Origin of the sequence: Lacrimispora sp. (genome assembly GCF_036758025.1) — a bacterium.
GTDB lineage: Bacteria > Bacillota > Clostridia > Lachnospirales > Lachnospiraceae > Lacrimispora.
The window spans coordinates 1-57,671 of record NZ_DAIOXM010000015.1 but is presented as its reverse complement, the minus strand read 5'-3'; the positions used below and the strand labels follow the sequence as shown (position 1 = coordinate 57,671).

General features: G+C 44.7%; 49 protein-coding genes, 1 tRNA gene and 1 pseudogene. 41 read left to right on the top strand and 10 right to left on the bottom strand.

The window, feature by feature from the left end; genetic code table 11:
- The first annotated feature begins 65 nt into the window (after nucleotides 1-65).
- A complete protein-coding gene (locus V7M78_RS13565; protein ID WP_333650399.1) occupies nucleotides 66-758 on the top strand; it encodes an iron-sulfur cluster assembly scaffold protein in 693 nt (230 codons plus the stop codon).
- A 74-nt stretch (nucleotides 759-832) separates the two neighbouring features.
- Nucleotides 833-1,843 (top strand): GGGtGRT protein, encoded by a 1,011-nt coding sequence (locus V7M78_RS13560; protein ID WP_333650397.1) that lies wholly within the window; start codon nucleotides 833-835, stop codon nucleotides 1,841-1,843.
- A 454-nt stretch (nucleotides 1,844-2,297) separates the two neighbouring features.
- On the opposite strand, the gene V7M78_RS13555 is transcribed toward V7M78_RS13560, so the two are convergent.
- A complete protein-coding gene (locus V7M78_RS13555) occupies nucleotides 2,298-2,588 on the bottom strand; it encodes a hypothetical protein (protein ID WP_333650395.1) in 291 nt (96 codons plus the stop codon).
- A gap of 151 nt (nucleotides 2,589-2,739) precedes the next feature.
- Complete coding sequence (locus V7M78_RS13550) at nucleotides 2,740-3,033, bottom strand: hypothetical protein (RefSeq protein ID WP_333650393.1); 294 nt, start codon at nucleotides 3,031-3,033, stop codon at nucleotides 2,740-2,742.
- Nucleotides 3,034-3,116: 83 nt separating this feature from the next.
- Here V7M78_RS13550 and V7M78_RS13545 point away from each other — a divergent pair, with 83 nt between their 5' ends.
- The gene (locus V7M78_RS13545; RefSeq protein ID WP_333650391.1) at nucleotides 3,117-3,299 is read left to right on the top strand and encodes a hypothetical protein; all 183 of its coding nucleotides are present in this window, start codon (nucleotides 3,117-3,119) and stop codon (nucleotides 3,297-3,299) included.
- Nucleotides 3,300-3,558: 259 nt separating this feature from the next.
- Here V7M78_RS13545 and V7M78_RS13540 read toward each other — a convergent pair whose 3' ends face one another.
- Nucleotides 3,559-4,023, bottom strand: a complete 465-nt coding sequence (locus V7M78_RS13540) for a TspO/MBR family protein (RefSeq protein WP_333650389.1) — start codon at nucleotides 4,021-4,023, stop codon at nucleotides 3,559-3,561.
- Between the two features lie 143 nt (nucleotides 4,024-4,166).
- Here V7M78_RS13540 and V7M78_RS13535 point away from each other — a divergent pair, with 143 nt between their 5' ends.
- The 5 genes from V7M78_RS13535 (at nucleotide 4,167) to V7M78_RS13515 (ending at nucleotide 12,123) form a co-directional block, all read left to right on the top strand.
- Nucleotides 4,167-4,463 (top strand): hypothetical protein, encoded by a 297-nt coding sequence (locus V7M78_RS13535; protein ID WP_333650387.1) that lies wholly within the window; start codon nucleotides 4,167-4,169, stop codon nucleotides 4,461-4,463.
- Nucleotides 4,464-5,218: 755 nt separating this feature from the next.
- Nucleotides 5,219-7,354, top strand: a complete 2,136-nt coding sequence (locus V7M78_RS13530; RefSeq protein WP_333650385.1) for a methyl-accepting chemotaxis protein — start codon at nucleotides 5,219-5,221, stop codon at nucleotides 7,352-7,354.
- 266 nt (nucleotides 7,355-7,620) lie between these two features.
- Nucleotides 7,621-8,892, top strand: a complete 1,272-nt coding sequence (locus V7M78_RS13525) for an O-acetylhomoserine aminocarboxypropyltransferase/cysteine synthase family protein (protein WP_333650383.1) — start codon at nucleotides 7,621-7,623, stop codon at nucleotides 8,890-8,892.
- Between the two features lie 138 nt (nucleotides 8,893-9,030).
- A complete protein-coding gene (locus tag V7M78_RS13520; protein ID WP_333650381.1) occupies nucleotides 9,031-10,842 on the top strand; it encodes a bifunctional homocysteine S-methyltransferase/methylenetetrahydrofolate reductase in 1,812 nt (603 codons plus the stop codon).
- Between the two features lie 246 nt (nucleotides 10,843-11,088).
- Complete coding sequence (locus V7M78_RS13515; protein ID WP_333650379.1) at nucleotides 11,089-12,123, top strand: branched-chain amino acid aminotransferase; 1,035 nt, start codon at nucleotides 11,089-11,091, stop codon at nucleotides 12,121-12,123.
- 150 nt (nucleotides 12,124-12,273) lie between these two features.
- On the opposite strand, the gene V7M78_RS13510 is transcribed toward V7M78_RS13515, so the two are convergent.
- Nucleotides 12,274-12,546, bottom strand: a complete 273-nt coding sequence (locus V7M78_RS13510) for a GNAT family N-acetyltransferase (protein ID WP_333650377.1) — start codon at nucleotides 12,544-12,546, stop codon at nucleotides 12,274-12,276.
- A 107-nt stretch (nucleotides 12,547-12,653) separates the two neighbouring features.
- Between V7M78_RS13510 and allE the strand changes: the two genes are divergently transcribed.
- Entirely contained in the window at nucleotides 12,654-13,445 is a 792-nt protein-coding gene (allE, locus tag V7M78_RS13505) for a (S)-ureidoglycine aminohydrolase (RefSeq protein WP_333650375.1), read from the top strand.
- A gap of 18 nt (nucleotides 13,446-13,463) precedes the next feature.
- Here the strand turns inward: allE and V7M78_RS13500 are convergent, their stop codons facing one another.
- A complete protein-coding gene (locus V7M78_RS13500; RefSeq protein ID WP_333650373.1) occupies nucleotides 13,464-14,096 on the bottom strand; it encodes a superoxide dismutase in 633 nt (210 codons plus the stop codon).
- Nucleotides 14,097-14,311: 215 nt separating this feature from the next.
- Between V7M78_RS13500 and V7M78_RS13495 the strand changes: the two genes are divergently transcribed.
- Entirely contained in the window at nucleotides 14,312-15,619 is a 1,308-nt protein-coding gene (locus V7M78_RS13495; RefSeq protein ID WP_333650371.1) for an O-acetylhomoserine aminocarboxypropyltransferase/cysteine synthase family protein, read from the top strand.
- A gap of 83 nt (nucleotides 15,620-15,702) precedes the next feature.
- Nucleotides 15,703-16,611 carry a LysR family transcriptional regulator gene (locus V7M78_RS13490; RefSeq protein WP_333650369.1) on the top strand — a complete coding sequence of 303 codons (909 nt, stop codon included), beginning with the start codon at nucleotides 15,703-15,705 and terminating at the stop codon, nucleotides 16,609-16,611.
- 3 nt (nucleotides 16,612-16,614) lie between these two features.
- Here V7M78_RS13490 and V7M78_RS13485 read toward each other — a convergent pair whose 3' ends face one another.
- Nucleotides 16,615-17,046, bottom strand: coding sequence for an RrF2 family transcriptional regulator (locus V7M78_RS13485; protein ID WP_333650367.1), 432 nt, complete (start codon nucleotides 17,044-17,046; stop codon nucleotides 16,615-16,617).
- Nucleotides 17,047-17,246: 200 nt separating this feature from the next.
- Here V7M78_RS13485 and V7M78_RS13480 point away from each other — a divergent pair, with 200 nt between their 5' ends.
- The 10 genes from V7M78_RS13480 (at nucleotide 17,247) to V7M78_RS13435 (ending at nucleotide 28,629) form a co-directional block, all read left to right on the top strand.
- The gene (locus V7M78_RS13480) at nucleotides 17,247-18,401 is read left to right on the top strand and encodes a trans-sulfuration enzyme family protein (RefSeq protein ID WP_333650493.1); all 1,155 of its coding nucleotides are present in this window, start codon (nucleotides 17,247-17,249) and stop codon (nucleotides 18,399-18,401) included.
- Nucleotides 18,394-19,578 carry a MalY/PatB family protein gene (locus V7M78_RS13475; protein WP_333650365.1) on the top strand — a complete coding sequence of 395 codons (1,185 nt, stop codon included), beginning with the start codon at nucleotides 18,394-18,396 and terminating at the stop codon, nucleotides 19,576-19,578. Before V7M78_RS13480 ends, V7M78_RS13475 begins: the two co-directional genes overlap by 8 nt.
- Before the next feature lie 190 nt (nucleotides 19,579-19,768).
- Nucleotides 19,769-20,701 carry a cysteine synthase A gene (gene cysK, locus V7M78_RS13470; RefSeq protein WP_333650364.1) on the top strand — a complete coding sequence of 311 codons (933 nt, stop codon included), beginning with the start codon at nucleotides 19,769-19,771 and terminating at the stop codon, nucleotides 20,699-20,701.
- Nucleotides 20,702-20,907: 206 nt separating this feature from the next.
- Nucleotides 20,908-22,089: an amidohydrolase gene (locus tag V7M78_RS13465; RefSeq protein WP_333650363.1), complete on the top strand. Its 1,182-nt coding sequence runs from the start codon at nucleotides 20,908-20,910 to the stop codon at nucleotides 22,087-22,089.
- Nucleotides 22,082-23,131 carry a methionine ABC transporter ATP-binding protein gene (locus V7M78_RS13460; RefSeq protein ID WP_333650362.1) on the top strand — a complete coding sequence of 350 codons (1,050 nt, stop codon included), beginning with the start codon at nucleotides 22,082-22,084 and terminating at the stop codon, nucleotides 23,129-23,131. The genes V7M78_RS13465 and V7M78_RS13460 overlap by 8 nt, the downstream gene beginning before the upstream one ends.
- Nucleotides 23,124-23,792: a methionine ABC transporter permease gene (locus V7M78_RS13455; RefSeq protein WP_333650360.1), complete on the top strand. Its 669-nt coding sequence runs from the start codon at nucleotides 23,124-23,126 to the stop codon at nucleotides 23,790-23,792. Before V7M78_RS13460 ends, V7M78_RS13455 begins: the two co-directional genes overlap by 8 nt.
- Nucleotides 23,793-23,806: 14 nt before the next feature.
- Nucleotides 23,807-24,631 carry a MetQ/NlpA family ABC transporter substrate-binding protein gene (locus tag V7M78_RS13450; protein WP_333650358.1) on the top strand — a complete coding sequence of 275 codons (825 nt, stop codon included), beginning with the start codon at nucleotides 23,807-23,809 and terminating at the stop codon, nucleotides 24,629-24,631.
- Nucleotides 24,632-24,726: 95 nt separating this feature from the next.
- On the top strand, nucleotides 24,727-25,878 hold the full coding sequence (locus tag V7M78_RS13445) for a M20/M25/M40 family metallo-hydrolase (protein WP_333650356.1): 1,152 nt from the start codon (nucleotides 24,727-24,729) through the stop codon (nucleotides 25,876-25,878).
- 217 nt (nucleotides 25,879-26,095) lie between these two features.
- The gene (gene uxuA, locus V7M78_RS13440; RefSeq protein WP_333650354.1) at nucleotides 26,096-27,169 is read left to right on the top strand and encodes a mannonate dehydratase; all 1,074 of its coding nucleotides are present in this window, start codon (nucleotides 26,096-26,098) and stop codon (nucleotides 27,167-27,169) included.
- Between the two features lie 422 nt (nucleotides 27,170-27,591).
- Complete coding sequence (locus V7M78_RS13435) at nucleotides 27,592-28,629, top strand: hypothetical protein (protein WP_333650352.1); 1,038 nt, start codon at nucleotides 27,592-27,594, stop codon at nucleotides 28,627-28,629.
- Between the two features lie 48 nt (nucleotides 28,630-28,677).
- Here V7M78_RS13435 and V7M78_RS13430 read toward each other — a convergent pair whose 3' ends face one another.
- On the bottom strand, nucleotides 28,678-30,984 hold the full coding sequence (locus V7M78_RS13430) for a helix-turn-helix domain-containing protein (protein ID WP_333650350.1): 2,307 nt from the start codon (nucleotides 30,982-30,984) through the stop codon (nucleotides 28,678-28,680).
- Between the two features lie 268 nt (nucleotides 30,985-31,252).
- Here V7M78_RS13430 and V7M78_RS13425 point away from each other — a divergent pair, with 268 nt between their 5' ends.
- The 9 genes from V7M78_RS13425 to V7M78_RS13385 all read left to right on the top strand — a co-directional run bounded on the left by V7M78_RS13425 (nucleotide 31,253) and on the right by V7M78_RS13385 (nucleotide 40,766).
- Nucleotides 31,253-32,818 carry an ABC transporter substrate-binding protein gene (locus tag V7M78_RS13425; protein WP_333650348.1) on the top strand — a complete coding sequence of 522 codons (1,566 nt, stop codon included), beginning with the start codon at nucleotides 31,253-31,255 and terminating at the stop codon, nucleotides 32,816-32,818.
- 19 nt (nucleotides 32,819-32,837) lie between these two features.
- A complete protein-coding gene (locus V7M78_RS13420) occupies nucleotides 32,838-33,767 on the top strand; it encodes an ABC transporter permease (protein WP_333650346.1) in 930 nt (309 codons plus the stop codon).
- Nucleotides 33,768-33,779: 12 nt separating this feature from the next.
- Complete coding sequence (locus V7M78_RS13415) at nucleotides 33,780-34,634, top strand: ABC transporter permease (protein WP_333650344.1); 855 nt, start codon at nucleotides 33,780-33,782, stop codon at nucleotides 34,632-34,634.
- Between the two features lie 16 nt (nucleotides 34,635-34,650).
- Entirely contained in the window at nucleotides 34,651-35,613 is a 963-nt protein-coding gene (locus V7M78_RS13410; RefSeq protein ID WP_333650342.1) for an ABC transporter ATP-binding protein, read from the top strand.
- 2 nt (nucleotides 35,614-35,615) lie between these two features.
- Nucleotides 35,616-36,623 carry an ABC transporter ATP-binding protein gene (locus tag V7M78_RS13405; RefSeq protein ID WP_333650340.1) on the top strand — a complete coding sequence of 336 codons (1,008 nt, stop codon included), beginning with the start codon at nucleotides 35,616-35,618 and terminating at the stop codon, nucleotides 36,621-36,623.
- A 13-nt stretch (nucleotides 36,624-36,636) separates the two neighbouring features.
- Nucleotides 36,637-37,884 carry an enolase C-terminal domain-like protein gene (locus V7M78_RS13400; protein ID WP_333650338.1) on the top strand — a complete coding sequence of 416 codons (1,248 nt, stop codon included), beginning with the start codon at nucleotides 36,637-36,639 and terminating at the stop codon, nucleotides 37,882-37,884.
- Between the two features lie 39 nt (nucleotides 37,885-37,923).
- Entirely contained in the window at nucleotides 37,924-38,946 is a 1,023-nt protein-coding gene (locus V7M78_RS13395; protein WP_333650336.1) for an alcohol dehydrogenase catalytic domain-containing protein, read from the top strand.
- A gap of 13 nt (nucleotides 38,947-38,959) precedes the next feature.
- Nucleotides 38,960-39,724 (top strand): SDR family NAD(P)-dependent oxidoreductase, encoded by a 765-nt coding sequence (locus V7M78_RS13390; RefSeq protein WP_333650334.1) that lies wholly within the window; start codon nucleotides 38,960-38,962, stop codon nucleotides 39,722-39,724.
- Nucleotides 39,725-40,211: 487 nt separating this feature from the next.
- Nucleotides 40,212-40,766: a DUF3793 family protein gene (locus V7M78_RS13385; RefSeq protein ID WP_333650332.1), complete on the top strand. Its 555-nt coding sequence runs from the start codon at nucleotides 40,212-40,214 to the stop codon at nucleotides 40,764-40,766.
- Nucleotides 40,767-40,811: 45 nt separating this feature from the next.
- Here the strand turns inward: V7M78_RS13385 and V7M78_RS13380 are convergent.
- Nucleotides 40,812-40,883 (bottom strand) — tRNA-Glu (locus tag V7M78_RS13380).
- Nucleotides 40,884-41,039: 156 nt separating this feature from the next.
- Between V7M78_RS13380 and V7M78_RS13375 the strand changes: the two genes are divergently transcribed.
- Together V7M78_RS13375 and V7M78_RS13370 are read left to right on the top strand one after the other, a co-directional pair.
- The gene (locus tag V7M78_RS13375; protein WP_333650330.1) at nucleotides 41,040-42,107 is read left to right on the top strand and encodes an acyltransferase; all 1,068 of its coding nucleotides are present in this window, start codon (nucleotides 41,040-41,042) and stop codon (nucleotides 42,105-42,107) included.
- 1 nt (nucleotide 42,108) lies between these two features.
- Nucleotides 42,109-42,291 (top strand): DUF6472 family protein, encoded by a 183-nt coding sequence (locus V7M78_RS13370; RefSeq protein WP_333650328.1) that lies wholly within the window; start codon nucleotides 42,109-42,111, stop codon nucleotides 42,289-42,291.
- Between the two features lie 217 nt (nucleotides 42,292-42,508).
- Here V7M78_RS13370 and V7M78_RS13365 read toward each other — a convergent pair whose 3' ends face one another.
- Complete coding sequence (locus tag V7M78_RS13365; protein ID WP_333650326.1) at nucleotides 42,509-43,969, bottom strand: nicotinate phosphoribosyltransferase; 1,461 nt, start codon at nucleotides 43,967-43,969, stop codon at nucleotides 42,509-42,511.
- Nucleotides 43,970-45,113: 1,144 nt separating this feature from the next.
- On the opposite strand from V7M78_RS13365, the gene ileS reads away from it, so the two are divergent.
- The 9 genes and pseudogenes from ileS to V7M78_RS13320 form a co-directional block, all read left to right on the top strand.
- The gene (ileS, locus tag V7M78_RS13360) at nucleotides 45,114-48,224 is read left to right on the top strand and encodes an isoleucine--tRNA ligase (protein ID WP_333650324.1); all 3,111 of its coding nucleotides are present in this window, start codon (nucleotides 45,114-45,116) and stop codon (nucleotides 48,222-48,224) included.
- Nucleotides 48,225-48,248: 24 nt separating this feature from the next.
- The gene (locus V7M78_RS13355; RefSeq protein ID WP_333650322.1) at nucleotides 48,249-50,705 is read left to right on the top strand and encodes a glycogen/starch/alpha-glucan phosphorylase; all 2,457 of its coding nucleotides are present in this window, start codon (nucleotides 48,249-48,251) and stop codon (nucleotides 50,703-50,705) included.
- A 154-nt stretch (nucleotides 50,706-50,859) separates the two neighbouring features.
- On the top strand, nucleotides 50,860-51,780 hold the full coding sequence (locus tag V7M78_RS13350; RefSeq protein WP_442914657.1) for a SpoIID/LytB domain-containing protein: 921 nt from the start codon (nucleotides 50,860-50,862) through the stop codon (nucleotides 51,778-51,780).
- A gap of 40 nt (nucleotides 51,781-51,820) precedes the next feature.
- Entirely contained in the window at nucleotides 51,821-52,582 is a 762-nt protein-coding gene (locus V7M78_RS13345) for a M23 family metallopeptidase (RefSeq protein WP_333650318.1), read from the top strand.
- Between the two features lie 107 nt (nucleotides 52,583-52,689).
- Nucleotides 52,690-53,103 carry a CBS domain-containing protein gene (locus tag V7M78_RS13340; protein ID WP_333650316.1) on the top strand — a complete coding sequence of 138 codons (414 nt, stop codon included), beginning with the start codon at nucleotides 52,690-52,692 and terminating at the stop codon, nucleotides 53,101-53,103.
- A gap of 190 nt (nucleotides 53,104-53,293) precedes the next feature.
- Complete coding sequence (locus V7M78_RS13335) at nucleotides 53,294-54,628, top strand: FAD-dependent oxidoreductase (RefSeq protein WP_333650314.1); 1,335 nt, start codon at nucleotides 53,294-53,296, stop codon at nucleotides 54,626-54,628.
- Nucleotides 54,629-54,668: 40 nt separating this feature from the next.
- On the top strand, nucleotides 54,669-55,652 hold the full coding sequence (locus V7M78_RS13330; RefSeq protein WP_333650312.1) for a spore coat associated protein CotJA: 984 nt from the start codon (nucleotides 54,669-54,671) through the stop codon (nucleotides 55,650-55,652).
- Nucleotides 55,649-55,915, top strand: coding sequence for a spore coat protein CotJB (locus tag V7M78_RS13325; RefSeq protein WP_333650310.1), 267 nt, complete (start codon nucleotides 55,649-55,651; stop codon nucleotides 55,913-55,915). The genes V7M78_RS13330 and V7M78_RS13325 overlap by 4 nt, the downstream gene beginning before the upstream one ends.
- Nucleotides 55,915-56,013: pseudogene (locus tag V7M78_RS13320) on the top strand (manganese catalase family protein); the annotation flags it as partial. The gene V7M78_RS13325 and the pseudogene V7M78_RS13320, both read left to right, overlap by 1 nt.
- Before the next feature lie 9 nt (nucleotides 56,014-56,022).
- On the opposite strand, the gene V7M78_RS13315 reads toward V7M78_RS13320, so the two are convergent.
- Nucleotides 56,023-57,495 carry a recombinase family protein gene (locus tag V7M78_RS13315; protein WP_333650308.1) on the bottom strand — a complete coding sequence of 491 codons (1,473 nt, stop codon included), beginning with the start codon at nucleotides 57,493-57,495 and terminating at the stop codon, nucleotides 56,023-56,025.
- Nucleotides 57,496-57,671: the final 176 nt, after the last annotated feature.

Sequence of the window (57,671 nt, the reverse complement as noted above, 5' to 3'; positions counted from 1 at the left end):
GTATGATGTGATTTATTTAACAAAATACTTTTCACAATTATTACTTATTTGAAAGGAGTTTTAACATGATTTATTCACAGGAAGTAGAAGAGATGTGCGTAGTGGCACAGGGCGTTCATCACGGCGCGGCTCCAATCCCGGAAGAAGCAAAATGGGTAAAATCAAGAGAAGTTAAAGATATCTCCGGTTTAACACACGGTGTTGGCTGGTGTGCTCCCCAGCAGGGTGCATGTAAGCTGACCCTGAATGTAAAAGAAGGAATTATTCAGGAGGCGCTGGTAGAGACAATCGGATGTTCAGGAATGACTCATTCTGCTGCTATGGCATCAGAGATTCTTCCGGGCCTGACTGTTTTAGAGGCGTTGAATACAGACCTTGTTTGTGATGCCATCAATACAGCTATGAGAGAATTATTCTTACAGATCGCGTATGGCAGAACTCAGAGTGCATTTTCTGAAGACGGACTTCCTGTCGGTGCGGGACTGGAAGACTTGGGAAAAGGACTTCGTTCACAGGTTGGTACCATGTATGGAACTTTAAAGAAAGGTCCTCGTTACTTAGAGATGGCTGAAGGTTATGTAACCGGAATCGCACTGGATGAGGAAGACCAGATCATTGGTTATCAGTTCGTAAGCCTTGGCAAGATGACTGACTTCATTAAGAAGGGCGACGACCCGAATACAGCTTGGGAAAAGGCAAAAGGGCAGTATGGCCGCGTTGCGGAAGCTGCTAAGATCATTGACCCAAGACATGAATAATCGGGTGAGAAACGTTTGTTGGAATCCGGTTCTCACAGTGAAGACATTTGGCCAATAATAAGGAGGACAAGATAATGGCATTATTTGAATCATATGAGAGAAGAATTGACAAAATCAATTCTGTATTAAATAGCTACGGTATTGCTTCTATCGAAGAAGCTGAAAAGATTACAAAGGATGCAGGTCTGGATGTGTACGAGCAGGTTAAGAAGATCCAGCCCATCTGTTTTGAAAATGCTTGCTGGGCTTACATTGCAGGTGCTGCCATTGCGATCAAGAAGGATTGCAGAAAAGCAGCAGATGCAGCAGCAGCCATCGGCGAGGGCCTTCAGGCTTTCTGTATTCCAGGTTCTGTTGCCGACCAGCGTAAGGTAGGTTTGGGACATGGAAACTTAGGAAAGATGCTTCTGGAAGAAGAAACAGAATGTTTCTGTTTCCTGGCAGGACATGAGTCCTTTGCAGCAGCAGAGGGTGCCATCGGTATTGCCGAGAAGGCAAACAAGGTTCGCCAGAATCCTTTAAGAGTTATCTTAAACGGTTTAGGAAAGGATGCAGCTCAGATCATTTCCAGAATCAACGGATTTACATATGTGGAAACAGAGATGGATTATTATACAGGCGAAGTAAAAGAGCTTTGGAGAAAATCCTATTCACAGGGATTGAGAGCAAAGGTTAACTGCTATGGAGCCAATGACGTAACAGAAGGCGTTGCTATTATGGCTAAGGAAGGCGTTGACGTTTCCATCACAGGAAACTCCACCAACCCAACCAGATTCCAGCATCCGGTAGCAGGAACCTATAAGAAGGAATGTATGGAAAACGGAAAGAAGTATTTTTCCGTGGCTTCCGGCGGCGGTACAGGACGTACCCTTCACCCGGATAACATGGCAGCAGGCCCGGCTTCCTACGGTATGACAGATACCATGGGACGTATGCACTCTGATGCTCAGTTTGCAGGTTCTTCTTCTGTTCCGGCTCATGTGGAAATGATGGGTCTGATCGGTATGGGTAACAATCCTATGGTTGGAGCTACTGTTGCTGTTGCGGTAAGCATTGAAGAATGTGCTTCTGCGGGTAAGTTTTAAGGAAAAACCTTGATTTTACAGGGAAAAATGATGTTTTTTGAGGAAGAGGAGTTCGCCTTCGGGCGGCTCCTTTTTCGTGTTCATAAGTACAGAAATTGACACTTGCCTGCCATTTTTTGGGGTATAAAAATAACGCCCCTTGTCAGGACGCCATGGAAATATCAAGGTTGAACGGGCTATAAAGAAAAATGCCCTCAAGATTAGTATGAGGGCATTTTTCTGACCTTGGTTTAAGCAGTCAACAATACTTCATTAACAACCTATTGTTATTTCCGCATTGCTATCCATAGCTTGGCACCTCCGTCTATAATGATGTGTTTTTTGATGAACACAATATTATTATGAGCATAATTGATAAAAATATTATGGTAATAAACAGCAAATAAAAAATGGGGAAGTAAGCTAAAGGAAATTTAAACCAGTAACTCAGAATTGGAATGCAAAATGAGATAAGTCAATGGGTCATAAATTGAACCCTGCCAACATTAAAATGCCAATTAGGTATAACGTCTTTTTTAGCCGGAATCACTTTATAACCTGCTTTGGCCATGGCTTCCATGAAGCATTGTGAAGTGATTTGGTACCCCATATCAACCCCCGTTAAGTGGTTGAAGCGTGCTTTCAGACCATAAGCAGTCTGTTGATAATTAATACTTGGAATCATCTTATAGTTAAAAATAATGTGATCGATCAAAGTATCCTGATCAGGAAGAGATAGGTCAGAAAAATGATTAGCGTTTTTCATGGAACGTCCCCTTTCGTCTATAGTTAGTTCTGGAATGAGCCTTCAAATTAATTATATGAGAAATGTAAAAATATATGTCAAATAAATTAAAAAGAATGCCACGCAGCACCAAAGAAGGAATCCAACCCTGCACCAACCATTAAACTGATATTTAATTAGTTTTAAGCGACCACATCCCGTCATCCCGAAAATGAGTAAGCGTCACCTTTTTGTGCACATCGTTTATTGTAACGTCACAAATATAGGTGGTCTGGCGGAAGCGTTTATCTATATCCGCAATGCGGTCAATAGCAATATCAGTATACGTTCCGTCAGAAAAAATGTATCGAAAATAAAGGGGAACACAATCGCCCCGGATGTTAAAACTGGCGATCACCGGCACTGTACGCATAAAGGATAAATCGATGTATTCGTTTCGGCGGGATTTGGTTAAGTTAGCCGACATTTTCATCACCTCAATACGGATTATAACAAACATATGTTCGAAAAACAATAGGAAGTAAAAGGAAAAAGGAGGGAGGAAGCGATATGAAACTGGAAGATAAAAAGAAAGTCACTGTCCGGATATACCCTGTAAGGCAGTACGGCATTGTGACCGGGAGCCATGAGGGTCTGATGGGGGAGTATACCACCTATCCGATGTCTGTTTTCTTTTACTCAAAACGACACTTATCCACAGTAATGTGGAAACAATTGTGGATTAGGTGTTAATATCTGAAAATACGACACGAAACTGCAAATTGTTACAGCCTAGTTATACACAAACAAGAAAGGAAGTGAGCCTGATGGTGGCTCACAATTCCATTCTGGAAGGTATGGGGCCAAACACAAAGAGAAAACCAAGTAACGGAAAACTCAACGCTGGAAGTTACAACGGGTCTGCATGGAGTCCCTGGAACCAGCAGTAACAATTAGTATTTAGTGAAGAATCGGAGCTGCCCGTGAAACAGCAAAGGAGAGTGATTGATATTTAATTTAACTTATAAATTGTATAATTTAGATATGCAGCTAAAATACACCATAAAAGATATGGAATTTGCAGGTACGCAGCAATGGGACTTATTTTATAAAACTGTTGGATCATTATAATAATTAGAATGATTAACGCTATCAGCCATAAAAAAGCAAGTAAATATTGAGAAAATCCAAAGAAAATAATGCTCCAGCAAAAGTTGAAAAATAATTGTAATCCATAAATTTTCAGAGCTTTAGCTGAATTTGTGTTTCCTGACACAAAAATTATGTATGCCGATATTCCCATCAAAATATAAAGCACTGTCCATATAATGGAAAAAATATAGGAAGGAGGGCTAAAAGATGGCTTGTTTAGTGTAGAATACATTGACATGTTCCCACTAATAAGTGCGGATAGAGAGCCGACAGCCAGTGGAATGAGTATTGAAATTATTAAGGCACTTTTGTTTTGGATTTTCATATAATACGCTCCACGAGTATTTACGATAATATATAGAATTACATTAAAAAATATGATCATTTATGCAAGTATTTGCAACACAACATTTATTTTAGGGTCATATAATGAGATAGAAACTATCTGAAATTTTAGAGGTGCTTATTATGGATTATGATTTAAATGAAATAATTTTATTGGTTGAGAATCTGGTAAATCTTATTAGATACACAAGACCAGCCGGAACAAGACAAGAGCAATATAATCAATATTTAGCACTTCTTAGGGAAATAGATCAATTGGAAGACGTAATCGATTTTTTGGAAAGTCAAGTAAAGTCTGATTATCGTATAGGAAAAATCACACGGGAGGAATACAAAAATATCGACCGCATACTTGATTCTCTTGATGATCGTTTGGATCGTGCAGAAGATCTTTTAGAAAAGATTTTTGGTATGAGTTAACAATTATGGGGCGAAAACATGAAATTTCGCCCCAGGGGTAAACAATACAAGCTGTACATAACCTTCCGGCATTACTGGCAGCGCCGGGGTCGGAGGGGATCATTATTTCTTTAAATATTTGATGCAGCATAAAATTACCAGAATACAGGCAATGAATTTTAAAACTTCAGATATATAAATAAGCGATGGTAAAAATTGTATAAAGTAAATTGGCAGATTTCTTAACATGGAACACCTCACTTTGTTTTTAACTAAATTATATTATAAATGATTTAAAATAATAGTAGGTTAATCATTAAGATTGTTTACAGAATTAGTATTTGTCTGGACAAGGAGAAAAAGATGGCAACATTGGCACCAGATCAGAACAAAGCTTTATAGTATCCGGGGCTATTGGAGTAAAATACGCATCGAATCTCTTCCTTATTACAAGGATGTAATAACTTTCTTGCCTACCCTGCACAAATTTTTAGGCAGGCAAGTCTGTGCAGGCAAGTTTTAAACAAACTTTATAAATTAAGAAATTTTATGCCCGTACCGACTTTTGGCTGGTACGGGTTTTTTATTGAAGTTTCTGTTACAAATTTATTTAAAATTCTTGTTACAATTTCTATTTTATTGACAGTTATTTACAAAAATGGTATTATTAAGGAATTCTGCGTCAAAATGTGACAAAATAATTCTGTTTGTCATCAGGCGGCAGAAAAAACATCTGTGTAACTAAAATTATGTATGCAAAAGTGGAGGAAAAGAGAATGAGCGACGAGAAAAAAACAGTGCCCAAGAAGAAAGGAAGAAGGTTAAAGAAAAAACTTTCCGGTTCACCATCAATTAAGAAAAGGCTTTTAGCCAGTGTGATCGGTTTGTCAGTAGCCATAACCGTTCTTTGCGGAATTGCCAGTGCTGTCATTTCATACCGCGAGGCTTTGAGCAACATGAATACCCGGCTGAATGAGAATGCAGCCGCCTACTGTTCTTCTATTGAAAATGCTCTTGAAATATACAGGAGCCGGATCTATACCATTTCTCAGGATCCAGTAGTAACCAACAGGAATGTTTCCGAAGGGAAGCGCAACGAGGCTTTTGCTGAATATTGCAAAAAGTACGGTTTCATTGAGGTGGATATTGCTGATGCTACAGGACGGTCTTCCGTTGGACAGGATGTGAGTCAGAATGATTTTTTTCAGGAAGCCATGGAAGGAAATACCTACATATCTTCTACAATGATCAGTCCTACCATCGGCAGAGTCGTTTTGATGATTTCTGCGCCTATTACCAGAGGCGGGGAGAGGCAGATCGTTTATGCTGTTTTGGATGCTGAAGTATTTACTAAAATGATTGACACAGTATCAGTTGGAAAATCCGGTTATGGATTTATCACGGATAAGGATGGAAAGATTATTGCCCATGAAAGCCATACCGTTGTAGTGTCTCAGTTAAACTACATTGAAAAGGCCAAGGAGGATTCCTCTTATTCTGAACTGGCTGTTATGGTCCAGAAAATGATATCCGGCAAGACCGGCACAGACAATGTCCCTATCAACGGCGTGAAGCATGTTGTTAGCTATACACCTATTCCCAATACCAATGGCTGGGCTATCGGGGTTACAGCAAGAACGACTGAGATGTTAGGCGGATTTTATATTTCTATTGCCATCACAGCCGTAATGACTCTTTGCTTTATTGTTCTTTCTATTGCTATTTCAGTGAGGATTTCCAAACCTATAGTGGAGCCGATTGTATCTTTGGTGGGCAGAATTGAAGCGCTTGCAGAAGGAGATCTGCATACAGAGGTGCCTCAGGTCAACACTGCTGATGAGATAGGAGTTTTGTCTAAATCCTTTACCACAACAGTGGATTTTTTGAAGACCATAATCGAAGAAATTTCCTATATTCTGTCTAACTTGGAGGAAGGAAATTGTGAAGTAGAAACGAGACAGGAGTATTCCGGCGATTTTATTGCCGTTAAAAATTCATTAAACCAGATTGTGAATAATTTAAACTCTGTATTCGGAGTGATTAAGGATGCTTCCAATCAGGTTGCCTCCGGTTCTGATCAGATTTCCAGTGCTTCCCAGTCCCTTGCTTCCGGTGCGGCAGAGCAGGCCTCCACAGTGGAGCAGCTTAATGCCTCCATCACCGAAGTGGCCCGTCAGGCGGGAGAAAATGCGGACAACGTACGCAAGGCTACGGGCTACGTTTCCCATGTTGACGAAGGAATTGTAAAAAGCAACGAGCGAATGAACGACTTAAATGCAGCCATGGGAGATATAGCCGCAGCTTCTGAGAGAATCACTTCCATTACCAAGGTCATCGAAGACATTGCCTTCCAGACTAATATTCTGGCTTTAAATGCAGCTATTGAAGCGGCCCGGGCCGGAGAGGCGGGAAAAGGCTTTGCTGTTGTTTCTGATGAAGTTCGCAATCTTGCGGCCAAGTCCTCTGAGGCAGCCAAGGAGACGGCTGAGCTGATCCAGCATTCTACCGAGATGGTGTTAAGGGGAGAAAACATTGCCAGGGAAACTACCCAGATACTTGAGAATATAGCGGCAGAGGCCAGATTGGCAGATCAGGCTATCCAAAAGATCGAAGTGGCTTCCACTGATCAGGCTCAGGCCATTGAGCAGATCAATCAGGGACTGTTCCAGGTATCAGCTGTTGTACAGACCAATGCGGCTACTGCCGAGGAAAGCTCTGCTTCCAGCCAAGAGCTGGCTGCACAGGCCCAGGCATTGCAGCAGGAAGTAAATAAGTTTAAGTTGAAGGAAGAGGAAGCATTGCCTGAATGGGAAGAAGATGAGTTTGAACCGGATGTTTCGGATGCTGCTTTTGATTCTTCATTTAATTCTGATGATTCTGAGGCGAGTTCTTGGGATTCAGGGAAGTATTAATTTTTTTGGCAATTACTGATATTTCAGTTGCATATTTTATTGGGAATAGATAAAAAACGTAATTTATAAAATGATTTATCTGGATTTGATATATACAGGTCCAGGAAATGAAAAAACCAGAGATTGATATGGGAGAATTTCTCATTCAATCTCTGGTTTTTTAAATAATTTTGCCGATAAATATTTTAGGTTGAATATTAACCTCTCTTTTAATATAATAAAATAAAGTTTGGTTATAGAATAGTATACATTCATAGGAGGACATTATGAAAGACGAAACAAAGTGCCTGCATGCAGGTTATCATCCTAAAAACTCAGAGCCCCGTGTTGTGCCGATTGTACAGAGCACGACTTATGTTTATGATTCCACAGAAGAAGTTGCAGCAGTATTTGACGATCCTACAAGATCCCTGATCTACTCCCGTTTTGCAAATCCTACAGTAATGGCGGTGGAAGATAAAATCGCCGCACTGGAAGGCGGTGTGGGGGCAATGTGTACGACTTCAGGACAAGCTGCCACAATGCTTGCAATATTGAATATATGCAATGCCGGAGACAGTATCATCAGTACTCCGGAAATCTATGGAGGCACAACGAATTTATTTTCCTCTACCTTGAAGAAACTTGGGATTGAGTGTATTTTTGTTAATAAACATGATTCTGACGAAGAAATTGGCAAAGCATTCCGGGAAAATACAAAGGCAGTATTTGGGGAAACCATTGCAAACCCTGCTCTGACGGTTTTAGACATCGAGCGGTTTGCCCGTATAGCCCATGAGCATAATGTTCCTCTTATTGTGGATAATACGTTTGCAACCCCGATTTTGTGCAAGCCTTTTGAATACGGGGCTGATATTATCATTCATTCTACTTCAAAATACATGGATGGACATGCGGTTCAGGTCGGAGGTGTAATTGTTGACAGCGGCAAATTTGACTGGACAAACGGAAAGTTCCCGGAATTGACCGAACCGGATGAGACCTATCATGGAATTTCTTATACGGAAACATATGGAGAAAAGGCATATATTATAAAAGCCAGGATGCAGCTTATGAGAGATTTCGGCGCATATCCTGCGGCTCATTCCGCCTTTTTACTGAACCTGGGCCTGGAGACTTTAGCAGTCAGAATGGAACGATACTGCCAGAATGCATTAAAAGCTGCACGTTACCTGGAGAAGTCTGATAAGGTTGAATCTGTAAAGTACCCAGGTCTGGAAAGCAATGAAGATTATGACCTTGCAAAAAAGTATTTAAAAGGCTGCAGCGGAGTTATTTCATTTATTATTAAAGGCGGAAAGGAAAACGCCATAAAGTTTATGGATTCTCTGCAGTTGGCCTCTAACGAGGTTCATGTGGCAGATATACGGACCTGCGTTCTTCATCCGGCCAGTGAGACTCACAGGCAGCTTACAGACGAGCAGCTGGTTGCCGCCGGTATATCCAGCGGAATGGTACGGTTATCTGTGGGGCTGGAGAATATCGATGATATTCTTGAAGATTTGGATCATGCTCTTTCAAGTATTGAAAATATATAAATATTGATCGTAATTTTTCGAAAGAATCTGTTTGAAATTCATATATGCAGTCATATGGAATAAGCAAAGCCAGGAACTGATACAGAAAAATCCGTCATTCAGTTTCTGGCTGTTTTTATATCATGAATGGAGTTAAAAATGAAAATACAGGAATATCTAAAAAAGTATAATATTATTGCAGATGGAGCCTTTGGAACGTATTATGCGGAGAAATACCAGACCCAGGAAATGCCGGAGTTTGCAAATACTGCACACGGGGACAGAGTCAGGGAAATTCACGGGGAGTACCTTAAGGCAGGTGCCACACTGATACGGACTAACACATTTGCATCTAATACGGTTGTTTTACAAAAAAGCTGGGTGGATGTGGAGACCAATATCAAAGAATCTGTCAAGCTGGCACAGGAGGCTGTAAGACAGAATTCTGATATAAGGGATGACGTATTTATTGCCGGAGATATCGGCCCTATCCCTATAGACGAAGGTGTGGATTTTGAAGAATTGGAACAGGAATATTATGGCATTGCAAAGGTATTTGCAGAAAATGGAGTTTCAATTTTAAATTTTGAAACATTTCCTGATATGGAGCATATTTTGCCTGCGATTCGGAAAATAAAAGAGGAATATGAAATGTTCATCATGGTTTCCTTTTCCGTGAATCAGTTTGGTTACAGTGCTTCTGGTTTGGGAGCAAAGCGTCTGCTCTCAGATGCATCAAAGGTAAATTGTATTGATGGGGCTGGTTTGAACTGCGGTGTGGGACCGGGACACATGTATACAATCATGGAGCGGCTGGAGCTTCCGGAAAATTTATATATAATGGCACTCCCCAACGCCGGATATCCAACCTTATCCAGAAATCAATTACAATTTGGTAATACACCCTCCTATTTTGCTGAGAAGATGAAGAATCTGACCGTTCTTGGAGTAGATATTGTGGGCGGTTGCTGCGGAACCAATCCGGGTTTTATAAAAGAGATGTCTGAAGACAGGGACACTGCTGTCAAAAAGGTGAAGCTTTCTCCGGAGGAAAAGCAGCAAAAACAGAAAAAGATGATTCGAAAAGGTTTCCTCTATGATGAAAACGGGGAGAGGAAGAAAAAGAAGTTTATTGCGGTGGAATTGGCTCCGCCCTTTAATGCAGATGATGAAAAACTGTTAGAAGCTGCACATATCTTAAAGAATGCTGACGTAGATGTACTCACATTTCCGGATTCCCCTTCCGGAAGAACAAGAGTGGATTCTGTTCTGATGTCTGAGAAGGTGCGAAGAGCAACAGGGCTGGAAGTTATGCCTCATATATGCTGCCGGGATAAGAATGCAGTGGCTATAAGGTCCCTGTTTATGGGAGCCAGGATCAATGATATTAACAATATGCTGATTATAACGGGAGATCCCCTTCCCTCTGCAACCCGTCAGACTGTAAAGGCTGTATTTAATTTTGATTCCGTAGGACTTATGAAAATTGTCAGGGAAATGAATGAGGAAATCTTTGCAGAGCAGCCCTTGAGTTATGGCGGGGCCATTAATCAGGGACGCAGAAACCTTGAAGTGGAAATTGAACGTGTAAAGAAGAAAATGGAAGCCGGAGCAGAGTTTTTTCTGACCCAGCCTGTTTTTACTGAGGAGGATGTGAAGCGGCTGCGTTATATGAAAGAAAAAACCGGTGCAACTATTTTCTGCGGCATTATGCCTTTGGTCAACAGAAAAAATGCATTGTTCATGAAAAATGAAATAGCCGGTGTTAATGTGACAGAGGAAATCGTTAACCGTTATCCTGAACATGGGACAAAAGAAGAAGGTGAGGCAGTAGGAGTAGCATTAGCAAAAGAAGTAATTGCCATGATGGAGGATTTTGCTGACGGCTATTATTTTACTTTTCCCTTTAACCGTGTGTACCTCCTGCCGCAGATTGTTTCCAGGGAGAGCAGTGATTCTAGTGGTGCTTGATACAGAGACAGGCTAAAAAAAGGTCGGTCTTACCCAGCCTGCAAAGCATTTGCCAGTGGCCAAGGGAGCAGACGGAGGCTGAGATTGAAAAGAAGTTGCCGTCTGTACCCTGCATATGTCCGGCAGGCAGCAGATAATATTGTAAATCAGTTGAGTAATTATAATTAGAGTGGTATAGTAAATGAAAGCACGGCAGCACTGGCGCTGCCGTGCTTTCATGAATTTCATATTTTAAGGAGCTATTATATGGAAAAGAAAAATTTAGACTGGGAAAATATTGGTTTTGGGTACAGGAAAACAGATAAGCGTTATGTGTCACAGTACAAGGGCGGAAGCTGGGACGAGGGAACGCTGACCTCGGATGCCAATGTTGTATTGAATGAATGTGCAGGCATTTTACAGTATTGTCAGGAAATCTTTGAAGGGCTGAAAGCATATACAGCTAAAGACGGAAGCATCGTTACATTCCGCCCGGATTTAAATGCAGAGCGTATGATGGATTCTGCAAGGGGAATGGAAATGCCCCCGTTTCCGAAAGAACGGTTTTTAGAAGCAGTGGATCAGGTAGTGAAAGCCAATACAGCCTGGGTTCCTCCTTATGGCACAGGTGCTTCTCTTTACTTAAGGCCGTATATGTTTGCCACCGGGCCGGTTATCGGAGTGAAACCCTCTGACGAATATCAGTTTCGCATAATATGCACCCCTGTTGGCCCATATTTTAAGGGAGGGGTCAGGCCATTGACCTTATGCGTCAGTGACTATGACAGGGCGGCACCTCATGGGACAGGCCATTTAAAAGCCGGTTTGAACTATGCCATGAGTTTGCATGCATATGTAACAGCTCACAATGCAGGCTATGATGAAAACATGTTTTTAGACCCCATTACCCGTACCTATGTGGAAGAAACAGGGGGCGCCAACTTCCTGTTTGTCACCAAAGACAAAGAGATTGTAACACCGAAATCCAATACCATACTGCCATCCATTACAAGAAGGTCCATGCTGTATGTTGCCGAACACTACTTAGGACTGAAAGTAACTGAGCGTCCGGTGCTCTTATCGGAACTTCAGGATTTTGCAGAATGCGGTTTGTGCGGTACGGCAGCAGTTATTTCTCCCGTAGGAAAAGTAGTGGATCATGGGAAGGAAATCTGTTTTGCAAGCGGAATGGAAAAAATGGGACCGGTGATTCAGCAATTATATGATCTTTTAACCGGAATCCAATTGGGAACAGTGGAAGCACCGGAAGGCTGGATTCGCAGAATTGTTGATAAAGAATAGCACAAGCAAGAGGAGCCGCTTTAAAACGGCTCCTCTTTTAAAATAGCATAAATCCTGTGGTCAAATCAGGCTGTTCAAAATCAAATTATTGATAGTTAGGAAAATATAAAGTATACTATGAATCAGATAGAAATAAACAGCCGCCAGAAATTATTTCAGCAGATCCCCATATTCCGGGTGTTTTTCAAACCATGCCACAGCATAGGAGCAGGTAGGAACAGCTTTCTTTCCCTGGGAACGGAGCTGCTTTGCGGCGGCCTCTAAAAGCTGCCCTGCAATACCTTGTCCTCTGAGAGAATCGTCTACAAAGGTGTGATTGATATTAACAGTATTCTGGTCCGTATCGGGGAAAGTGACTTCGGCCAGCAGAGTATGATTGGAATCATAGAGAGCGATTTGGTTTGGATTATAAGTGAAGTCCATTATGATTACCTCCTGTCTTTGTAATAAATGGATTATATCATTTATTCTATAGAGTATCAAGGAGGGGATCAAAGACAAGATCAAACAGATAAAAGGAGAGTCAGAATATGAGCTATTTAAATGGAGTTACCGGCTACCGAAAAGATTTATTGAACACCCGTTCCGTTATAAAAAGGGGAAATTATGCGGTTATTGAGCCCGACGGTCTGGTAAAGAACACCATTCCGGGCTTTGAAGGCTGCCAGATAACCATTCTGTCTTCTCCCAAACTGGGAGCTTCCTTTGTGGACTATCTGGTTGGAATAGAGCCGGGAGGGTATCATCATGAAGGCTTTGGACAGCCGGGAGAGGAGATATTCTTTTACTTGTTTGAAGGAAATGTAAAGGTTTGGAATCAGGAGGAAGAAGCAGTGCTTGAGGACGGAGGCTATATCTTCTGTCCGGAAGGCACAAAGCTCTTTTTTGAAAATACAGGAGATAAGCCTGCAAAAGGATTTCTCTATAAAAGAAAATACCAGAGAATCACAGGGTATGAGGCACATACCGTTATGGGAAACATCAACAGTGTTCCGGGAATTGCCTACGAAGGCATGGAGGATGTGATGGTAAAGGATTTCCTTCCCTCTGCCAAAGACTTAGGCTTTGATATGAATTTCCACATCCTGTCCTTTAAACCGGGAGCCTGCCACGGCTACATCGAAACCCATGTCCAGGAGCATGGAGCCTATATCTACTCCGGTGAAGGGATGTATGTGCTGGACAATGATTGGATACCGGTCAAAAAAGGAGATTATCTTTTTATGGGAGCCTACTGTCCCCAGGCGGCTTACGGCGTAGGACGGGATGAGGAGTTTGCATACATTTATTCCAAGGATTGCAACCGGGATATTGATTTGTAAAACGGGGAATGCGGTGTTTCATCCCCCGTTGATACAGTTTATATAACGGTCATTTGCCACCTGCCAGCTTACTACATGGAACCAGTCTTCTATGTAGGCAGCCCTGTCAGTAAACCGCTTTAAGAAATAGGCGTGTTCCCAGACATCAATTCCTGCCACAACACAAAGGCCGTTGGTAATGGGAGTGTCCTGATTGGCTGTCATGACGATTCTCAGTCTGCCATCCGGTTCCACCACCAGCCAGGCATACCCGGAGCCAAAGACGGCCAGGGCATAAGCCTTGAATTCGTCAAAAAACCGTTCCACCGATCCAAAGTCCCGTATAATGGCTGGATACAAGGCCTGAGCCTCGGTACGGGTTTCAGAGGGGGTCATGCCGTAAAAATAAATCAGGTGATTATAAACGCCGCCACCGTAATTGATAATTCCCTGCCGGACTGCATCAGGCAGGCTTGCAGGATCTCTCAGAAGCTCTTCTAAAGACAGGTTCTGAAGCTCCGGATAACCGCTTAAGATGGCATTTAGGTTTGCCACATATCTTTGTAATTGCCTGTCATGGTGAATGTACATGGTCTGGGTATCAATATAAGGCTCCAGCGCGTCATAGGCGTATGGAAGAGGGGGATTCACAAATGGATAATGTTCATTCATAGATTGCGTTCCCGTTTCTATTATTTGTATATGTATATTCAGCCGGGAAAAATATATGATGGATAAGCCGGGAAAGTACTCTATAGGTTAGTTATAGGTTTTGCCTATATCCAGTTCCTGATTATAGATATTAACACCTCCTTTTAAAATAGGATATAATACAAATCAAACAGATGTGAAACAAACAAAACCCAGAAAAACAGGAGGATATAAATATGGCTAAGAAGGCAAGAACAGAAAGAAATTTTAAGTTTGAAACATTACAGCTCCACGTAGGACAGGAGCAGGCAGACCCGGTTACAGATGCAAGGGCAGTTCCCATTTACCAGAGTGCTTCCTACGTATTCCATAACTGTGACCACGCAGCAGCCAGATTTAATCTGACAGATGCAGGAAATATTTACGGAAGACTGACCAACCCAACCCAGGGTGTTTTTGAGCAAAGAATGGCAGCTTTAGAAGGCGGTTCAGCAGCTCTTGCAGTTGCTTCCGGCGCAGCGGCAGTTACATATGCCATCCAGAACATCACAAAAAACGGAGACCATGTGGTAGCTGCTAAAAATATTTACGGCGGAACCTACAATTTACTGGAGCACACCCTTCCGGAGTATGGCGTGACTACCACTTTTGTAGATCCTTTTAACTATGAAGAGCTGGAACATGCCATTCAGGAAAACACAAAGCTGGTCTTCATTGAAACTCTTGGAAACCCTAATTCCGATGTGGTTGATATTGAAAAGATCGCAGGAATTGCCCATGGGCATAAAATTCCGGTAATTATAGATAATACCTTTGGAACTCCTTATCTCATAAGACCTATTGAGTACGGAGCGGACATTGTGGTACATTCTGCCACCAAGTTTATCGGAGGCCACGGCACTACCATCGGCGGTGTGATCGTGGAAAGCGGCAAATTTGACTGGGAGGCTTCCGGAAAATTCCCGGGCCTTACAGAGCCTAATCCCAGTTACCATGGAGTCAGCTTTACAAAGGCAGCAGGACCGGCAGCATTTGTGACAAAGATCCGTGCCCTTCTCCTTCGTGATACGGGAGCAACCTTATCGCCTTTCCATGCATTTACCTTCCTTCAGGGCTTGGAAACTCTGTCCCTGCGTGTGGAGCGCCATGTGGAAAATGCATTAAAGGTAGTGGAGTATTTGAAAAATCATCCCCAGGTTGACACAGTGCACCATCCTTCTGTTTCCCAGGACCCGGAACAGCAGGCATTATATAAGAAATACTTCCCATCAGGCGGCGGCTCCATCTTCACCTTTGAGATCAAGGGAGATGCCAGGAAGGCAAAAGACTTTATTGACCAGTTGGAGCTGTTTTCTCTTTTGGCTAACGTTGCAGATGTGAAGTCCCTGGTTATTCATCCGGCCTCCACCACTCATTCCCAGATGACAGAGGAAGAGCTGGCAGGCTCAGGAATCAAGCCCAACACCATCCGCCTTTCCATAGGAACGGAAAACATTGCGGATATTATAGAAGATTTAGACGAAGCATTTAAAGCCGCCCAGTAAATAAGGCGACCCATTTGACTGCGGGATCAGAAATGGCTGCCATGGTTGTTATGGCAGCCGTTTTCCCATGGAAGGAGGAATTCATGACATTACAGCAGCTTCGCTATGCCGTATGCATTGCAAATGAAAAATCCATGAACAAAGCGGCCTCCCGGCTCTTTATCACCCAGCCCAGCTTATCCAGCACCATCCGGGATCTGGAGGAGGAAATCGGCCTCCAGATATTTCTGCGTTCCAACAGGGGAATTGTGATCACTCCCGAAGGGGAAGAATTTTTAGGATATGCAAGGCAGATGCTGGAGCAGTACCGGCTGATGGAGGAGCGTTTTGTAAAAAGGGAAAAGTTTAAGAAGAAATTCAGCGTATCCACCCAGCATTACACCTTTGCAGTCCAGGCATTTATCCAGATGGCAAAGGAATTTGGAATGGAGACTTTTGAGTTTGCGGTCCATGAAACAAAGACATTTGAAGTAGTGGAAAATGTGAAAAACCAGAAGAGTGAGCTGGGCATCCTGTATCTGGATGATTTCAACCAGAAGGCCATCCGGAAAATACTTTCCGACAATGAACTGGAATTTATCGAATTGTTCCAGTGCGGGATTTACGTGTACTTATGGGAAGGAAATCCCCTGGCGGGGAAGGAACGGATTGGATTTGAAGACCTAAAAAACTATCCATGCCTGTCTTTTGACCAGGGGACACACAGCTCCTTTTACCTGGCAGAGGAGGTGTTCAGCACCTATGAATACAAGCAGATCATAAAGGCAAACGACAGAGCCACTATGCTGAACCTTATGGTGGGATTAAACGGCTACACCCTTTGTTCCGGAATTATCTGCGAGGATTTAAACGGAGACAAATACAGGGCAATTCCTCTGGACACCGAAGATAAAATGAGGATCGGCTACATTAAAAAGAAGAAAATGCCCTTGAGTATTCTTGGCGAAAAGTATATAGAAGAATTGAAAAAATACCAGGAGCGGGTTCTCTGATTCCTAAATATAGTATTCAGGAGTGCCCGGTCCGCTATCCAAAATGTCCTGGAGAGTAATGCCGCTTAAATAATTGAGGATGACCTCAGAAAGTCCCTCCCATATGGGAAGGGTTAAGCATTCTGCTTTGCGGTTACAGTCATTTGGCTCATTATCCATGCAGGCAACAGGATTTAAGCTTCCCTCTGAGCTCAAGAGAATGTCTGCAATGGTAATCTGGGAAGGCTGTTTGGACAGCATGTAGCCGCCCATATGGCCCCGGTAGGTGATGAGCAGGCCGCTGCGGTTTAAGAACGGAACAATCTGCTCTAAATATTTTTTTGAAATGCCCTGTCTCTCGGAAATGTCCTTCAGCGCAATGAAATCCTGATTGTAATGCTGGGCTAAATCGATCATCATCCGGAGAGAGTAGCGGCCGCGGGTTGATATTTTCATAAGTGCACCACCTTAACTGACATAATTATAGATCAATACCTATTTTACCACAGGAGGGGTAGGTATTCAACTGGTGAATGGATTTCTTTTTGATAGGAATAAGCTATAGCAGGCTATTGTTTTTTAGTAATAGCTTTAGAGGGCTTAGGGGTGATATCCTTATAAGGAACATGATAAAAATGAGAAAGCGGTGAATGAATATGGAATACGGAATTTCTACAAGGTGTTTATACGGCAATGGAGAGGAGAATCAGGTGGATCGCTCGGGGGCGGTCAGCTTCCCGATCTATCAGTCAGCCACCTTTGCCCATAAAGGAGTCGGAGAGAGCACAGGCTATGATTACAGCCGTCTGCAAAATCCTACCAGGGAACAGCTTGAAAAAGTAGTGAACTCCTTGGAGTACGGCGTGGATGCCCTGGCATTTTCCAGCGGCATGGCGGCCATTACAGCGCTGATGGAGCTGTTTTCCCCTGGAGACCACATCATTACAGACTGTGATTTATACGGAGGAAGCATTCGCCTCTTTGACAATATCAGCCAAAAGAACGGGCTTACCTTCAGTTCCGTGGACTGTTCCCGTCAGGGACATGAGGAATTTGAAAAGCTGATCAGCGAGCATACAAAGGCAATCTTTATCGAAACCCCGACCAACCCTATGATGAATGTCATAGACATTGAAAAGCTGGCGGAGATTGCAAAGAAAAACAACTTACTCCTCATTGTGGACAACACCTTTTTATCCCCTTACTTCCAGAATCCTTTAAAGCTGGGAGCAGATGTGGTGGTTCACAGCGGAACCAAATATCTGGGAGGCCACAACGACACCATTGCAGGATTTTTGGTGACTTCTTCCCCGGAAATCGCGGAGAGGCTGAGATTTCTTATTAAGACGGTAGGCTCCGGTCTGGCTCCTTTTGACAGCTGGCTGATTTTAAGGGGAATTAAAACCCTTGGAATCCGCATGGAACGGGCGGAGAAAAATGCAGGAAAGCTGGTGGAGTGGCTTTGTCAGGAAAAGAAGGTTACAAAGGTATTTTATCCGGGAATCCCGTCAAGCAGGGGATATGAAATCTGCAAAAAGCAGGCCAGAGGCTTTGGCTGTATGGTGACATTTGAAGTGGAAACAAAGGAACTGGCCCATAGGATTTTAAAGGATGTGCGGCTGATTCGCTTTGCGGAGAGCCTGGGAGGAGTGGAGACGCTGATCACCTACCCAATCACCCAGACCCATGCCGATGTGCCAAAGGATGTTCTGGCGGCAAACGGTGTGACTGACCGGATCCTGCGGCTTTCCGTGGGAATCGAGGATATAGAAGATCTTATAAAGGAACTGGAGCGTGTGTTTTATGTGTAAAGAAAATCATAATTTTGACGAAATCATTGACCGGAAGAATACCAGCTGTATTAAATATGACTTTGCTGTTCAAAGAGGTAAGCCGGAGAATATTCTTCCCCTTTGGGTGGCTGATATGGACTTTAAGGTATCAGAAAAGGTTTTAGAAGCCATTCATCAGCGGGTGGACCACGGTATATTCGGCTACACCGAGTCAGGGGACCAGTATTTTGAGGCGATTCAGGACTGGATGGAGGAAAGGCATGGCTGGACAGTGGAACGGAACTGGCTGGTCAAGACTCCGGGAGTGGTGTTTGCCCTGGCAATGGCGGTGAAGGCTTTTACAGAGCCTGGAGACGCCGTCCTGATTCAGCAGCCGGTATACTATCCTTTCAGCGAGGTCATTAAGGACAATGACAGGGTCATCGTGGACAGCTCCCTGGTTTTAGGCGAGGATGGAAAGTATCATATGGATTTTGAGGATTTTGAAAAGAAGGCAGAGGGGTACGGTGTAAAGCTGTTTCTGTTATGCAATCCCCACAATCCGGTGGGAAGGGTTTGGAGCAGGGAGGATCTGGAGCGCCTGGGAGAAATCTGCATACGAAAAGACATTATTATTGTCAGCGATGAAATACATCAGGACTTCGTGCTTCAGGGAAAACACCAGGTCTTTGCGGATATAAGCAAGGAACTGAGGGACAGGACTGTTACCTGTACGGCTCCCAGCAAAACCTTTAATCTGGCCGGACTGCAGATTTCCAATATTTTTATTTCCAATCCCAAGCTGAGAGCCAGATTTCGCAAGCAGATGTCCGCTTCCGGCTACAGCCAGTTAAATACTTTAGGCCTTATTGCCTGCGAGGCTGCATACCGGTATGGGGAGGAATGGCATGATCAGCTTATGGAATATTTAAAAGCCAATCTTTCTTATGTAAGGGAATACTTAAAGGAAAAGATCAGCCAAGTCAGGCTGATTGAGCCGGAAGGCACCTATTTGATCTGGCTGGATTTTCGGGAACTGGGCTTGACAGAAGAGGAGAGAGAGGACCTGATTGTCAACAAGGCAGGGCTTTGGCTGGACAGCGGTACCATGTTCGGGCCTGTAGGAGAAGGATTTGAGCGGATCAATATTGCCTGCCCCCGGTCTACATTGGAACTGGCTTTACAGAGGCTGGAACAAGCTGTAAATGCAACATAAAAGATTTTCATAAATAAAGTATTGACACATTTCGTATGATGTATTAATATAAATATATCATATAAACCTATTAAACATATAGGAAATGAGAGAATGGTCAAACGGGAAAGAGCGGATGCCATTCGGGCAGCCGCTTTTTGCCATATCATTTCGTATAAAATTAAAAAATATATAAACGGAGGTAAGGAAGATGGGAACAATTAAAGAAAGTGCAATAGAACTGATTGGAGGAACACCGATACTGAAGTTAAACCGTTACAGTGAGGTGGAGGGAATTGAAGGAGTGACCCTTCTGGCTAAGCTGGAATACTTAAACCCGGCTGGTTCTGTAAAGGACAGAATCTCTCTTGCCATGATTGAGGATGCAGAAAGAACAGGAGTTTTAAAGCCTGGAGCCACCATCATTGAGCCCACTTCCGGAAATACGGGAATCGGCCTGGCTGCTGTTGCTGCTGCCAAGGGCTACCGCACCGTTCTGACTCTTCCGGATACCATGAGTGTGGAGCGGAGAAACTTATTAAAGGCCTACGGTGCAGAGCTAGAGCTGACTGAGGGAGCTAAGGGCATGAGAGGCGCCATTGAGAGGGCGGAAGAGCTGAAGCAGACCATACCTGGTTCTGTGATCCTGGGCCAGTTTGATAACCCGGCCAATCCCAAGGTGCATAAGGAAACCACCGGCCCGGAGATCTGGGAGCAGACCGATGGAAATGTGGATATTTTTGTGTCAGGCGTGGGAACAGGCGGAACCATTACCGGAGTCGGAGAATATTTAAAAGAGAAGAATCCGGGCGTTAAAATCGTAGCAGTGGAGCCGGCAAGCAGCCCGGTGCTCTCAGGAGGAAAACCAGGACCTCATAAGATTCAGGGAATCGGAGCAGGCTTTGTACCGACCGTGTTAAATACCGGAATTTATGATGAAATCATCACCGTTGAAAATGAGGACGCTTTTAAAGAAGGAAAGACATTTGCAGTGACAGAGGGAATTTTGGTGGGAATCTCTTCCGGCGCCGCCTTAAGAGCTGCAAAGCTGCTGGCAGAAAGGCCGGAAAACAAGGGAAAAACCATTGTGGTTCTGCTTCCGGATTCCGGTGACAGGTACTTGTCAACTCCTTTATTCGGCTAACACGTGCATGCTCATTAAGAGAATGAGGTTGCATACGTTAAAATAAATAATTTCTCAATACAACTGGTTATAAGTTTTTTTTATAACCAGTTGTATTATATATGTATTACATATATACATGCAGGAGATGTATGATAGTAGTGCAAGGAAGTAAAGTTTTTTTATTAATATATTAGCATCTTTATGTTGGAAAGGTTGGACTGCTTATGTCTCATTCTACATTTTATAACAAAATTACAGAAACCTTTCATTGGTTTCATCAAAACCCTGAACTGCCTTTTGAAGAATACGAGACAACTGGCCGGATCCGTGAGTTTTTAGAATATCATCATATCCATATTTTGGACCTGGATTTAAAAACCGGGCTGGCGGCAGAGATTCAAGGAGCAGAAGAAGGACCTGTCATTGCTCTGCGCTGTGATATTGATGCCCTGCCCGTGGGGGAAGAAACCCAATTGCCATATGCTTCTGCATCGGCGGGAAAAATGCATGCCTGCGGACACGACTTTCATACTACAGTGATGCTGTATGTGGCAAAAAAATTGCAGGAGCAGCGGGAGCATTTGCATGGAAAGGTAAAAATTCTGTTTCAGCCTGCCGAGGAATCCTCTGTCGGTGCGCTGGAGGTAATAAAAACAGGAGTGCTTGATGATGTGGAGGCGATTTACGGTCTGCATATTGAAATCAACCAGCCGGTAGGGTCTGTGGGAATTACTTCCGGAAGCGTAACTGCTGCTGTAGACCGGTTTATCGTCAGGCTCACCGGAAAAGGCACTCATGCCGCTCACCCTCAGGACGGAATCGATCCGGTTCTGACAGCCTCACAAATTGTAACCCTTGCCCAAAGCATTGTCAGCCGTAACCTTGATCCTTTTTCCCAGGGACTGCTCAGCATAACGCGGATAAGTGCAGGTAATACCTGGAATGTGATTCCGCAGACAGCCGAGCTGGAAGGAACGGTGCGTACAATGGGCAGACATAACCGCAGACTGATGGAAGAACGCTTTCGTACCCTGGTCCAGCACATTGCCCTGTCCCAGGGGGCAGAGGCAGAAATTGACTGGTTTGCAGGTCCTCCTGCTACAGATAATGCCCCATGCTTTGAACCGGTTGCTTCTGCCGCTGCAACAGAACTGGGATTAGAAATCACAGTCCCTTCCCCATCTCTGGGAGGAGAAGATTTTGCTTTTTATCAGGAAATGGTTCCGGGATTTTTCATTCACATCGGTACCGGGGAATCTTATCCCAACCATCACCCCAAATTCCAGGTGGATACCAATGCCTTGGAACCGGCAGTTGATTATTTTGCGGCATTAGCGCAAAAAACTCTGATTGCCATAAAAAGCGGGGAATTAATACCAGTGCAGAGGGAGGCATCTGATGATTGAAATTCAAAACGTGAGCAAGCGGTTTGACTCTGCCTCAGGGGAAGTTCTTGCCCTGCGCCAGGTCAGCCTTACAGTGGAAAAGGGCGACATTTTCGGAGTGATCGGATTCAGCGGAGCGGGCAAATCAACTCTGGTACGGTTGGTAAACCTTCTGGAGCGTCCGTCAGAAGGGCGTGTGCTGGTGGACGGAACAGATATCACCACCCTGTCAATGCCGGACTTACGTAAACTCAGAAAAAATATCGGCATGATTTTCCAGCAATTCAACCTGCTTCAGTCCAAATCTGTTTTTCAGAATATAGCGGCACCGCTCATATTGAACAAAGTGCCGAAACAAGAGATTGATAGACGGGTAAAAGAGCTGCTGCAGTTTGTGGAGCTTGAGGATAAGGCAAACACCAATGTGTCAAGGCTTTCGGGCGGTCAAAAGCAGCGGGTCGGCATAGCCCGTGCTCTTGCCACAAATCCCAGTATCTTGCTTTGCGATGAAGCTACAAGTGCTTTGGACCCAAAGACCACTGATTCTATTTTAGAGCTTCTAAAAAAGATAAACAGAGAGCTGAACGTTACCATTCTATTGATCACCCATGAAATGAATGTCATTTGCAATGTGTGCACCAAGGTTGCGGTTATGGACAGCGGAAGTGTCCTTGAGCAAGGCACGGTCCTTGAAGTATTCGGAAATCCCCAGCATAAGATCACCAAAAGTTTTGTAAAAACCGTGATCAATGACAGCATACCCCAAAGCCTGGTTCAGAATATTCGGAACAATCAGAATGAAAGCCGGATTTTCCGCCTGCGTTTTCAGGGGGATACGGCTGGAAAACCTTTGCTGTATCGGATCAGTACAGAATTTCATATGGAAAACAGCATTTTGTTTGCCACTGTCTGCGAGCTTCAGGGAGTTGTATTCAGTATTATGATTGTCCAGGTGTTTGGCTCCAAGCAGAAGCTGGATGAAATACAGAAATTTATTGAAGATTCCAGCGTTCAGGTTGAAGTCTTAAGTCTGACAGGGGAAGGTGAGGATAAGAATGATTGAGCAATATTTAGACATTACCGGTGAACAACTGGCAGCTGCAGCCGGTCAGACCATCTATATGCTGTTCTGGGGTCTGGTATTGGGATCGCTTTTAGGGATTCCCCTTGGGATTCTGCTCACCATTACACGCAAGGGGGGCATCCTGCAAAACAAGGTAATCTATGAACTGATTAATTACACAATCAACATTGTGCGCTCTGTTCCTTATATCATTTTGATGGTGGCAATTATGCCGCTGACAAAAATCATAGTGGGAACCCGCATCGGTACCCAGGCTGCCCTGGTTTCGCTGGTATTTTACATAACGCCTTTTCTTTCCCGCCTGATAGAAAGCTCCCTGCTTGAAGTGGATAAAGGGATTGTGGAGGCAGCTGAGGCTATGGGGGCTACCCCTTTGCAGATCATCTGGTACTTTTTGCTGCCGGAAGCAATGGGTTCGTTGATTTTGGCTTTGACCACAGGCACCATCGGGCTTTTGGGCGCAACGGCTATGGCAGGTGCCATTGGCGGAGGCGGTGTGGGAACCCTGGCTTTAACCTATGGCTATCAGCAATTTAATACCCCTCTGATGGTTACAACTGTGATTGTGCTGATTGTGTTTGTTCAGTTAATTCAAGGGTTTGGAAATTATTTATCAAAACGTGTCAGAACACGTAAATAAAGGAGAATATTATTATGAAAAAATTAGGATTAGCTTTGATTACTGCTCTGCTTGCTGTTGCCGTAATAGGATGTGCACCAAAGAACGAAAGCAAGACCGGTCAGGAGAAGACAACATTAAAATACGGCAAGGCGGCAGGACCCTATACCGTATTATTTGAAGAAGCAGTAAAGCCCATTCTGGAGAAGCAGGGATATCAATTGGAGGTGGTTGATTTTTCCGATCTTCTGCAAAATGACACTGCGTTGAATGAGGGCGAAATCGACTTTAACGTGGAACAGCACATTGCATATGCTGAAAATTTCAATAAGAGCCAAAATGGAAATCTTGTTCCCATTTCCCCTATCCCAACAGTTCCCGCCGGATTGTTTTCCGCAAAACACACTTCAGTGGAGTCTATTACCGATGGCGCTGTCGTGGCAGTACCAAATGATGCTTCCAATACGGCACGGGCTTACGCACTGTTACAAAAGGCCGGCTGGATTAAACTCAATCCCGATGTTGCTCTTGGAACAGTGAAACAATCCGATATCATTGAAAACAAGTACAACATTGAATTCGTGGAAATGGACTCTCTGAATATTCCGCCTGCTCTGGATGATTTTGATTTTGCAGTTATTACGGGAAGTATTGTTTATAATGCAGGCATTGACCCATCTACTGCCATTTTACAGGAAGATATTTTAGAGCATTTGGTTCTGCAGGTTGTGGTAAAGGAAGAGAACAAAGATACGAAATGGGCAAAGGACATCGCAGCAGCTTACCATTCTGATGAATTTAAAGAGTATATGAAAAAGAACAACACAGGTCTGTGGTTTGTTCCTGAGGAGTTACAGTAACCACTGTAAAGAAGATCGTGCATAAGACTGTGAATCCGTGTATAATGAGGATAGAAAACTTAAAGTCACTCAATACAAAAAGAGCAGGGGGTCACATGATTCAGAGAAGCAGAATTGTAAACCAATTTAAAAAAATGGTAGAATTTGATTCCGAAACCTACCAGGAGCGGGAAATTGCCGATTATCTGGCAAAAGAACTGGAACAGCTTGGGTTTCAGGTATGGGAGGATGACGCAGGCTTTCGCCTGAAAGAGAAGATACCTTCCTACGGCGGTGCCGTTCCCACTGGAAACTTATATGGATTTTTAAAAGGAAACAAGGATTCTGAGCCTGTCCTACTGTCCGCCCATATGGATACGGTAAAGCCAGGTATTGGGAAGCGGGCTGTTGAGGATGAAAACGGAAAAATCACCTCAGAAGGGGATACCATACTGGGAGCCGATGACCTTTCGGGAATTGCCGCTATTCTGGAGGCAGTCAGGGTGATCCGGGAAAATAATCTTCCGCACCCGGATATTGAGGTGTTGTTTCCTGTTGCAGAGGAAAATTACGGAAAAGGCAGCCAGCTTGCCGATTATATCAGAATCAAGTCAAAACAGGCATATGTGTTTGATTTAAGCGGGGAAATCGGTCTGGCCGCGACAGCCGCTCCCACGTTGCTTTCCTTTGAAATCAAAGTAAAGGGCAGAACCGCCCATGCAGGCTTTTGCCCTCAGCTTGGAATCAATGCCATTGAAATTGCAGCCAAGGCTATTGCGCAATTAAAGCAGGGCTGGGTGGATGAAGAAACCACCGTAAATATCGGAAAGATCAGCGGCGGGAAACAGACCAACATTGTTTCCGATGAGTGTGTTGTATTGGGAGAAATCCGCAGTTTAAAAGACCATAAGGCAATGGAGCAGTGGAGCAAGGTCAGAGCAGCCTTTGAAGAAATGGCTTCCGGCCTTAAGGGGAGCTGCGAAATTCTCTTTGAAAAACAGATCGAAGCTTATGAAATAGGCGATGAAGAGGAAGTGGTCAGACGGTTTAAGGAGGTATGTGCTTCCATAGGGCTGAAGGGAACTACTCAGTATACCCTGGGAGGAAGTGACAACAATCATTTTGTCCGAAACGGGATCAGGGGAATTGTGGTTTCCTGCGGAATGAATGAAGTCCACACTCCTGAGGAATACACCACAGCAGAAGAGCTTGAGCGGAGCGCCCGCCTGGCCCTTGGACTTTTGACCTGGGAATCAAATAAAAAATAAAGAAAAACGTGCTGTAAAATTCGTTATGCCGCTTCCATTTTGGCATTGGATGTTACAGCACGTTTTTGTGAATAAGGAATGCAGAAAGAAGGCTGTATATATTGACAACAGCATACTGATATGCTAGTATGTAAATAACAGCATTGATGGCTTTAACAATGAAATGCCAGCCGGAAACGGCAATATATATAATATAATTTAAGGAGGTTTCACCAATATGAAGATGACATTTAGATGGTTTGGAGAAAATGATGACAGTGTTTCTTTAAAGCAGATCCGCCAGATTCCTGGTTGTTCAGGTCTGATGGGCGTATTGACCCAGTATGCAGCAGGAGAGGTATGGCCTCTGGAGGTAATCCAGGAATATGTAAAACAGGTTCATGATGCAGGTCTGGAAGTGGAAGTAATTGAAAGTGTTAATGTTCATGAAGACATTAAGATGGGCGTTCCTTCCAGAGACAAGTATATTGACAATTACATCACCACCATCCGTAATCTGGCACAGTGCGGCGTAAAAGTGATCGTTTATAACTTTATGCCTGTATTTGACTGGCTGAGAACGGACCTGGCTCATGATATTGAAGACGGTTCCAATGTTTTATATTATGATGACGCAGAACTTCAGGGCATGACTCCCTTAAAGCTGGTTGAAAATACCACAAAGAATTCCAAGGGCTTTTCTCTGCCAGGCTGGGAGCCGGAGCGTTTAAAGGAATTGGAAGGCGTTCTGGAGGTTTATAAAAATATTTCCCCGGACCAGTTAAGGGAGAATTATAAATATTTCCTTGAGAAAGTAATACCGGTTTGTGAGGAACTGGGAATCCGTATGGCAGTTCATCCCGATGATCCGGCATGGCCCATTTTCGGACTGCCGAGAATCGCACATTCTCAGGAGGATTTTGACAAGATCATCAATCTGGTGGACAGCCGTGCCAATGCGCTTTGCTTATGTACAGGCTCTCTTGGCTCTAATCCGGCCAACAACATTCCGGAAATCATCCGTCATTTTGGAGAGCTGGACCGCATTGCCTGTGCTCATGTGCGGAATGTGAAGTTCCTGGGAGAGAAGCAGTTCAGAGAAGCTTCCCACCTTTCTTCTGATGGAGATCTGGACATGTTTGAAATCATGAAAGCACTTCACGATACCAAATTCGACGGATATATTCGTCCGGACCATGGCCGTATGATCTGGGGAGAAGAAGCCAGACCAGGTTATGGACTTTATGACAGAGCACTGGGAATCATGTATTTAAATGGAATCTGGGAATCTCTGGAGAAAATGAATAAGTAATAGGAAATACTGGGGTGCTGTCTGATAGCGAATGTTAGTTATCAGTCAGCACTCTGTTTTTGTTTTGCTTACTTATCTCCTGGCATTCTTCCTTTTCAAATATGAGTTTATATGTTATTATAAAAATGTATTTTCAAATCATTTTTCTAAAGGTTTTAATTATTTTCTATAAATCATTTTTTAAATCCCATAACACGTTATACCTCTTTCCCCAAGCAATCATCACTGTATTCCCTTCTTGCAACAGAGTGTATGGGATGCTATAATTTCCATATAACTGACTATTGTTGAATGTTGAAATACAGACTCCATATCTCCATAGATGATGCTCTGCGGAAAGCATAAAAAGCAGGACATCTCAAAGGGACCTCCTGTTATTTATGATGAATATGATGACAGAAGTACAAAAGGAGGTTTTGCCTGTGGAGGAGAGTCTTGAAAGGGCCATGCGCATATCCGGCTTAAATGCTCAATATGACAGACATGCCAAAAATCTATTGTCTCAAAAAATTGTTTTAGCCCATATTCTTGTAAATGCAGTTTCTGAATTTGCCGGTCTGGAGCCGGAACACGTCATACCCCTTATTGAAGGGGACCCGGAAGTATCAATTGTTCCCGTTAATCCGGGAGAAACAAATGATCCGGAGGGAGTGAAAAGGGGAGCGGTGGGAGAGATTCCACCGGTCATTGGCGGCTGTAGTACAGAAAGCGGGATTCCGTATGAAGGCAGGATCACCTATGATGTTCGTTTCTTTGTACGGGTTCCGGGAAAAGAAGAAAAGGTCAAAATTATTGTAGATCTGGAAGCCCAGAAGAATTTTTATCCGGGTTATGATCTCGTTACACGGGGAGTTTTTTATACTTCCCGGATGATTTCTGCCCAATTGGATACGGAATTTGTAATTCCCAATTATAATGATATTAAGAAGGTGTATTCCATCTGGATCTGCATGAATTCACCGGAAAAGGCCAGAAATACCATTACGGAGTTTTGTATGGGGAAAAGGCATATTGTAGGAACTTCCGGCGATCTGGGCAGGTATGATTTACTTAGTGTTATTATGGTAGGCTTGCCGGAAACGCTGACGGAGGGAAGTCAGGAATTAAAGCTGCACAGGCTTTTGGGAACGTTATTTTCAGATTGGTTGTCTGTTGACAGGAAAAAGGAAGTTTTATCCCAGGAATTTGGGATTTCCATGACGCCGGATTGGGAAAGGAGTGTTAATATTATGTGTAATTTAAGTGAGGCTATTGAAGAGAGGGGAATAGAAAAGGGAATAAAGACAGGAATAAAAACAGGAATGGAGAAGGGAATAGAAGCAGGGATAAAGGTTTTAATTGAAACTTGCATGGAATTTAATGCCTCCAGAGAAGATACCCTGATTCGAATTGTACAAAAGTTTTCAATGACAAATGAAAACGCAGAGAAGTACTTAAATCAGTATTGGAATAAAGAATAAGATCAAACGGCAGCCTTCCCTTTGGATAGGCTGCCGAATTTTATTCACTTATTCCTGTTTCCCCGCTCTTCCCTGAGACTTAAATTGGCCGGGAGTCATACCGGTATGTTTTTTAAACACCCTTATAAAATTCTGCTGGGAGTTAAAACCAGTGGTCATGGAAATTTCCTTTACCGGTTTATGGGTGGTAAGAAGCAGCTCCTTTGCCTTTTCAATCCGGTACTGGTTTAAATAATCCACAAAGTTAATTCCAAAGCTTTCCTTAAAAAGCCTGCTTAAATAACTGGTTGTAGTCCTGCACTGCTCAGCCAGCAGGTTGAGAGAAAGATCAGGGTTGGTAAAATTTTCTTCAATATAATGCCTGGCTCTGATTAAATATTTATGCTGCTGCTTCTGGTACTTTTCTCCTAATAGAGAGACACAGGCAATACAAAACCGTTCCATATACTCCTCCATCTGTACCGGATTGTACTCCATATCTGCAGAATAAGGTTCAGGATCAAAGACGAAGGCATACTCCTCCTGATCTGTTTCAACAATGCGGTAAGAGGCCAGAACATTTAAGAATGCCAGCCGGTAAAACTCATAAGCCCGGAATAAATCCCTGTTTTCACTGTCAAGGGCTAAGGTATGACAGATGTGCAGGGCCTTTTGGCGGGCCGAATCAATATCTCCCTTCATGACAGAACCGGATATGGACTTTAACTGAAGCTGGAAAAAACGGTGATTAGGCACCACAAAATCCTCCCGGGGAGCTTTCATTCCTCCTTCCGTCTGCTTTGACGGGTATTTCCGGTGAGCCAGACGCTCTACACTTTCCAAATAGGAAAAGGATACCTGCTGAAGAGAAGAACATTTTGGACCGATTTCCAGCCAGGCATGGTCGGAAGCAGCCAGATTATCAAAAAAGATCTGCTCCAGCTTCACCTCAAGCCCTGTAATCAAAGGAAGAGCAGTGTCCCCTTCATACTGAAGGATGACTGCGTAAAGGGATTCGTCAATCTGCTGCATGACATACCGGCTGATTTCCCCCAGGCATTGGGCCAGGGTTCCCATAAAATGTTCTAAAAGCCGGTCTTTTTCAGCCGTTTCCATGGGCTTTTTAAAGGTCAGAACAATGGTTTTACATTCTCCTTCTGCCTGGAGGGGACTGTTGATGTTGGTCAGTATGTTTTGAATATAGGAAGAATCCATTGGTTTGCCGTTGAGCAGATCAAAGTAAAATTCTTTTGAAATTTTTGGAATCATATCGCTTAAAATATAATCCAGCTGCTGTTTATGGCTGGAAATCTTCAAAAAGCTTTCCGTCAGATAATTCCATTCATTTTCCGTACTTTCATTATTTTCCGTATGTTCTTCGGAAGAAATCATTTTCTTTAATTTCTGGACAGGCATGTAGCTTAAATAGAGGACACAGGCTGACAACAGAGTGTTCAATACTAAAATCAGGGCAAAAAAGGGCAGAGAGTTTTTCAGCACCATGCCAAAGGAGGGCATGAAAGCAAAGTCATTGACCAGCAGCACCAGACGAATGCTGGTCTTGTCCGACTGGCTGAAAAAGTAGTGCTGATTTTCGAAATAAAGAGTATTTTTCCCCTGCTCCATGAGAAATGGAATATCCCGTGCCGCTTCCTCCGGAAGAATGCTGTAATCCAGCATGCCGGGAAACAGGGGATTCCAGTCGTTGTCATAGGCAAATAAAAGGCTGAAGGAGGTCTGGGAGCCTTCCAGAGAATCGTAGAGAATGGAGGGCTTCATTTTCATAAATAAGGTTCCAAGCCTTTTTTCACCATTTAAAGGAAAATCCCGGACCATATAAATATTGCCTCTGTACAGTTCAATAGAAGTTGTGCGCCCGCTTTTTAAAAAGGAGGTGGCAGACCGGCCTGACATATGTTTTGTAATAAGGTCCTTCTCCCGGAAATCCTCCAGAAGACATTTTTCATAGGTTGAAGTAAAAACTGCGTCGGTTTTTCTCACATATAAGTAGATCTCATCAATGGCCTCTGTTTCCTGGCAGTATCCGTTTAAAATAGACCAGACCTGGTCATTGGCAGAGGAGGGAAGGCGCTTGGGAGTCACCACAGAGTCAACGATGCCCGCATCATAGGTAATATGGGTCAGGGAGTTGTGAAAGCCGGAAAATAAGGTGTCCAGGGTCTGAAGGGATACATATAAGGCATTGGAATAAACCAGATTATTATTATTGATAAAAGTGGCAGTTGTCTGGTGGGTCACTACCATGGATACGACGGCCATAAGGAGGGCGCTGAAGGTTATCATAACTGTAAATAGCTGGGTCAGCAGCTTTTTATTTTTAAATTTTCCAAGCAGGTCTTTTCGGTTTTGATTCATCAGTCATCGCTCCTTTGTGAGAACTTTGTAAAACTATACAAAAGTTACAAAAATAAGTATATAAGAATTGAAGTTTGATAACAAGTGCTGAAAGAAGTCATTCTTTTGATAAATTTTGTACTGTTAACAAATTTTATCCTTCCTGGATAAATTATGAAAATAAAAGAGAAAACCGGATATTTACATCAGAGAGGTGTCAGGCTATATTCGTATTACATAAACGAGCTCGGTTTGATGTGAATATGCATTGAGAAAGGGAAAAGAAATTATGAAGAAAAGAATTATTTCATGCTTACTGGCAGCAGTCCTGGCAATGGGAACTCTTGCAGGCTGCCAAGGAACAGGCAGTCCATCAGGAACAGGAACAGAGACACAGTCCTCCAAAAAAGAAGGGGTCGAAAATGTAATGACATTTTCCATGTCAGAAGATGTTTACACATGGGACACCATGGGACAGCCTGTGGTTCCGTTCTACAGCATCCAGCTTTTAATCTATGACATGCTGGTGCGCACAGACCACGCAGGAAATTACGAACCTGGACTGGCTACGGAATGGAGCGTATCTGATGACGGCCTTGACTGGACCTTTCAGTTAAGAGAAGGAGTAAAGTTCCATAACGGAGAGACATTTAATGCAGAATCCGTAAAGGCAACTCTGGAAAGAGGTGCGAAAGACAATACCTTAAATATGAATTTCCTCTGGTCTGATATTGAATCCGTGGAAGCAGCAGACGAATATACGGCCATCGTTCACTGCAAGAAACCCATCGGTGATATGTTAAACCAGCTTACTTACATGCCCATGCTTCCGGCAAAGGCATTGGCTGAACAGGGAGAGGATTTATTTAAGACAAATCCGGGTACAGGCCCATGGAAGTTTGTAAGCTGGGATCCGGGCAATGAAGCGGTATTTGTGAGAAATGATGAGTATTGGGATTGGGGAAATGAAAAATCCAATGTGGATAAGATCATTTACAAGCCCATTTCTGAAGATACCACCCGTGTATCCAGTATGAGAACAGGAGAGTTTGACTTGATTTCCAACATTCCGCCGGATCAGGTAGAGGTGCTCTCCGGCAGCGAAGGCGTTACAGTGGATTCCCAGCCCGGCACCACCATAAGCTGGATGGCTCTCCAGTGCGGTGCAGGCAAGCCCTTTGCAGATAAGAACATCCGCCTGGCCCTTACCCATGCCATTGACCGGGAGCTGATTGTGGAAAGCATTCTGGGCTCCGGTTCCCCGGCCTACTGGCCTGTTATGGAAGGTGTGACCGGATATGACAAAGATATGGCAGGCAAGTACAACCAATACGATCCGGAGCTTGCAAAGAAGCTTTTGGTAGAAAGCAACTATAACGGGGAAGAGATTTATTTCATGGCAATTGACGGAAAGGTGCCCCGTACCAAGGAGGTTCTTCAGGCAGTGATGTCCATGATGACGGAAGTGGGCTTTAATGTAAAGCTGGAAATCATGGAAGGCGCCACCTTTGTGACCAAGCGGTCTGCTGGGGAATATGATATCGCATTTTCCAACGTATTTTACAACAACGGTTCCCCATGGCGCCATATGATCACCCACTGGCTGTCTGATTCCGCCAACACAGAACTGGAAAATCCGGAAATCACCGCTCTGCTGACAGAAGCCAAAGAGACCATTGATTTAAGCAAGCAGGATGAACTGCTGAAAAAGGCGTTTACCCTGATGATGGAAGACGGCGGACGTATGTGCTACTTTATCAACCTTGATACCATTAATGCCCACTCTGATAAATTGAGCGGAATCAAGCTCTACAATGACACCATCATTGACCTTTCAAGGGTAATGAGGAACTAAAAAAACAGGGGGTATTAATATGCAGAATTTTATGCGATTTATGGCAAAAAGGCTTTTTTCGGCAATTATCGTGCTTTTTGGAGTGTCGGTAGTAGCCTTTGGCCTTATGCGCCTGGCCCCGGGCAATCCGGCAGCTCTTATGCTGCCGGACAATGCCACAGCAGAGCAGATTGCTGCGGTGGAGGCCAAGATGGGGCTGGATAAGCCGCTGATCCAGCAATATTTCATTTACATATGGGATGTGGTCCGCGGAAATCTGGGAACATCCATTTTTTTCAACCGTTCCTGCGAAGAACTTATTTTCGGACGCCTTCCTGCAACCGGGCTATTGACCTTTGCTGCAGTGGTGATTTCCATTTTCGTCAGTTTTCCCATGGGAATTATTTCAGGAATTAAAAAGGGTTCGGTTATTGATTTTATTTCCATGGTGTTTGCCCTCTTAGGTATGTCCATGTCTCAGGTGTGGCTTGGCCTTTTGTTCATCTTGTTTTTCGGGGTTTTTATGGGGGTGCTGCCCACCCAGGGCTATGGTTCCTTTCAGAACTTAATTCTTCCGGCCCTGACTCTTGGACTGCCCTTAGCAGCCCTGGTAACGAGAATGCTCCGCTCCGGGATGTACGAGGTATTGGAAGAGGATTACATAACGGCAACAAAGGCCAGGGGAATCGGAAACTTTAAGATTTACACCAAATATGCCCTGAAAAACGCTCTGCTTCCCACGATCACCATTATCGGCATGCAGATCGGCCAGCTCTTGGCAGGGGCCATTATCGTAGAACAGGTATTTGGCTGGCCCGGGCTTGGAAGCCTGACGGTAAAAGCCATCAGCATGAGGGATTTTCCCCTGATTCAGTCCATTCTGCTTGTAACGGCTTCTCTGTTTGTAATCATCAACATTCTGGTGGACATCATCTACGTTGTGGTCGATCCCCGCATGAGTCTGAATTAGGGAGGAGCTGTCATGAAAAAAAGTGAATTGCTGCGAAGAATGGGAAAGTCCAAATTCTTCATCATCGGAATGATTATAGCGGTTTTAGTCATCATTGCCGCATTTACATCGCCCCTGTTTGTGGTCTATGATCCCATACAGTCAGATTTGAGAAAACGTCTGATTTCTCCGGAACTTTTCCAGAATGGGCTGGGCGGCCATATTCTGGGCACCGATGCCCTTGGACAGGACATTTTTACAAGGCTGGTAATCGGATGCAGGATATCCCTGCTGATTGCAGCCGCAGGAGTTTTGATTCCTGCTGTAATCGGAACAGCCCTTGGGGCTGTAGCAGGCTATTTTGGCGGGGCCGTTGACAATGTGATCATGCGCGTCTGCGACATCCAGTTGTCCATTCCCACCATGGTTCTTGCCATAACGGTTATGGCTATCTTTGGAAACAGCGTGCCAAATCTTTTGCTGGTGCTGGCAGTGGTCGGCTGGACTTCTTATACCAGGGTGGTACGGGGAAGTGTTATGGGAATCCGGAATTCAGAGTTTATCCAGGCATCGAGAGTGCTGGGAGCCTCTAATGGCAGAATCCTTCTGACCCAGATCCTGCCCTGCGTGCTGACTCCGCTGATCATCTTAATGAGCCAGCAGATCGGATTTGTCATTTTAACTGAGGCTAACTTAAGCTTTCTGGGAATGGGAGTTCCTCTCCCCAATCCATCCCTTGGCTCCATGATTGCAGACGGCAGGGAATACATAGCCACAGCTCCATGGACTGTGGTGGTTCCAGGAGTGACCCTGATGATCATTGTGCTGGCCTTTAACTTCCTTGGAGACGGAATCCGGGACATTTTAGATCCCAAAAACAAAGATTGAGTATGGAGGCGAAAACATGGCACCATTGTTGGAAATAAAAGACCTGCATGTGGAATATAAAACAGGCCGCGCAACAGCCCACGCCTTAAACGGGGTCAATTTAACCATTGAACGGGGAGAGGCTTTGGGGCTGGTGGGAGAGACAGGAGCCGGAAAGACCACTATTGCCTTATCCGCCTTAAAGCTGCTTCCCCATGGAGTGGGCAATGTGACGGAAGGTTCTATTACCTTTGACGGAGCATCTGTGTTAGATATGAATAAAAGGAGTCTGGAGGAAATGCGGGGAAATAAGATATCCATGATATTCCAGAATCCTTTAAGCTCCTTAAATCCCCTTTTTACCGTGGGAGAGCAGATTTCCATGGTTTTGAGAAAACATGAGAATTTAAGCAAAAAAGAGGCGGCCAGACGGGCGGAAGAGCTGCTGGAGCTGGTGGGAATTGCCAAATACCGTCTGGAGGATTTCCCCCATCAGTTTTCAGGGGGAATGAGGCAGAGAGTGGGAATTGCTGCTGCCCTGGCCTGTAACCCGGAGCTGCTGATTGCAGATGAGCCAACCACAGCCCTTGACGTGACCATTCAGGCCCAGATTTTGGAGCTGATGAAGGAGCTGCAGAAGAAGCGTTCCAGTTCCCTTCTCATGATCACCCACAACCTGGGAATCATTGCGGAATTATGTCAGAAGGTAGCTGTTATATATGCAGGAACAATCATTGAATACGGCACCGTAAAAGAAGTATTTACAAATCCCCAGCACTGGTATACCAGAGGGCTTTTAGGGGCAATTCCCAATTTAACAGGTCCCAGGAACCGACTGGCCTTTATTCCGGGAAATGTGGCAAATGCCAACTCCCTTCCCACTGGCTGTAAATTCCATCCCCGGTGCAGTTACTGTACAGACCAGTGCAGGACAAAAATGCCGCCTCTTCAGGAATGCGGCGAAGGCCATCTGGTTGCCTGTTGGGAAAGGGAGGTGTAAAGGTGACGGAGAATCAGAATCTTCCGGTCATTGAAGTCCGGAATTTAAAAAAGCATTTTAAGGTAAAGAATAAAGGGATTCTTCATGCGGTGGATGGCATCAACTTTTCCGTAAAACCGGGAGAAACTCTGGGGCTGGTAGGGGAGTCAGGCTGCGGAAAGTCCACAGTTGGAAATGTGATCATGAGGCTTCATAAGGCCACAGAGGGAGAGGTTTTATATAAAGGAAGCAGTGTTCTGGATTCCAAGGGCAGTGAAAGCATGGAATTCCGGAAAAAGATCCAGATCATTTTCCAGGACCCTTACTCCTCTTTGAATCCGAAGAAGACCATTAACAGCATTTTAGAGGAAGCTTACCGCATTCACGGCCTATGCGAAGGAAAAGAGAGACAGGAAAAAATCGAAGAGATTATTGAGCTGTGCGGCCTGGAAAAATATGTGCTGGAGAAGTATCCTCATGAGCTGGATGGCGGAAAGCGCCAGTTGGTTGGAATTGCCAGGGCATTGTCCCTGGGACCGGAATTCATTGTCTGTGATGAGCCGGTGTCCTCTTTGGATGTGTCTATTCAGGCTACCATCATCAACCTTCTTATGGATCTGCAGAAAAAGATGAATTTATCTTTTTTGTTCATCTCCCATGATTTAAGCGTGGTAAGGCATATATCCCAGAGAGTGGCGGTCATGTATCTGGGGCAGGTCATTGAAATTGCAGATACGGATCAGATATTTGCCAATGCCCTTCATCCTTATACCATTGCCTTATTATCGGCTGTTCCAAAGCTTGATTTTGAGGAAAAGACCAAGAGAATTGTGTTAAAGGGAGATGTTCCCAGTCCCATTAATCCCGGAGAAGGATGCCGTTTTGCTCCAAGATGTTTCTTGTGCAGGGATATCTGCAAAACAGAAAAACCGGAGCTTGTGGAGGCGGAACCAGGGCACCAGGTGGCGTGTCATTTCTATAAGGAAACAAGAGAACATGCTAGAAATATGGAAGCCGGCGAAATAGAATAAACAGGAGGATATTATGGATACAAAGATCAGTGACATTCAGGTGATTTTAACAGCCCCGGAAGGAATCAACCTGGTGGTGGTAAAAGTCATTACCAATCAGCCGGGACTGTACGGACTGGGATGTGCTACCTTTGCCTACCGTCATCTGGCTGTAAAGACCTTGGTGGAAGAGTATTTGAAACCCCTTCTTATGGGAAGGGACGTGGACCGGATTGAGGATATCTGGCAGTTGATGCATCAGAACGGCTATTGGAGAAATGGTCCCATTGAAAACAATGCCATTTCCGGTGTGGATATGGCTCTATGGGATATTAAGGGAAAGATGGCGGGAATGCCGGTGTACCAGTTATTAGGCGGAAAATGCCGGGAAGGAATCCCCGTATACCGCCATGCAGACGGAAGAGATGTGGATGAGGTTTGCGACAACATCCTCAAGTTTCAGGAAATGGGAATTACCAACATCCGCTGCCAGTGCGGGGGATATGGAGGAGACAGCTACGGCACCGTTCCAAAGACAGCACCCAAAGGTGCTTTAGACGGGATCTATCTGGATTCCAGAGAGTATATCCGCAACACGGTAAAGCTGTTTGAAGGAATCCGTGGAAAAATCGGGTATGAAATGAATCTGGTTCACGATGTACACGAGAGAATCGCCCCGGTGGAGGCCATCAGACTGGCAAAAGCCCTGGAGCCCTTTGACCTTTTCTTCCTGGAGGACCCAGTGCCTATTGAGCAGCTTCCCTGGCTGGAAAATCTGAGGAATCAGACCAGCATTCCCATTGCCCAGGGCGAACTGTTTAACAATGGGGTGGAATGGAAGGACATTATTGCAAAACGTCTCATTGACTTTATAAGGGTACATATCAGCCAGATCGGAGGTATTACCCCGGCCAGAAAGCTGCAGATCTTTGCAGAGCAGTTCGGCGTGAGAACAGCCTGGCACGGGCCTGGGGACATGTCACCGGTGGCCCATGCAGCCAACATTCACATTGACCTGGCCTCTCCCAACTTTGGAGTACAGGAGTGGTCCGGAATTGAACCGCCTAATTTCGTAATTCAGGATTTGAAGGGACCTCACGGAGCTTTGTTAGAGGTATTCCCGGGATTGCCGGAATTTAAGGATGGCTACGTCTATGCCAACGACAAGCCGGGCCTGGGCGTGGATATTGACGAAAAAGAAGCTGCAAAGTACCCATGTGAAAATACGGTGACTATCTGGACCCAGACCAGAAGGCGGGATGGGGCATTGCAGACGCCGTAATCATTGAGAATGATATGATAGAATAAGGAGGAAACCAGCATGAAATCTTGTGTGATTACCAGCCCGTTTATTTATGAAATAAGGGAAATCCCCATTCCTGAGCCGGGAGATAATGAAGTATTGGTTCAGATGAAGGCAGCAGGAGTGTGCGGAAGTGACTTACATATTTATAAGGGAGAAAATCCCCTTTCCAAATATCCTCTGGTTCCGGGCCATGAAAATGCAGGAATTGTGGCAAGGGTTGGAAAAAATGTAACCAGAGTCAAGGAAGGGGATCATGTGGTGGTGGATTTGATCATCACCTGCGGCCAGTGTTATCAGTGTACCCATGGAAGGGAAGAGGTCTGCGAAAAGGTCCTTGTGAGGGGAAGCGGAACGGACGGAGGCTGGAGAGAATATTTTACAGTTCCGGAAGATGATGTATATGAGATTGATAAAAGCATTCCCTGGAAGGATGCGGCACTGATCGAGCCCATTGCCATTGGAGCCCACTGCACCAAACGGGGGCGGATACAGGCGGATGATACGGTATTTATACTTGGAACAGGAACCATCGGCACCATTATCCTTCAGGCCTGCAAGGTCATTGGGGCAAAGGTGATATGCTGTGACGTTGACGACAGTTCTCTGGAGCGGGCCAAAACCTTTGGGGCAGATTATGTGATCAACAGCAAAACAGAGGATATGATAGAGCGAATCAGCCAAATCACCGAAGGTCATGGCTGCACCGCAGCTTTTGATTCCGCCTGCTTTCCGGGAAGTCTGGCTCTGCTGCTCCAGCCTGGCATTGTATGCAATGCGGGAAGAGTCATTCCTATGGGCTTTTCAAACAAACCGGAACCTATCAGCCAGGCGGATATTAACAAACGGGAGCTGGACATCATCGGAAGCCGCATGAGCGCTTACCAGTTCCAGCCAGTGGCAAAGAATATGGCAGAGGGAAAATACCGGTTAGAAGGATTGGCGACCACCTTTGTGAAATTCAGTGAAATCCAAAAGGTATTTGAGAACATGGAAAACCCGGACCCGGCTGTAAAGAAGACGGTCATATTATTTGATTGAGGGAGGAAAAAACATGGTATCCAGTAAATTTGACGTAACGGGAAAACACTGCATCGTAACCGGAGGAGCCCAGGGCTTGTCCAGAGGCATGGCAGAGGGACTTTTGGAGGCCGGATGCAAGGTGGTTTTGGTGGATGTACAGGAAGAAAAGCTGAATCAGGTAGTGGCAGAATATAAGGAAAAGGGATATGAAGCCTATGGAGTGGCCGGAAACTTAGCTGACAGGAAAGATATTGACCGGATTTTTGATCAGACCATGAAGCTTCTGGAAGGAAAGCTTGACGTGCTCATTCCGGCTGCAGGTATCCAAAGAAGGCATCTGCCGGAGGAATTTCCTCTGGAGGAGTGGGATCTGGTGGTGGATATCAATTTAAACCACGTGTTTATCATGATCCAGAAGGCTTTGAAGTTGATGCTGTCCCAGCCTTCAGGGGGAAAGATCATTACCATTGGCTCCATGGTGACCTGGTTTGGAGGAACTACAGTTCCTGCTTATACGGCCACAAAGGGAGCGGTATCCCAGCTCACCAAAAGCTTGGCAGTGGACTGTGCAGGCCGCAATATCAACATCAACTGCATCTGTCCCGGCTATATGGATACAGAAATGTGCGCTAATATGGCCCAATCCAGAAAGGATGAATGCACTGCCAGGATTCCGGCGGGAAGATGGGGAACACCGGAGGACTTAAAAGGGCCGGTTCTGTTCCTGGCTTCTTCTGCATCAGATTACTTAAACGGTACTACCATACCTGTAGACGGAGGGTATCTGGTGAAATAGACCTGAAAACAGGATCATAAAAGAAAGTACAGGCAGCCCCAAATCCAAGGGACTGCCTGTTTTTTTGTGTATCTGGAATGTAAAACCCCAGTAAATTTATTAGGTTGAGCCGGCAGAGAAGTCATTCAGGGCAACTCCGCCGACTTAGTAGAAACATATGTATAGCAGCGCTCTGACCGCCTAGTGGGTTTCTCTATGTTTATGATATGATTATACCGGGGAAATATGAAGGAATTTTGACCAGGTTCTAAAGAAAATATGAAATCAATGAAGAAAAAATGACAAAAATTGGAATTGTAACCGTACAAATATTGCGGATACTATCCTAATAACAGTAAATTATCAATAAGAGAAACAGGGATTGATTATTCACATAAAGTATGGTATCTCTATATTTAGTTAGTTATATCTAACTAAGACAAACAATGAATGATCAGCTATAGAATATAAATAATAAAAAGCAAACCAGGATGATGGAGGTATAGACATGTCACTTGAAAGGAAATTGATTGAATATTGCGCCCCTACATTGGCATCACTGAAAACAGCAAATCTGTTCAACCATTCCTTTTCGTCAGAAGAAGAGCTGGAAAAACAGCTTGCAGAGCTGAATAGCCTGCTGGGGAAAAAGGGGATTTTTCTTCAGGTTTTATTTAAAAAGTCAAATAGGGCGCTTATCTATGTTTTCCGTAAATCCCGCCTGCAAGCAGAGTTAAACCGGCCGGCGGTAAGGCGCTTTCTCAGTAAATACGGATACGAGCATATGGATGTGGACTATGGACTGAACCGGCTCAAAGAGAGACTGGGAGAAGACGGAGCATTTCCCCACGAGATCGGCATATTTCTGGGATATCCTCTGGGTGACGTGGTGGGCTTTATTCAGAATGCAGGAAAGAACTGCAAATGCCTGGGTTGCTGGAAAGTATACTGCAATGAGTGTGAGGCGAGAAAAACCTTTGCCAGATACCAAAAATGCAGAACGATTTATTCACGGCTTTGGAAGGACGGAAGAAGTGTCATACAGCTTACGGTGGCAGCATAAAAGAAAAAACCTGATTTCAATGAAGAAATCAGGTTTTTATTTTTATGACCTATCCGGGAATCGAACCCGGGTTTCCGCCGTGAGAGGGCGGCGTCTTGACCGCTTGACCAATAGGCCTTTCTTTGTCGTCGCTGACAACTCCATTATATTATCACAGGAATAGACATTTGTCTACTTCTTTTTTCATAAAATAAAAAAATAATCTGCAGCCATAATTGTCAAAAACAGAGGTCTTATGATATACTTCTCCATAAGCAGAAGGGAGACAGTAAAATGGAGTTGAAAAAACGGGAAATCCAATACGATTATTTAAGGACCCTGGCAGCTTTTGCAATTATTATGGTTCATGCCATTCCCTCAGAAACCATAAATTCCAGGCAATGGCTGTTTTCTGCTGCCCTTATGCCGGTGCTGCTGGCCTTTGTGGGTATTTTTTTCATGCTCAGCGGCATGTTCTTTTTAAAAACAGGAACAGAGAATATCCTTTCATTTTATAAAAAACGGTTTCAGTCCATTGTCATCCCCTTTGTATGCTACAACGGAATTTATTACTGGTATTACAACATATATCTGAGCCAGGAGAAAACAGGAGTTTTTGAGCATGTATCTTTGTTTGCAAAGGAGCTCGTAACAGGAACCATACCCATGGCTCCCCACATGTGGTTTATGTACGTGATCATATCCCTGTACCTTTGTACTCCTTTTCTGTCCCGCATGGTAAATGCCATGAGTGATAATGAATTAAAGCTGTTTCTGGTTCTGATGGTGGTTGTCCAAGCCGCCTGCACCTACCTTCCCTCTTTGGGGCTGGAGGTGGGAGAGAGCTTTCAGTATGTCATATTCAAAGGATGGCTTCTTTATTTTATGCTGGGTTATGGCTGGAAGCGGCTTTATGGCGGGAGAGCCTGGCTGCCCTTTGCCATACTGGGACTTGCAGGCTTTGGAGTGACCATGTTTCAGAAAATTGTTACGCCTCATTTTACGCCGGGAATTCACGACATGGCCCCTTCCATGATGGCAATGGCCTTGTCCGTTTTTGTTTTTTTTGAAACCTTTGGAAATGTTAAAATCCCTGTCCTCGCCCGGCTTGCAGGCTTTATCAGCCGTTACAGCTACTCCATTTACCTGATTCATTATCTGGTTCTGGGACAGGCTGCCAGAGGACTGGTGGAAAAGACTGCTATCCGCCATTATTACGTGCCTAAGATTCTTTGCGAAACAATTGTCGCATTTTTGATCTCTCTGGCAATGGCCTGGATTCTTGACAGTACTGTTATAAGGGCTTTAAAATGGGTGGCAGGAGGATTTTTAGGAAAGAAAGACAGGAAAAGGAGAAACTGATATGGCAGGAAAGAACAGTTGTGAAGACTGTATTTACTATAATTATAATGAAGAATATGAATACTACCAGTGCGAGATTAATTTAGATGAAGATGAACTGATGGGATTTTTAAGCAATTCCCATTATATCTGCCCTCATTTCCGCTTTGGCAATGAATATTCAGTGGTTAAAAAGCAGATGTAGGGAAAAAAGTTCCCTCATTACCCCATAAAAAGGGAGGAGCCGGTGTTCCTCCAGAGAACACCGGCAATTATGAAAAAAATTTTTTTATCTCAAAGTATGTTGGCAACATCTTTTCTCGATGATTTAAGTATAACCGCTAAATATGAAGAGAATTTGACCAGCCTGTAACAATATTGTGACCAGAGTGTGAACATGAAAAAACCGGATTTATATGATATCAGTCACTGAAGTGGTAGCTGTCCAAAAGCTGTTTCTTCATGTGCCACAGCTCATTGGATAAATCCACGTGAACCTCATGAGGGTTTACCAGGCGGCGGGACTCATCCCAGAGAGTATTTAACTCCTTCTGACAGTAATCCCGGATATCCATAACAGCAGGAGAGGAATAAACACAGTCACCGCCCTTAAATACAGGAACCAAAAGATCCCTCATGGTGTAGGAATTAGGCGCCAGATGGGTCTTTTTCCATGTCTCAATGGGGTCAAAGAGAAGGAGGGAATTGCTTTCCCGGAAAACCTCTCCTTCCAGGCAGATCAAGTCAGCAATAATCTTTCCGGTTTCCCGGTTGTAAATCCGCTTGATGGCCTTGTTGCCCGGATTTGTGATCTTTTCCGCATTTTCAGAAAGCTTGATTTTAGGAACGAACTGGCCTGTCTTTCTATCCATAATGGCAGCCAGCTTGTAAACGCCGCCAAAGGAAGGGCAATCCTTGGAGGTGATCATGTTGGTTCCCACTCCCCAGGAGTTAATGGTCGCTCCCTGGATCTTTAAGCTGTTGATCAAAGTTTCGTCAAGGTCGTTGGAAGCGGAGATCACAGCATCTGTAAAACCTGCTTCGTCAAGCATCTTTTTGGCCTTTTTAGAAAGATAAGCCAAGTCCCCGCTATCTAAACGGATGCCGTAAAATGTGAGGGGAATGCCGGCTTCCCTCATTTCCTTAAATACCTTAATGGCATTGGGAACACCGGATTTTAAAGTATCATAAGTGTCCACCAGGAGGATGCAGGCGGTGGGATAAAGCTTTGCGTATTTGCGGAAAGCAGTCAGTTCGTCGGGGAAACTCATGATCCAGCTATGAGCATGGGTTCCTTTTATGGGAACGTTGAACATTTTTCCTGCAAGAACATTGGAGGTGCCGATGCATCCCGCAATCATGGCGGCTCTTGCGCCGTAGATTCCCGCATCAGGCCCCTGAGCCCGGCGAAGGCCGAATTCCATGACTCCGTCTCCGTCTGCCGCATAGATAACTCTGGCAGCCTTTGTGGCGATCAGGCTCTGGTGGTTGATAATATTTAACAGGGCAGTTTCAATCAACTGGGCTTCCATAACGGGGGCGATGACCTTGATGAGAGGTTCACGGGGAAAAATCACCGTTCCTTCGGGAATTGCCCAGATGTCGCCGGAAAATTTAAAGTGGAGCAGATATTCCAGAAAATCTTCTTCAAACAAGCCGGTTGACCTTAAATAGTCCACATCCTCCTGTTCAAAACGAAGTTCCTTGATGTATTCAATGACCTGCTCTAAGCCGGCGCAGATCGCATACCCGTTTCCGCCCGGATTGCTGCGGTAAAAGGCATCAAATATTACGGTCTCGTTGGCATCCTTTTCTTTGAAGTATCCTTGCATCATGGTCAATTCATAGAGGTCCGTTAATAAAGTTAAATTGCGCTGGCTCATAAATTTTCTCCTTTGCGAATCTTTTTCGCACATTATACCATAACTTTACAAAAAAACAATGGAATCGACAAAAATTTAACAATCAATTAAATGACAAAAGAAACAAATAAATTTAACAAATAGATTAAATAAACAAAATTAATATATACAATTTGAAAATTGATAATTAATTTAAAAGTTTTTTAAAAAAAGTCTTGCAAAATCTGCTCCAATCGTATATAATAAAGCCATAAACAAAAGATAATACAAAAGAAAATAAATCAACCCCATTTTCCATATTGCTCCGGAAGATGGAAGAGAAGAGGAGGCGATTCCACCGAAGACATAGGCACAGCCTGATTTGCAAAAACAGAGTTCAGGCAATAGGAAAAACCGTATTACCCAGCTTCAATTCATACCAGGTGATGAATAAATGCGAAAGCATGGATGAAACCAGGAAAGGATCTGACAATCTTATATCTGACTATGATTTGTTATAACTGCAGAGAATATTCATCGTATCAGTCACTTCAAAAAGAATTTGATTTGTACGAAATTTGATTTTTCACTGAGAGTTTCATAACACATAAAAATAATGAAAAGTGATACAGAGGAAAAGGATTAAAGATGATGGTTTGAGCGAGGGGAAGCGGCAAAAAAGTTCATATGGAGCATTCAAAGGAACCGAAATAAAAACCAGAAGAGAGAGGTATATAAGGACCAATGGATGAAAACGTGTAGAACGGGTATCGAATTTCATGAATATGAGTCGGTACCCGTCCTTTTTATGCGGAAAAACTCCCTGTGGATATACTTGCGGGTAAATATAAAAATAGCCTTGACATTTCTTTTTCCAATCCCTATAATTATAAGATATATAGGTGTTATCATCCTCATAAGTAAGAAAAACTTTGATGGAGACAGTAGTACCAAGGGGAAATCCAAAGAGAGCCGGGGATGGTGGAAGCCTGGCGAGAGTAGCCTGGATACGAATATCACTCCGGAGTTTCCGGCTGAATACAGTAGGCCAGGACGTATTTTCTGCGTTAAGGGAAAGCATATGTCGGTATGCGGTAATGGGTGGTGCAGCGAAGATAGAATTCAACCTTCGTCCTGATTACAGGATGGGGGTTTTTTTGATAAGAAGAAACGGAGGTCGCAAAAGATGTATAAGAAAGTCCCTGGAGACTTAAACTTTGTAGCGAGAGAAAAAGAAATCGAAAAGTTCTGGGAGGACCATGACATTTTCCAAAAGAGTATGGAAGAGCGTAAGGATAAGGAAACCTATACGTTTTATGACGGTCCGCCAACTGCTAACGGAAAGCCCCATATCGGCCATGTGCTGACTCGTGTTATCAAGGACATGATTCCCAGATACCGTACCATGAAGGGATACAACGTTCCCCGTAAAGCAGGCTGGGATACCCACGGACTTCCGGTGGAGCTGGAAGTGGAGAAGATGCTGGGCCTTGACGGCAAGGATCAGATCGAAGAATACGGCCTGGAGCCTTTTATTAAATATTGTAAGGAAAGCGTTTGGAAATACAAAGGCATGTGGGAGGATTTTTCAAAGACCGTAGGCTTTTGGGCTGACATGGATGATCCTTACGTGACATATGAAAATAACTTTATTGAATCCGAATGGTGGGCATTGAAACAGATCTGGGAAAAGGGCCTGTTATATAAGGGGTTCAAGATCGTTCCTTACTGCCCGCGCTGCGGAACTCCTTTATCCAGCCATGAGGTAGCTCAGGGCTATAAAGATGTAAAAGAACGTTCCGCCATCGTCCGGTTTAAGGTAAAGGGAGAGGAGGCTTATATCCTGGCATGGACCACAACTCCATGGACCCTGCCTTCTAACGTGGGATTATGTGTAAATCCTGATGAAACGTATGTAAAGGTAAAAAGCGGAGAATATACCTATTATATGGCTGAAGCTCTCTGCGAAAAGGTTCTGGGAGAAGATTACACTGTTTTAGAGAGATATACAGGAAAAGATCTGGAATACAAGGAATACGAGCCCCTGTTCGACTTTGTGAACCCGGATAAAAAGGCATTTTTCGTAACCTGTGACCATTATGTTACCTTAACCGACGGTACAGGTGTGGTTCACATTGCTCCGGCTTTTGGTGAGGACGATTCCAAGGTGGGAAGAAAATACGATCTTCCTTTTGTACAGTTAGTAAATGCAGCCGGTGAAATGACCAGTGAAACCAAGTGGGCAGGCACCTTTTGTAAGGAGGCAGATCCCAAGATCTTAAAGGATCTGGAGGAGAGAGGTCTTTTACTCTCAGCTCCTGTGTTTGAGCATAGCTATCCTCATTGCTGGAGATGCGATACTCCCCTTATCTACTATGCGAGAGAATCCTGGTTCATCAAGATGACAGCTGTCAAAGAGGATTTGATCCGCAATAACAATACCATCAACTGGATTCCGGAAAGCATTGGCAAGGGCCGCTTCGGCGACTGGCTGGAAAATGTTCAGGATTGGGGAATCAGCAGAAACCGTTACTGGGGAACTCCTCTCAATGTGTGGGAATGTGAGTGCGGACATCAGCACTCCATTGGAAGCATTGAAGAATTAAAGAAGATGTCTCCTGACTGTCCGGAGGAAATCGAGCTTCACCGTCCATATATTGACGCAGTGACCATTACCTGTGAAAAGTGCGGCAAGCAGATGAAGCGTGTTCCGGAAGTTATTGACTGCTGGTTTGATTCCGGAGCCATGCCGTTTGCACAGCATCACTATCCATTTGAAAACAAAGAATTGTTTGAACAGCAGTTCCCGGCAAACTTTATTTCAGAAGCCGTGGACCAGACAAGAGGCTGGTTTTATTCTCTTCTTGCCATTTCCACTTTGATTTTTAACAAGGCTCCTTATAAAAATGTTATTGTTCTGGGACATGTCCAGGATGAGAACGGACAGAAGATGAGCAAATCCAAGGGAAATGCCGTCGATCCGTTTGAGGCTCTGGAGACCTACGGCGCAGATGCCATCCGCTGGTATTTTTACGTAAACAGCGCGCCATGGCTGCCTAACCGTTTCCATGGAAAGGCTGTTATGGAAGGCCAGCGCAAATTTATGGGTACCTTGTGGAATACCTATGCATTCTTTGTGCTTTACGGGAATATTGATAATTTTGACCCTACAAAATATACGTTGGAATATGAAAAGCTTCCTGTTATGGATAAATGGCTGTTATCCAGGCTTAACACTCTGGTGGAAGATGTGGATTCCTGCCTGGACGGATACCAGATTCCTGAGGCAGCCAGAGCTCTCCAGTCCTTTGTGGACGATATGAGCAACTGGTATGTGCGCAGAAGCCGGGAACGTTTCTGGGCAAAGGGCATGGAGCAGGATAAGATCAACGCTTACATGACCTTATATACAGCTCTTGTAACAGTAAGCAAGCTGGCCGCTCCTTTGATTCCATTTATGAGCGAGCAGATTTATCAGAATCTGGTTTGCAGCGTGGATCAGAGCGCTCCGGAAAGCGTTCATTTATGTGACTACCCGGCTGCAGATAAAGGCTGCATCGACAAGAAGCTGGAAGAAAACATGGATGAGGTTTTAAAAATCGTTGTTATGGGCCGTGCCGCCAGAAATACAGCCAACATCAAAAACCGCCAGCCAATCGGCCGGATGTTTGTAAAGGCACCCCACACTCTGCCAGTATTCTATCAGGAGATCATCGAAGAAGAACTGAATGTAAAAGAAGTCCTCTTTACCGATGATGTGAGGGATTTCACTTCCTACAGCTTTAAGCCTCAGTTAAAGACAGTGGGGCCAAAGTACGGAAAACAGCTTGGCAATATCAAAAAAGCACTTGGAGAGATCGACGGAAATCAGGCTATGGACACCTTAAATGAAACAGGAGCCCTTACCTTTGAATTTGACGGCACCCAGGTTGTGCTTACAAAAGACGACCTTCTCATTGACACCGCTCAGACGGAAGGCTATGTATCTGAGGGAGATAATTTTGTTACCGTTGTGCTGGATACCAATTTAACACCGGAGCTGATCACAGAAGGCTTTGTCCGTGAATTGATCAGTAAGATACAGACCATGCGTAAGGAAGCCGGTTTTGAGGTGATGGATCACATCCTGGTATACAGTGAAGGAAATGAAGCAATTGCCGGAATCCTGCAGGCTCACCAGGAAGAAATAAAGGGAGAAGTTCTTGCAGAGGACATCATCCTTGGCAGAACTGCCGGATATGTAAAGGAATGGAATATCAACGGCGAAGATGTAACATTAGGTGTGGAGAAGTCTTAGTAAACAATTAGGAGGAAATGCAGTATGAAAATGGGATTTGATAAGGAATCGTTTAAAAAGAGCGTCATTCTTAACGTGAAGAATATTTACCGTAAGACCGTGGAAGAAGCCACTATGGAACAGATGTACCAGGCCGTTGCCTATGCGGTGAAGGATGTGATCATTGACGAATGGATTGCCACCCACAAGGAATACGAGAAAAAGGATGTAAAAACCCTGTATTACCTGTCCATGGAATTCCTCATGGGCCGTGCTCTCGGCAACAACATCATCAGCTTTATGGCAAAGGATGAGGTAAAAGAAGTTCTCTGTGAGCTGGGCTTTGAATTAAACGCCATTGAAGACCAGGAGCCGGACCCGGCTCTTGGAAACGGCGGTCTGGGCCGTCTGGCAGCCTGCTTTTTGGATTCCTTATCCACTCTGGGATATCCTGCTTACGGCTGCGGTATCCGCTACCGCTACGGCATGTTCAAGCAGAGAATCAAGGATGGCTTCCAGAATGAGGTTCCCGATAACTGGCTGAAAAATGGCTACCCCTTTGAAATCCGCCGTGCGGAATATGCCACAGAAGTAAAATTCGGCGGCTTCGTCAAAACCGTATGGGAAAACGGAAAAGAGCGGTTTGTCCAGGAAAATTACCAGTCCGTACGCGCGGTTCCTTATGATATGCCCATCGTAGGCTACGGCAACAATGTGGTTAATACCCTGCGTATCTGGGATGCAGAAGCCATCAACACCTTCAGCCTGGATTCCTTTGACCGGGGTGACTATCAGAAGGCGGTGGAGCAGGAAAACCTGGCAAAGACCATTGTGGAGGTTCTTTATCCAAATGATAACCATTACGCAGGAAAAGAACTGCGCTTAAAACAGCAGTACTTCTTCATTTCCGCCAGTGTTCAGAGAGCGGTTATGAAGTACATGGAAAAACACGACGACATACATAAGTTCTATGAGAAGACCGTCTTCCAGTTGAATGACACCCATCCAACTGTAGCGGTTCCGGAGCTTATGAGAATCCTTTTAGATGACTTTAATTTAAGCTGGGATGAGGCATGGGAGATTACTACCAAAACCTGCGCTTACACCAACCACACCATCATGTCCGAAGCCCTGGAAAAATGGCCTATTGAGCTGTTCTCCAGACTGCTTCCCAGAATTTACCAGATCGTAGAGGAGATTAACCGCCGCTTTCAGCAGAAGATTTCCCAGATGTATCCGGGAGATCAGAATAAGCTGAGCAAGATGTCCATTGTTTACAACGGTCAGGTCCGCATGGCAAATCTGGCTATTGTGGGCGGATTTTCCGTAAACGGTGTTGCAAGGCTTCATACGGAGATTTTAAAGAATCAGGAATTAAAGGACTTTTACCAGATGATGCCGGAGAAATTCAACAATAAGACCAACGGCATCACTCAGAGACGGTTCCTGCTTCACGGCAACCCCCTTCTGGCTGACTGGGTCACTGCCAAAATCGGCGATGACTGGATTACAGACCTTTCCCACATCCGCCGGCTGGAGGTTTATGCAGATGATCCTAAATGCCAGCAGCAATTCATGGATATCAAGTACCAGAACAAGGTGCGTCTGGCGAAATATATCAAAGAGCATAACGGCATTGAGATAGATCCCAGATCCATATTCGATGTTCAGGTGAAGCGCCTCCACGAATACAAGCGCCAGCTGATGAACATCCTTCATGTAATGCATTTATACAACCAGTTAAAGGATAACCCCAACCTGGATATGGTTCCCAGAACCTTTATCTTCGGAGCCAAAGCGGCGGCAGGCTATAAGAGGGCGAAGCTGACCATCAAGCTGATCAATGCGGTGGCTGAAGTGGTCAATAATGACAGAAGCATCAGCGGCAAGCTGAAGGTAGTTTTCATTGAGGATTACAAGGTATCCAACGCAGAAATCATCTTTGCGGCAGCCGACGTCAGCGAGCAGATCTCCACAGCCAGCAAGGAGGCTTCCGGAACCGGAAACATGAAATTCATGTTAAACGGTGCCCTGACCATTGGAACCATGGATGGTGCCAATGTGGAAATCGTGGAGGAAGTGGGAGCAGAGAATGCCTTTATTTTCGGCCTTTCTTCTGACGATGTAATCCGCTACGAAACCCAGGGCGGATATGTGCCCATGGAAATCTTCAACAACGACTACGAAGTCCGAAGAGTGCTGATGCAGCTCATTAACGGCTACTATTCTCCTCAGGACCCGGAACTGTTCCGTGATATTTACAATTCTCTGTTAAATACCCAGAGCAGCGACAGAGCGGATATGTACTTTATTTTAAAGGATCTTCCTTCTTATGCGGAAGCACAGAAACGGATTGATAAGGCATACCGTGATGAAGCATGGTGGGCAAAGGCAGCCATGTTAAATGTGGCTAAGAGCGGCAAGTTCACCTCTGACCGTACCATCGAAGAGTATGTAAGGGATATCTGGCATCTGGAAAAAGTAAAGGTAGAGCTGGATTAAACGTTGTTTTTACCATCTTAAAACTGTATAAAGCGCTCCGGAGTGATTCCGGGGCGTTTTTTTGCATATATTGAAATACCTGCAAACATGCCCTTGTATTTTAAGTTTGTATTTTGGGTGATGGACAGGAATGTAAAGCGGTGAGGTGGAAAAAATAGTGAAAAAAATAATCATGGCCTGTATCCTGAGCCTGTTACTTCCATATATAGTGACTCTTGCATGGACCGGAAAGATCGAGGAGCAGAAAAAAGCTCCCGTCATCACCAGCGGAAAGAGAATCCTTTTAGACCGGAAAGGCGGACAGTCCTACATGGATGCAGAGGAATATCTGCCGGGAGTGGTGGCGAGACAGATGCCGGCTGACTACGGGAAAGAGGCGCTGAGAGCCCAGGCCATCATTGCCAGAACATATCTTTATAAAAAGATGGACGGACAGACAGAAATAAAGGAGTCAGAGCTACATATGGAGTATCTGGAAGAGAGTGAGATGAAAAAGCAGTGGGGAAGCGAGTCATTTGTGACCAGCTATCAGGCAGTGGAGGAAGCGGTCCGGTCTACGGCTAAGACTGTTATGATGTATGACGGAAAGCTGGCAGACCCACTGTTTCACAGGGCCAGTACAGGAAGGACCAGGGCAGGTGATGAAAACCACCCTTATCTGCAGCCTGTTGACAGCGGCCGTGACGTGGAAGCAGAAGGCTTTCTGACTGTAGCTGTTTTCACCAGAGAGGAATTTGCAGAAAAAATCAATCGGATTTCGGGAGAGGTTCCAATAAAGGCGGATCAGGTCCCGGAAAGCATTCAGATCATTTCCAGAGACGAAGGCGGATACGTGGAGCAAATCCAGATCGGAACCAGAACTTTCACCGGAGAAGAGGTCCAGTATGCATTAGGTCTTTCTTCACCGGCTTACGGATTCGAGGAATATGAGGGAAATATCAGGGCGGTGACCCAGGGAATTGGCCATGGATTCGGCATGAGCCAGTACGGAGCCAGGTGCAAGGCAGAGGAAGGCTGGACGGCAGAAAAAATTCTCCCTTATTTTTATAAAAATATTGTTTTAATTTCTGAATAACTCTTTCACTCTTGGTAAGAATATTATCGAGGTGATAAACGTGAAAGATAAAGTAAGTCAATTGTTCAAGGATAAAGTATTCCTTGTCCTATTGGTTCTAGGCCTGCTGACTATAGTAGCTGCGGCAGGTGTCATTACCGTACAAAGAGGAAATGGGGCCGGAGAAAGTCCATATCTGCAAGTGCCGGATCAAAGCGGCATGATTGTGGAAGAAACAGCGCCCCAGAAAACACAGGGAGCTGTCGCAGGAAATTCCAACGCAGCAAAGAATTTGGAAGAGGAAATGCAGGTGGCAGATTCCCCTAAAGCCACTGCAAAGCAGGAAGACCAGACCCAGGCTGTAAAAGCCGGCACCGGCAAAAACGCCGCCCAGTCTCTGACACTGAATTTCAGTGATGCATCCAGGATGACCTGGCCGGTACGGGGAAATGTGATTTTAGACTACAACATGGAGTCCACTATTTACTTCCCAACCCTGGATCAGTACAAATGCAATCCGGGAATTGTCATTCAGCAAGACGTCAGTACTCCTGTTGTTGCTCCTGCCAATGCAAAGGTAGAAAAAATCAGTTCCAATGAAGAAATCGGAGACTATGTTATCTTAAACATGGGAAACGAGTACAAAGTCATCTGCGGCCAGTTAAAGGAACTGCAGGTAGTGGAAAATGAGTATATCAAAGAAGGACAGGTGCTGGGCTACGTTGCAGAGCCTACCAAGTATTATTCCGTGGAAGGTGCCAATGTATTCTTTGAACTGACCCACAAAGACAAAGCCATTGATCCTCTGGATTACATGGAGTAAAGAAAACTGAAACTCTTGAAAAATGTTATAAAAAAATAATAATTTGTTCATAAGCGATTAAGACTCATCTGCTATACTTAACCCAATAACCAACGGGGAGTGCAGCTATGAACATACTGTTTTTTTTAACACCTAAGAGTGAAGTGGCTTATATTTTTGAAGATGAAACCCTGCGCCAGGCGCTGGAGAAGATGGAATACCATAAGTACGCCGCAGTGCCTGTCATCAGCAGACGGGGAAAATATGTGGGTACCATTACAGAAGGGGACATGCTCTGGGGAATCAAGAACAAGTTCAGCTTAAGCTTAAAGGAAGCGGAACGAGTGACGATTCAGGCTATTGACAGAAGGTCGGATAACCATCCCGTATATGCGGATTCAAAGATGGAAGACTTAATCGGCAAGGCCTTGAACCAGAATTTTGTTCCCGTAGTGGATGACCAGAAAAATTTTATCGGAATCATCACCCGGAAGGATATTATCCGTTATTTTTATGAAAAATCCCGGGATGTAGACCGGTAGATCAAAAAATGCGCTTTGAAACGGCTTATGAGCCGGACAGAGCGCATTTTTTATGCCCTTTTCCAGCTTTGCTGGGTTCCTCCTTTTTGGCTCAGGGAATAAAAGACAGGGTTCTGAGGCATAATTTCCTTTATGAAGATCAAGCAATGGAATCAGAAGGAAGGCTTTGAGCAAAATACGAGGTGAGAAAATGAAATCAATTTGGACGGAAACAGCCTCCATCCCCCGGAGGAACCCTCTTCCGGGAAACAAGAGGACTCAGGTTTTAGTCATAGGAGCAGGGATGGCAGGAATATTGACGGCCTATTACTTACAGAGACAGGGATTTCATGTGGTGGTTCTGGAAGCAGACCGGATAGGAAGCGGCCAGACCGGATTTACCACGGCAAAAATCACATCCCAGCATAACATGATCTACAAAAAAATGGAAAAGATCATGGGAAAGGAAACGGCAAGGCTGTACGGCAAGGCGAACCAGCTTGCGGTAGAAGAGTACGGAAAGCTGATCAGGGCTCACTCCATCCAGTGCCATTATGAGACAAAGGATGCTTATCTGTACTCGGTCAAAGAATCAGCAGTCCTTCTTCGGGAAGCGGAGTGCGCTATGGGCCTGGGACTTCCTGCCTCTTTTGAGGGAGAGCTGGATTTGCCCTTCCAGGTTCACGGAGCTGTGAAGTTTTCCGGGCAGGCCCAGTTTCATCCTCTGGAATTCTTAAGGGACATATCTGCCGGACTTACGGTATTTGAGCGGACAAGAGTCATTAAGGTCAATGGTCATGAGGTGGTGACGGACCGGGGAGTGGTAAAGGCAGATAAAGTGGTATTTGCCACTCACTATCCTTTTGTCAATGTTCCGGGATTTTATTTTGCAAAAATGTATCAGGAAAAGAGCTATGTGCTGGAGTTGGGGGATGTAAAGCCTCTTCAAGGCATGTATCTGGGAATTGATTCCAAAGCATATTCCTTCCGCAGTGCCGGGAATAAGCTGCTGATAGGATATGGAAGTCACAGAACCGGAAAGCTTCCTGAGGAAAATCCTTTTTCAGTGATGAAACGGCTGGGAGAGCATTTGTTTCCGGGAGCAAAGGAAGGCGGGCGTTGGACGGCCCAGGACTGCATGACCCTGGACGGAATTCCATATATCGGAAAGTTTTCCGGGAGCAGGCCCGACTGGTTTGTTGCCACCGGATTTGGGAAATGGGGGATGAGTTCTTCCATGGTGGCTGCAAAGCTTTTAAGCGCCCAGATTGCAGGAAAAAGGACACCTTATGACCGTGTATTTTCTCCCCAAAGACATCATCCGGCTGCTTCCGCCAAAAGGATGGTATTTCATGGAATGGAATCTGTAAAGGGTCTTTCTTCCGGAGCTTTGCCAGGGGCTGTAAACTGTCCCCACCTGGGCTGCCGCCTTGTCTGGAACCGATATGACAAGCGGTGGGAGTGTCCCTGCCACGGTTCTTCCTTTGAATTTAATGGGAAAATTTCATCTGGCCCTGCACAACAGAGTATTCCATTCATAGATTGATATTAGAAACTTTCAAATAATGAAAGGAGTCATACATTCTATGGATTGTTACACGAAACAAAGCTTTCCGGAAGCCTTTTCAGGCGTGGGCGAAGGCCATTGGGGTCCTGACATGGAGTTTGATATGTCCATGGTCCCTGGAACGGTGATCCGTCCTGATATGCCTCTGGGCTCCGGTCCGGCCAGGACTTCCGATACGCCTGTTGACCAGATGTCAATGGGAAATACACAAATTCCTACCGGTCCCTGTCCCTGGATCCATCCAATGGAAACAGTGATACCAGAGGAAGAGGTCTGTCTGGAAGAACCAGAGGAGGTATCATCAGCCCAGTGTCCGCCAAGGTATGATAAATGCTGCCCGACAAAATGTCCGTCAGCTCAGAAAGAGGCAAAGCAGGTGTACTGCCCGCCCATGCCGGAAAAGATCTGCCCTGCAAAGTGTCCTGCCATGCCGAAGGAAATAAAGCAGGTGTACTGCCCTCCAATGCCGGAAAAGATCTGTCCCGCAAAGTGCCCGCCCATGCCGGAGAAGATCAGCCCCGCAAAGTGTCCGCCAATGCCGGAAAAGATTTGTCCCGCAAAGTGTCCTGCCATGCCAAAAGAAATAAAGCCGGTGCAGTGTCCGCCAATGCCGGAAAAAATCTGCCCGGCAAAGTGTCCACCAATGCCGGAAAGAATCTGTCCCGCAAAGTGTCCTTCCATGCCGAAGGAAATAAAGCCGGTACAGTGTCCCATGCCTGAAAAAGTCTGCCCGGCAATGCCGTGTCCTTCCGGGAATAAGTGGGAGGCTCCCATGGCGTGTCCGGACTCTTATGTAAGGCCGGCCCGGAGAAAGAGGCCGGAAATGCCCATATGCAATCCCCCGGCTATGCCGTATGAAAACATTGACCAATTTCCAGTGGGTATGGCCTATGTGCCATGGCAGCAGTGGCAGCAGGTTTATTCTGTTGAAACAGCTATAAACAGAGGAACCATTTTCCCGGATCTGGATAAACCGTTTATAATGGGGGGGTGCCGGAGATGACAGGAACTAATATTGATTGCAATACATTGTTACAGCAGGTATATGAAGCCAGCTTTGCCATGGATGATGTGGTTTTATACCTTGATACCCATCCCGGTGACCAGGAAGCCTTAAACTATTACTATTATGTGGCAGGTATGAGGCAGCAGGCCGTTTTGGCCTATGAGGCTCAGTGCGGGCCGTTAATGGTTGAAGGAGTTATGGATCCAAATTACTGGACCTGGATTAATGATCCATGGCCATGGGAAGGAGTGTGCGGCTGATGTGGAGATATGAAAAGAGATTGCAGTATCCGGTAAATATTAAAACTCCCAATCCCAAAATGGCTATGTTTATCATGAGTCAGTACGGAGGCCCAGACTGTAAAAACTCATGATAGGTAGTAATAAAAAGAAAAATGGCTGGATTTCCGGTCAAATACGATCTTTTTTATGACCGCCCGCAGTGCATTTCCCTTTGTCTCGTAGTCAACATCCGGGTCGGAAATCATTTCATATACCGCCGAAATCCGGCGGAGAAGTTCTGCTTTGCCGGGAACGGCTTCCGGCTTGCAGGCAGCCTTTTCACGGATTTGGGCAAAGCAGGCTTCCAGCTCCTCACGTTCTGCCTTCAGACGAAGTTTATTTTGTTTGTATTCCTCCAAAGTGTCTATTTGGTTTTCATAGGCTTCCCGGATGCGAAGCTCCTTGGTTTCCATGCGGGCCATGGCTTCCTGAAAGGCGGTTTCTTCTCCTTTGATAACGTGATCGGCTTTACGAATGTATTCATATTCTATATCTTTGGTTGAAATGACTTTTTGCAGGGAGTCAAGCACTGCTTTTTCTGCAATGCGGGCAGACACGCTGCAGGAACCGGGGTGTATGCCTTTGGCATATTTCCAGCATTGAAAGGAGTCAGGACGTTTTTTAAGATCATTGGAGCGGTTAAAGCCCAGACTGCCTCCGCAGGTACTGCACTTTAAAAGGCCGGAAAGCCAGTGGGCAGTGGAAGAAACCTCTCTTCGGCTTAGGGGTCTGTATTCAGATTCAATCCTTTTCTGGACATCATGAAAAATATTGCTTATTGATGGACGGGTTTCATGAGTTCCCTGGAAGGTAATTCCATTCCAATTTACCTCTCCTATGTAAAAACGGTTGGTGAGAATCCGGTAGATTGCCCGGCGGTCAAAGAGATTGCCCCGGCGGCTGCGGAAACCGCATCGATTCGCTTCCCTTGCAATGGCGTTCATGTCCTTGCCGGAATGGTATGCCTGGAAGATGTATTCCACAACAGGGTAATTCTTTTCATCTATTATAAAAGGGTTACCTTTTCCTGTGGCCGAGTAGCCCAGGCAGGGGGTGGCTTGATAGCCGGAACGCAGAGCTTTTTCCGTCATACCGCGAAGAACCTCCCCGGAAAGATTAATGGAGTAGTATTCATCAAACCATTCGATGATGGTCTCTATGAGTCTGCCGAACATGCCTTCCATAATAGGCTCTGATACACTTTTAATTTCTACACCGCATTTTTTCCGGAGGATACCTTTATAAAATGTGCTTTCTTCCTGATTGCGGGCAAACCGGGAAAATTTCCATAGATAAAGACGGCTAAAAGGAGCCGGTTTCCGGGATTTTGCAATGGCAATCATGCGCTGGAATTCGGGCCGGTTTTCAGCCTTTCGCCCGGAGATTCCCTTTTTTTCAATAAAGATAAATTCTTTGGGGATTATAAAGCCGTCAGCTTTGGCAGAATCTATGATGACGCGGGCCTGAGCATCAGGGGATAGTTCGGTCTGGTCATCAGTACTTACACGAATATATGCGGCACCGATCTCCAGAGAGGGTGATGGGGGTAAGGGTTTCATTATATCATCTCCTGTGTGAATATATGATTTTTAGGTATAAAAAATACACCCCCTGCCGGGATGCTTTGGAAATGATAAAATTCTTGCTATCCAATTATCCAGCGGAGCAAAAGCGGTATCCATGCAAGGCTTATGGGAAAAGGACAGAAACAAGTACAAACGGTGGCGCATACAAT

Excerpts from the sequence above, each read along its gene's own strand:
- V7M78_RS13355 (WP_333650322.1), top strand. The coding sequence starts at position 48,249 with ATGAAAATGGGATTTGATAAGGAATCGTTTAAAAAGAGCGTCATTCTT.
- V7M78_RS13550 (WP_333650393.1), bottom strand. The coding sequence starts at position 3,033 with ATGTCGGCTAACTTAACCAAATCCCGCCGAAACGAATACATCGATTTA.
- V7M78_RS13515 (WP_333650379.1), top strand. The coding sequence starts at position 11,089 with ATGGAAAAGAAAAATTTAGACTGGGAAAATATTGGTTTTGGGTACAGG.
- V7M78_RS13555 (WP_333650395.1), bottom strand. The coding sequence starts at position 2,588 with ATGAAAAACGCTAATCATTTTTCTGACCTATCTCTTCCTGATCAGGAT.
- V7M78_RS13390 (WP_333650334.1), top strand. The coding sequence starts at position 38,960 with ATGGTATCCAGTAAATTTGACGTAACGGGAAAACACTGCATCGTAACC.
- cysK (WP_333650364.1), top strand. The coding sequence starts at position 19,769 with ATGGGAACAATTAAAGAAAGTGCAATAGAACTGATTGGAGGAACACCG.
- allE (WP_333650375.1), top strand. The coding sequence starts at position 12,654 with ATGAGCTATTTAAATGGAGTTACCGGCTACCGAAAAGATTTATTGAAC.
- V7M78_RS13565 (WP_333650399.1), top strand. The coding sequence starts at position 66 with ATGATTTATTCACAGGAAGTAGAAGAGATGTGCGTAGTGGCACAGGGC.
- V7M78_RS13530 (WP_333650385.1), top strand. The coding sequence starts at position 5,219 with ATGAGCGACGAGAAAAAAACAGTGCCCAAGAAGAAAGGAAGAAGGTTA.
- V7M78_RS13315 (WP_333650308.1), bottom strand. The coding sequence starts at position 57,495 with ATGAAACCCTTACCCCCATCACCCTCTCTGGAGATCGGTGCCGCATAT.
- V7M78_RS13385 (WP_333650332.1), top strand. The coding sequence starts at position 40,212 with ATGTCACTTGAAAGGAAATTGATTGAATATTGCGCCCCTACATTGGCA.
- V7M78_RS13490 (WP_333650369.1), top strand. The coding sequence starts at position 15,703 with ATGACATTACAGCAGCTTCGCTATGCCGTATGCATTGCAAATGAAAAA.
- V7M78_RS13460 (WP_333650362.1), top strand. The coding sequence starts at position 22,082 with ATGATTGAAATTCAAAACGTGAGCAAGCGGTTTGACTCTGCCTCAGGG.
- V7M78_RS13365 (WP_333650326.1), bottom strand. The coding sequence starts at position 43,969 with ATGAGCCAGCGCAATTTAACTTTATTAACGGACCTCTATGAATTGACC.
- V7M78_RS13535 (WP_333650387.1), top strand. The coding sequence starts at position 4,167 with ATGGATTATGATTTAAATGAAATAATTTTATTGGTTGAGAATCTGGTA.
- V7M78_RS13545 (WP_333650391.1), top strand. The coding sequence starts at position 3,117 with ATGAAACTGGAAGATAAAAAGAAAGTCACTGTCCGGATATACCCTGTA.
- ileS (WP_333650324.1), top strand. The coding sequence starts at position 45,114 with ATGTATAAGAAAGTCCCTGGAGACTTAAACTTTGTAGCGAGAGAAAAA.
- V7M78_RS13450 (WP_333650358.1), top strand. The coding sequence starts at position 23,807 with ATGAAAAAATTAGGATTAGCTTTGATTACTGCTCTGCTTGCTGTTGCC.
- V7M78_RS13370 (WP_333650328.1), top strand. The coding sequence starts at position 42,109 with ATGGCAGGAAAGAACAGTTGTGAAGACTGTATTTACTATAATTATAAT.
- V7M78_RS13375 (WP_333650330.1), top strand. The coding sequence starts at position 41,040 with ATGGAGTTGAAAAAACGGGAAATCCAATACGATTATTTAAGGACCCTG.
- V7M78_RS13485 (WP_333650367.1), bottom strand. The coding sequence starts at position 17,046 with ATGAAAATATCAACCCGCGGCCGCTACTCTCTCCGGATGATGATCGAT.
- V7M78_RS13410 (WP_333650342.1), top strand. The coding sequence starts at position 34,651 with ATGGCACCATTGTTGGAAATAAAAGACCTGCATGTGGAATATAAAACA.
- V7M78_RS13520 (WP_333650381.1), top strand. The coding sequence starts at position 9,031 with ATGAAAATACAGGAATATCTAAAAAAGTATAATATTATTGCAGATGGA.
- V7M78_RS13525 (WP_333650383.1), top strand. The coding sequence starts at position 7,621 with ATGAAAGACGAAACAAAGTGCCTGCATGCAGGTTATCATCCTAAAAAC.
- V7M78_RS13465 (WP_333650363.1), top strand. The coding sequence starts at position 20,908 with ATGTCTCATTCTACATTTTATAACAAAATTACAGAAACCTTTCATTGG.
- uxuA (WP_333650354.1), top strand. The coding sequence starts at position 26,096 with ATGAAGATGACATTTAGATGGTTTGGAGAAAATGATGACAGTGTTTCT.
- V7M78_RS13325 (WP_333650310.1), top strand. The coding sequence starts at position 55,649 with ATGACAGGAACTAATATTGATTGCAATACATTGTTACAGCAGGTATAT.
- V7M78_RS13540 (WP_333650389.1), bottom strand. The coding sequence starts at position 4,023 with ATGAAAATCCAAAACAAAAGTGCCTTAATAATTTCAATACTCATTCCA.
- V7M78_RS13560 (WP_333650397.1), top strand. The coding sequence starts at position 833 with ATGGCATTATTTGAATCATATGAGAGAAGAATTGACAAAATCAATTCT.
- V7M78_RS13415 (WP_333650344.1), top strand. The coding sequence starts at position 33,780 with ATGAAAAAAAGTGAATTGCTGCGAAGAATGGGAAAGTCCAAATTCTTC.
- V7M78_RS13455 (WP_333650360.1), top strand. The coding sequence starts at position 23,124 with ATGATTGAGCAATATTTAGACATTACCGGTGAACAACTGGCAGCTGCA.
- V7M78_RS13340 (WP_333650316.1), top strand. The coding sequence starts at position 52,690 with ATGAACATACTGTTTTTTTTAACACCTAAGAGTGAAGTGGCTTATATT.
- V7M78_RS13480 (WP_333650493.1), top strand. The coding sequence starts at position 17,247 with ATGGAATACGGAATTTCTACAAGGTGTTTATACGGCAATGGAGAGGAG.
- V7M78_RS13500 (WP_333650373.1), bottom strand. The coding sequence starts at position 14,096 with ATGAATGAACATTATCCATTTGTGAATCCCCCTCTTCCATACGCCTAT.
- V7M78_RS13430 (WP_333650350.1), bottom strand. The coding sequence starts at position 30,984 with ATGAATCAAAACCGAAAAGACCTGCTTGGAAAATTTAAAAATAAAAAG.
- V7M78_RS13445 (WP_333650356.1), top strand. The coding sequence starts at position 24,727 with ATGATTCAGAGAAGCAGAATTGTAAACCAATTTAAAAAAATGGTAGAA.
- V7M78_RS13495 (WP_333650371.1), top strand. The coding sequence starts at position 14,312 with ATGGCTAAGAAGGCAAGAACAGAAAGAAATTTTAAGTTTGAAACATTA.
- V7M78_RS13335 (WP_333650314.1), top strand. The coding sequence starts at position 53,294 with ATGAAATCAATTTGGACGGAAACAGCCTCCATCCCCCGGAGGAACCCT.
- V7M78_RS13395 (WP_333650336.1), top strand. The coding sequence starts at position 37,924 with ATGAAATCTTGTGTGATTACCAGCCCGTTTATTTATGAAATAAGGGAA.
- V7M78_RS13400 (WP_333650338.1), top strand. The coding sequence starts at position 36,637 with ATGGATACAAAGATCAGTGACATTCAGGTGATTTTAACAGCCCCGGAA.
- V7M78_RS13330 (WP_333650312.1), top strand. The coding sequence starts at position 54,669 with ATGGATTGTTACACGAAACAAAGCTTTCCGGAAGCCTTTTCAGGCGTG.
- V7M78_RS13475 (WP_333650365.1), top strand. The coding sequence starts at position 18,394 with ATGTGTAAAGAAAATCATAATTTTGACGAAATCATTGACCGGAAGAAT.
- V7M78_RS13510 (WP_333650377.1), bottom strand. The coding sequence starts at position 12,546 with ATGGACTTCACTTATAATCCAAACCAAATCGCTCTCTATGATTCCAAT.
- V7M78_RS13425 (WP_333650348.1), top strand. The coding sequence starts at position 31,253 with ATGAAGAAAAGAATTATTTCATGCTTACTGGCAGCAGTCCTGGCAATG.
- V7M78_RS13420 (WP_333650346.1), top strand. The coding sequence starts at position 32,838 with ATGCAGAATTTTATGCGATTTATGGCAAAAAGGCTTTTTTCGGCAATT.